General features: G+C 68.8%; 47 protein-coding genes and 1 pseudogene (2 of these 48 running past the window's edge). 24 read left to right on the top strand and 24 right to left on the bottom strand.

Going from position 1 to position 57671, the window contains the following annotated elements:
• The 4 genes from EV192_RS37400 to EV192_RS37385 all read right to left on the bottom strand — a co-directional run.
• On the bottom strand, nucleotides 1–720 hold the 5' portion of the coding sequence (locus EV192_RS37400; protein WP_132123345.1) for a CaiB/BaiF CoA transferase family protein. The gene continues 486 nt to the left of window position 1, outside the view; 720 of the gene's 1206 nt are visible here — the first part of the coding sequence; its start codon is at nucleotides 718–720; its stop codon lies off the left edge, out of view.
• Nucleotides 720–1442, bottom strand: coding sequence for an enoyl-CoA hydratase/isomerase family protein (locus EV192_RS37395; protein ID WP_132123344.1), 723 nt, complete (start codon nucleotides 1440–1442; stop codon nucleotides 720–722). The genes EV192_RS37400 and EV192_RS37395 overlap by 1 nt, the downstream gene beginning before the upstream one ends.
• Complete coding sequence (locus tag EV192_RS37390; RefSeq protein ID WP_132123343.1) at nucleotides 1439–2377, bottom strand: hydroxymethylglutaryl-CoA lyase; 939 nt, start codon at nucleotides 2375–2377, stop codon at nucleotides 1439–1441. Before EV192_RS37390 ends, EV192_RS37395 begins: the two co-directional genes overlap by 4 nt.
• Before the next feature lie 66 nt (nucleotides 2378–2443).
• On the bottom strand, nucleotides 2444–2944 hold the full coding sequence (locus EV192_RS37385; RefSeq protein WP_132123342.1) for a MarR family winged helix-turn-helix transcriptional regulator: 501 nt from the start codon (nucleotides 2942–2944) through the stop codon (nucleotides 2444–2446).
• A 119-nt stretch (nucleotides 2945–3063) separates the two neighbouring features.
• On the opposite strand from EV192_RS37385, the gene EV192_RS37380 reads away from it, so the two are divergent.
• The 8 genes from EV192_RS37380 to EV192_RS37345 are packed head-to-tail and all read left to right on the top strand — an operon-like array spanning nucleotide 3064 to nucleotide 13897.
• Nucleotides 3064–4488 (top strand): NAD-dependent succinate-semialdehyde dehydrogenase, encoded by a 1425-nt coding sequence (locus EV192_RS37380; RefSeq protein WP_132123341.1) that lies wholly within the window; start codon nucleotides 3064–3066, stop codon nucleotides 4486–4488.
• 8 nt (nucleotides 4489–4496) lie between these two features.
• Nucleotides 4497–5762, top strand: coding sequence for an aminotransferase family protein (locus tag EV192_RS37375; protein ID WP_132123340.1), 1266 nt, complete (start codon nucleotides 4497–4499; stop codon nucleotides 5760–5762).
• Entirely contained in the window at nucleotides 5759–6631 is an 873-nt protein-coding gene (locus EV192_RS37370) for an ABC transporter permease (RefSeq protein WP_243727320.1), read from the top strand. Before EV192_RS37375 ends, EV192_RS37370 begins: the two co-directional genes overlap by 4 nt.
• Nucleotides 6624–7415, top strand: a complete 792-nt coding sequence (locus tag EV192_RS37365; protein WP_132123339.1) for an ABC transporter permease — start codon at nucleotides 6624–6626, stop codon at nucleotides 7413–7415. The genes EV192_RS37370 and EV192_RS37365 overlap by 8 nt, the downstream gene beginning before the upstream one ends.
• Nucleotides 7412–8446 (top strand): ABC transporter ATP-binding protein, encoded by a 1035-nt coding sequence (locus tag EV192_RS37360; protein ID WP_132123338.1) that lies wholly within the window; start codon nucleotides 7412–7414, stop codon nucleotides 8444–8446. Before EV192_RS37365 ends, EV192_RS37360 begins: the two co-directional genes overlap by 4 nt.
• Before the next feature lie 2 nt (nucleotides 8447–8448).
• Complete coding sequence (locus EV192_RS37355) at nucleotides 8449–9459, top strand: extracellular solute-binding protein (protein WP_243727329.1); 1011 nt, start codon at nucleotides 8449–8451, stop codon at nucleotides 9457–9459.
• Nucleotides 9435–12278 (top strand): aminotransferase class III-fold pyridoxal phosphate-dependent enzyme, encoded by a 2844-nt coding sequence (locus tag EV192_RS37350; protein WP_132123336.1) that lies wholly within the window; start codon nucleotides 9435–9437, stop codon nucleotides 12276–12278. Before EV192_RS37355 ends, EV192_RS37350 begins: the two co-directional genes overlap by 25 nt.
• Nucleotides 12275–13897 carry an amidohydrolase gene (locus tag EV192_RS37345; RefSeq protein ID WP_132123335.1) on the top strand — a complete coding sequence of 541 codons (1623 nt, stop codon included), beginning with the start codon at nucleotides 12275–12277 and terminating at the stop codon, nucleotides 13895–13897. Before EV192_RS37350 ends, EV192_RS37345 begins: the two co-directional genes overlap by 4 nt.
• A gap of 161 nt (nucleotides 13898–14058) precedes the next feature.
• Here EV192_RS37345 and EV192_RS37340 read toward each other — a convergent pair whose 3' ends face one another.
• Genes EV192_RS37340 through EV192_RS37325 form a run of 4 tightly spaced genes read right to left on the bottom strand, consistent with a single transcriptional unit; the run spans nucleotide 14059 to nucleotide 18728 of the window.
• A complete protein-coding gene (locus EV192_RS37340; protein WP_132123334.1) occupies nucleotides 14059–15363 on the bottom strand; it encodes an aminotransferase class V-fold PLP-dependent enzyme in 1305 nt (434 codons plus the stop codon).
• On the bottom strand, nucleotides 15360–16295 hold the full coding sequence (locus tag EV192_RS37335) for a PLP-dependent cysteine synthase family protein (RefSeq protein ID WP_132123333.1): 936 nt from the start codon (nucleotides 16293–16295) through the stop codon (nucleotides 15360–15362). Before EV192_RS37335 ends, EV192_RS37340 begins: the two co-directional genes overlap by 4 nt.
• Nucleotides 16296–16297: 2 nt before the next feature.
• Nucleotides 16298–17734 (bottom strand): EamA family transporter, encoded by a 1437-nt coding sequence (locus tag EV192_RS37330; RefSeq protein WP_132123332.1) that lies wholly within the window; start codon nucleotides 17732–17734, stop codon nucleotides 16298–16300.
• Between the two features lie 55 nt (nucleotides 17735–17789).
• On the bottom strand, nucleotides 17790–18728 hold the full coding sequence (locus EV192_RS37325) for a serine O-acetyltransferase (RefSeq protein WP_207926491.1): 939 nt from the start codon (nucleotides 18726–18728) through the stop codon (nucleotides 17790–17792).
• A 328-nt stretch (nucleotides 18729–19056) separates the two neighbouring features.
• Here EV192_RS37325 and EV192_RS37320 point away from each other — a divergent pair, with 328 nt between their 5' ends.
• On the top strand, nucleotides 19057–19875 hold the full coding sequence (locus EV192_RS37320) for a class I SAM-dependent methyltransferase (protein WP_132123331.1): 819 nt from the start codon (nucleotides 19057–19059) through the stop codon (nucleotides 19873–19875).
• 26 nt (nucleotides 19876–19901) lie between these two features.
• Here the strand turns inward: EV192_RS37320 and EV192_RS56340 are convergent.
• Nucleotides 19902–20027, bottom strand: a pseudogene (locus EV192_RS56340) (cupin domain-containing protein); the annotation flags it as partial.
• Between the two features lie 94 nt (nucleotides 20028–20121).
• Nucleotides 20122–24183 carry a LamG-like jellyroll fold domain-containing protein gene (locus tag EV192_RS37310; RefSeq protein WP_165960834.1) on the bottom strand — a complete coding sequence of 1354 codons (4062 nt, stop codon included), beginning with the start codon at nucleotides 24181–24183 and terminating at the stop codon, nucleotides 20122–20124.
• A 115-nt stretch (nucleotides 24184–24298) separates the two neighbouring features.
• On the opposite strand from EV192_RS37310, the gene EV192_RS37305 reads away from it, so the two are divergent.
• Both EV192_RS37305 and EV192_RS37300 read left to right on the top strand, forming a co-directional pair.
• On the top strand, nucleotides 24299–25684 hold the full coding sequence (locus EV192_RS37305) for an esterase/lipase family protein (protein WP_207926489.1): 1386 nt from the start codon (nucleotides 24299–24301) through the stop codon (nucleotides 25682–25684).
• Nucleotides 25677–29663: a WD40 repeat domain-containing protein gene (locus EV192_RS37300; protein WP_132123330.1), complete on the top strand. Its 3987-nt coding sequence runs from the start codon at nucleotides 25677–25679 to the stop codon at nucleotides 29661–29663. Before EV192_RS37305 ends, EV192_RS37300 begins: the two co-directional genes overlap by 8 nt.
• Here EV192_RS37300 and EV192_RS37295 read toward each other — a convergent pair.
• Nucleotides 29636–30136 carry a GNAT family N-acetyltransferase gene (locus EV192_RS37295; protein WP_132123329.1) on the bottom strand — a complete coding sequence of 167 codons (501 nt, stop codon included), beginning with the start codon at nucleotides 30134–30136 and terminating at the stop codon, nucleotides 29636–29638. The two genes, EV192_RS37300 and EV192_RS37295, sit on opposite strands and share 28 nt — an antisense overlap.
• 242 nt (nucleotides 30137–30378) lie before the next feature.
• On the bottom strand, nucleotides 30379–31578 hold the full coding sequence (locus EV192_RS37290) for a helix-turn-helix domain-containing protein (RefSeq protein WP_132123328.1): 1200 nt from the start codon (nucleotides 31576–31578) through the stop codon (nucleotides 30379–30381).
• Nucleotides 31579–31668: 90 nt separating this feature from the next.
• On the opposite strand from EV192_RS37290, the gene EV192_RS37285 reads away from it, so the two are divergent.
• Complete coding sequence (locus tag EV192_RS37285; protein WP_132123327.1) at nucleotides 31669–32427, top strand: HAD family hydrolase; 759 nt, start codon at nucleotides 31669–31671, stop codon at nucleotides 32425–32427.
• On the opposite strand, the gene EV192_RS37280 is transcribed toward EV192_RS37285, so the two are convergent.
• On the bottom strand, nucleotides 32364–33146 hold the full coding sequence (locus EV192_RS37280) for a hypothetical protein (protein ID WP_132123326.1): 783 nt from the start codon (nucleotides 33144–33146) through the stop codon (nucleotides 32364–32366). The genes EV192_RS37285 and EV192_RS37280 overlap by 64 nt on opposite strands.
• Nucleotides 33147–33393: 247 nt before the next feature.
• Between EV192_RS37280 and EV192_RS37275 the strand changes: the two genes are divergently transcribed.
• Nucleotides 33394–33780 carry a hypothetical protein gene (locus EV192_RS37275; RefSeq protein WP_132123325.1) on the top strand — a complete coding sequence of 129 codons (387 nt, stop codon included), beginning with the start codon at nucleotides 33394–33396 and terminating at the stop codon, nucleotides 33778–33780.
• 317 nt (nucleotides 33781–34097) lie between these two features.
• Here EV192_RS37275 and EV192_RS37270 read toward each other — a convergent pair whose 3' ends face one another.
• From EV192_RS37270 to EV192_RS37245, 6 genes are read right to left on the bottom strand one after another with little or no spacing between them, the layout of a single operon-like run.
• A complete protein-coding gene (locus EV192_RS37270; RefSeq protein WP_132123324.1) occupies nucleotides 34098–35504 on the bottom strand; it encodes an aminotransferase-like domain-containing protein in 1407 nt (468 codons plus the stop codon).
• A 9-nt stretch (nucleotides 35505–35513) separates the two neighbouring features.
• Entirely contained in the window at nucleotides 35514–35939 is a 426-nt protein-coding gene (locus tag EV192_RS37265; protein ID WP_132123323.1) for a PPOX class F420-dependent oxidoreductase, read from the bottom strand.
• Between the two features lie 34 nt (nucleotides 35940–35973).
• On the bottom strand, nucleotides 35974–37770 hold the full coding sequence (locus tag EV192_RS37260; protein WP_165960833.1) for a M1 family metallopeptidase: 1797 nt from the start codon (nucleotides 37768–37770) through the stop codon (nucleotides 35974–35976).
• Between the two features lie 11 nt (nucleotides 37771–37781).
• Entirely contained in the window at nucleotides 37782–38993 is a 1212-nt protein-coding gene (locus EV192_RS37255; RefSeq protein ID WP_132123321.1) for an aminotransferase-like domain-containing protein, read from the bottom strand.
• A gap of 32 nt (nucleotides 38994–39025) precedes the next feature.
• Nucleotides 39026–39772 carry an SDR family NAD(P)-dependent oxidoreductase gene (locus EV192_RS37250; protein ID WP_132123320.1) on the bottom strand — a complete coding sequence of 249 codons (747 nt, stop codon included), beginning with the start codon at nucleotides 39770–39772 and terminating at the stop codon, nucleotides 39026–39028.
• Nucleotides 39762–41012 carry an aminotransferase family protein gene (locus tag EV192_RS37245; RefSeq protein WP_243727319.1) on the bottom strand — a complete coding sequence of 417 codons (1251 nt, stop codon included), beginning with the start codon at nucleotides 41010–41012 and terminating at the stop codon, nucleotides 39762–39764. The genes EV192_RS37250 and EV192_RS37245 overlap by 11 nt, the downstream gene beginning before the upstream one ends.
• Before the next feature lie 147 nt (nucleotides 41013–41159).
• Between EV192_RS37245 and EV192_RS37240 the strand changes: the two genes are divergently transcribed.
• Together EV192_RS37240 and EV192_RS37235 are read left to right on the top strand one after the other, a co-directional pair.
• Nucleotides 41160–42716 (top strand): PucR family transcriptional regulator, encoded by a 1557-nt coding sequence (locus EV192_RS37240; protein ID WP_132123319.1) that lies wholly within the window; start codon nucleotides 41160–41162, stop codon nucleotides 42714–42716.
• A gap of 81 nt (nucleotides 42717–42797) precedes the next feature.
• Nucleotides 42798–44261 carry an NAD-dependent succinate-semialdehyde dehydrogenase gene (locus EV192_RS37235; RefSeq protein ID WP_132123318.1) on the top strand — a complete coding sequence of 488 codons (1464 nt, stop codon included), beginning with the start codon at nucleotides 42798–42800 and terminating at the stop codon, nucleotides 44259–44261.
• Here the strand turns inward: EV192_RS37235 and EV192_RS56335 are convergent.
• Nucleotides 44236–45030, bottom strand: coding sequence for a SigB/SigF/SigG family RNA polymerase sigma factor (locus tag EV192_RS56335; RefSeq protein WP_243727328.1), 795 nt, complete (start codon nucleotides 45028–45030; stop codon nucleotides 44236–44238). The genes EV192_RS37235 and EV192_RS56335 overlap by 26 nt on opposite strands.
• Nucleotides 45031–45241: 211 nt before the next feature.
• Here EV192_RS56335 and EV192_RS56330 point away from each other — a divergent pair, with 211 nt between their 5' ends.
• Nucleotides 45242–45652 (top strand): ATP-binding protein, encoded by a 411-nt coding sequence (locus EV192_RS56330; protein WP_243727318.1) that lies wholly within the window; start codon nucleotides 45242–45244, stop codon nucleotides 45650–45652.
• A gap of 64 nt (nucleotides 45653–45716) precedes the next feature.
• Nucleotides 45717–46028, top strand: a complete 312-nt coding sequence (locus tag EV192_RS37225; RefSeq protein ID WP_207926487.1) for a putative quinol monooxygenase — start codon at nucleotides 45717–45719, stop codon at nucleotides 46026–46028.
• A gap of 8 nt (nucleotides 46029–46036) precedes the next feature.
• On the opposite strand, the gene EV192_RS37220 is transcribed toward EV192_RS37225, so the two are convergent.
• Both EV192_RS37220 and EV192_RS37215 read right to left on the bottom strand, forming a co-directional pair.
• Nucleotides 46037–46966, bottom strand: coding sequence for a MauE/DoxX family redox-associated membrane protein (locus EV192_RS37220; RefSeq protein ID WP_132123316.1), 930 nt, complete (start codon nucleotides 46964–46966; stop codon nucleotides 46037–46039).
• Between the two features lie 69 nt (nucleotides 46967–47035).
• Nucleotides 47036–47830: an aldo/keto reductase gene (locus tag EV192_RS37215; RefSeq protein ID WP_243727317.1), complete on the bottom strand. Its 795-nt coding sequence runs from the start codon at nucleotides 47828–47830 to the stop codon at nucleotides 47036–47038.
• 130 nt (nucleotides 47831–47960) lie between these two features.
• On the opposite strand from EV192_RS37215, the gene EV192_RS37210 reads away from it, so the two are divergent.
• Nucleotides 47961–48767 (top strand): dienelactone hydrolase family protein, encoded by an 807-nt coding sequence (locus EV192_RS37210; RefSeq protein WP_132123315.1) that lies wholly within the window; start codon nucleotides 47961–47963, stop codon nucleotides 48765–48767.
• On the opposite strand, the gene EV192_RS37205 is transcribed toward EV192_RS37210, so the two are convergent.
• On the bottom strand, nucleotides 48757–49239 hold the full coding sequence (locus EV192_RS37205; protein ID WP_132123314.1) for an Lrp/AsnC family transcriptional regulator: 483 nt from the start codon (nucleotides 49237–49239) through the stop codon (nucleotides 48757–48759). The genes EV192_RS37210 and EV192_RS37205 overlap by 11 nt on opposite strands.
• 94 nt (nucleotides 49240–49333) lie before the next feature.
• On the opposite strand from EV192_RS37205, the gene EV192_RS37200 reads away from it, so the two are divergent.
• The 3 genes from EV192_RS37200 to EV192_RS37190 all read left to right on the top strand — a co-directional run bounded on the left by EV192_RS37200 (nucleotide 49334) and on the right by EV192_RS37190 (nucleotide 54989).
• Nucleotides 49334–50812, top strand: coding sequence for an MFS transporter (locus tag EV192_RS37200; RefSeq protein WP_207926485.1), 1479 nt, complete (start codon nucleotides 49334–49336; stop codon nucleotides 50810–50812).
• Complete coding sequence (locus EV192_RS37195; protein WP_132123312.1) at nucleotides 50809–52176, top strand: MFS transporter; 1368 nt, start codon at nucleotides 50809–50811, stop codon at nucleotides 52174–52176. Before EV192_RS37200 ends, EV192_RS37195 begins: the two co-directional genes overlap by 4 nt.
• A gap of 77 nt (nucleotides 52177–52253) precedes the next feature.
• Nucleotides 52254–54989: an ATP-binding protein gene (locus EV192_RS37190; protein ID WP_165960832.1), complete on the top strand. Its 2736-nt coding sequence runs from the start codon at nucleotides 52254–52256 to the stop codon at nucleotides 54987–54989.
• Here the strand turns inward: EV192_RS37190 and EV192_RS37185 are convergent, their stop codons facing one another.
• On the bottom strand, nucleotides 54990–55424 hold the full coding sequence (locus tag EV192_RS37185; protein WP_132123310.1) for a hypothetical protein: 435 nt from the start codon (nucleotides 55422–55424) through the stop codon (nucleotides 54990–54992).
• 176 nt (nucleotides 55425–55600) lie between these two features.
• On the opposite strand from EV192_RS37185, the gene EV192_RS37180 reads away from it, so the two are divergent.
• The 3 genes from EV192_RS37180 to EV192_RS37170 all read left to right on the top strand — a co-directional run.
• Nucleotides 55601–56437 (top strand): IPT/TIG domain-containing protein, encoded by an 837-nt coding sequence (locus EV192_RS37180; protein ID WP_132123309.1) that lies wholly within the window; start codon nucleotides 55601–55603, stop codon nucleotides 56435–56437.
• 62 nt (nucleotides 56438–56499) lie between these two features.
• Entirely contained in the window at nucleotides 56500–57171 is a 672-nt protein-coding gene (locus tag EV192_RS37175) for an SDR family oxidoreductase (RefSeq protein ID WP_243727316.1), read from the top strand.
• A 168-nt stretch (nucleotides 57172–57339) separates the two neighbouring features.
• Nucleotides 57340–57671, top strand: the 5' portion of a protein-coding gene (locus EV192_RS37170; protein WP_132123307.1) for a low temperature requirement protein A. Its footprint extends 856 nt past the window's final position; the window shows 332 of its 1188 coding nt (coding positions 1–332); its start codon is at nucleotides 57340–57342; the stop codon falls past the right edge of the window.

The raw sequence follows: 57671 nt of genomic DNA, 5'->3' as shown, positions 1-57671 counted from the left end.
ACGCAACGCCGCCGAAGGTACGCGTCCTGGATGCTCGGTGCCGGTCCGGGCGGGATCCTCGTCCAGGGCGAACAACCGGGCCGCGGCCAGGGCGAGCAGGCTGACCTGGACGTCCATCATGGACAGATCGACGTGCGTGCCTCGGCCTGAGGTGCCCCGCCCGACGAGTCCGGTGAGCGCGGCGATCGCGATCCACAGCCCGGAAGTCATGTCCGCCACCGGAATCCCCGCCTTGGCGGGCGGCGCGTCCGGGTGCCCCGTGAGGGACATCAGACCGGACAACGCCTGGAACACGGTGTCGTAACCCTTCCGGTTCGCGTACGGCCCGTTTTGCCCGAAACCCGTGCAGGACACGTACACCAGACCGGGGTTGGCCGCCGACAGCGTCCGGTAGCCCAGGCCGAGCCGGTCCATTCCGCCGGGCAGGAAGTTCTCCACCACCACGTCGACCGTTGCGGCCAGGTCGCGGGCGAGCCGCCGGCCGCCTTCGGACTTCAGGTCCAGTGCCACCGATCGCTTGCCCCGGTTGAAGGCGAAGTAGTAGGCGCTTTCCCCGCTGGGCAACACCGGTTGCATGCCCCGGGACTCGTCGCCGGCGCCGGGTCGCTCCACTTTGATCACGTCCGCGCCGAGCTCGGCGAGGACCTGGGTGGCCATCGGGCCGGCGAGGACACGGGAGAAGTCGAGCACGGTGATCCCAGACAGTGGTCGCACCCGCATCAGCCCCGGAATCCGCGCATGATCGCGTTGACGTCACGGCCCGCCCGCATGGCCTGGTCCACCGGCAGGTCCGCGACCCGGTAGAACAGGTCCTTGGTCGCGGCCATCGCCATCGGGGCGGCCGCCGCCCACCGGGTCGCGATCTCGACCCCCTCGTCGAGCGCCTGCTCCCGGTCGACCAGGCGGTTGGCCAGGCCGATCCCGACCAGTTCGGCACTGTCGAGCAGCCGGCCGTGGCTGATCATCTCGAAGGCCAGCTTGCGGCCGATCTGCCGCTGCAGGCCGGTCATCACGATCGCCGGCACGATCGAGTGCCGCAGCTCGGGATAGCCGAACCGGACGTCGGCGGTCACCACCATCATGTCGCAGCCGATGGCGAGCCCGGCGCCGCCGCCGAGCGCGGCGCCCCACACCACTGACACGATCGGCTTGCGCAGTTGCTGCGGCAGTGCCTGGGTGCGGGCGGTCAACTCGGCCCGGTGCAGCACGGCGGCCTGGTTGTCCGGGGTCAGGTCGGCGAACTCGGTGATGTCGGCGCCGGCACAGAAGCTCGGCCCTTCGCCGGCCAGCACCACCGCGCGGACCGACTCGTCGGCGTCCGCGGCGAGCATCGCGTCCAACAGCGCCGCGGTCAGTTCGGTGTTGAGCGCGTTGTGCTTGCGTGGACGGTTCATCCGCAGCACACGGACCGCGCCACGGTCCTCGCTCAGCAGTACGGTCACAGCGAAACCCCCTCGGGCAGCAGGCCGAACCCGGCTCTGGCCACCATGCTGTGCAACGGCCGGCCCAAGGCCTGCTCACAGCGGGCGGACGCGGCCAGCACCAGGTCCAGGTCCAGTCCGGTGGCCACACCCGTCGTCTCCAGCAGGTTCACCAGGTCCTCGGTGCAGGTGTTGCCGGTCATCCCGGTGCCGTAGCCGATCTTCGCCGGGTGCCCGCCGACGCCGCCGAACGCGCTGTCGAAGAACCGGCAGCCGGCGTCCAGGGCGGCGACGCAGTTCGCCAGCGCGGTTCCCCGGGTGTTGTGGAAATGCGCCACCGCGGGCACGTCCGGATACTCCGCCGCCAGCCGCGCGAACAGGGGGCCGACCGTGGCCGGTGTGCCCAGCCCGGTCGTGTCACCGATGGTCACCAGCGTGACGCCCAGATCCGCGAACCGGCCGAAGTCCTCGGCCACCAGACCCGGATCGACCCGTCCCTCGAACGGACAGCCCAACGCCATGGAGATGACGCCTACCAACGAGAAACGGCCGCCGGCCAGACGCGCCATCTCGGTGACGTTCGCCCACTGCCGGGCGCGGGTGGTGCGCAGATTCCGCTCGGTGTGCGCCTCGGTGGCCGAGACGAGCAGGCTCAGTTCGTCGGCGCCGTGCCCGGCGTCCAGGTCCGCCAGGGCCCGTTGCACCGCACGGGGATTCGGGCAGGTCGCCTTGTACGCGACCCCGTCCGCGCGGGGCACCTTGGCCAGCAGTTCGCTGGCGTCCCGGAACGCGGGCACCCGGTCCGGATGGCTGTAGCTGGTCGCCTCGATCCGGCGGAACCCCGCCGCCACAAAGGAGTCGACTGTGGACACCTTGGTGTCGGTGGGAACGAACTCCGGCTCGTGCTGCAACCCGTCGCGGGCGAAGCACTCGCAGAGCGTGACACGGTCGGCCACCATTCCCACCTTCCGACGGCGACGATGCCGACGAGCGTGTCAGAACGGTGTTGATAATGTCAACAGCTAGCGTTCCTCGGCCCGTTCCAGCGCTCGGGCGAGCGTGCCCAGCTTGTCCAGCGCGGAGTTCAGCGCCTCGCGTTCCTCGCCGGTCAGGCACACCAGGAAGGCCTGGTCACGCTCGTTGGCCGCGGTGATCAGACCACGGTACAGCGCGGCGCCCTTGCGGGTCAGGGTCAGCTGGGTGGTCCGGCCCGCGCCGTACTCCCGCAGCACCAGGCCGCGTTCGGTGAGCTTGGCGACCACCCGGCTCATCTGCGCCTTGTCCAGCGCGGCCAGCCGGGCCAGCCGGTTGAGGGTCAGCGGCGAGTCCGCGCCGAGCAACGCGATGGTCCGCCATTCGCCGAGGCTGACGTCGAACTCGCGGCGGTAGCGCAGGGCCGCGCTCCGGGACATCGCGTTGGCCACCCGGCTGAGCCGGTACGACAGCAGGCCGTGGATGGCTAGCCGGTCCGGTGCCGGGTTCTCGGCTGCGGGGTCCGGCGAGGAGCTTCGCGGGGTGTTCATGCCGTGCACTGTAGGCGCTCGGCCGAGTTTCGTGTTCTGTCGGTCCATCTGTTGACAATCACAACAGAGCGACCGACACTATGCCGCCAAGGGGCCGTTGATGGACGAAGGGCAGGGCGATGCCGGAGAACTCGTTGTTGGTCGACGGGGAGTGGCGGCCCGGAGCGGCCGAGTTCGAGGTCGTCGACCCGGCGACGCTGGAACCCGTCGGTCGGGTCACGGACGGCAACGCCCAGGACGCGATGGCCGCTCTCGACGCGGCCTGCGCCGCGTTCGACTCGTGGCGGGCCGTGACCGCCGAGGAACGCGGCGGCTACCTGCGGCGGGCGGCAGCCGAGATCCGGGCCCGGGTTGACGCCCTGGCCGCGCTGCTGACCAGCGAGAACGGCAAGCCGCTCGGCGAGGCGCGGGGCGAACTGCTGGGTAGCGCGCGGATGCTGGAGTGGAGCGCTGAGGAGGCCCGGCGGGCGGGCGGCCGGGTACTGCCGCCCGGACCGAACGGGCCGGGCATGGTGCTGAAGGCGCCGGTCGGCCCGGCGCTGGCCATCTCCCCGTGGAACTTCCCGGCCAGCATGCTGGTCCGCAAGATCGGCCTGGCACTGGCCGCCGGCTCGCCGCTGATCGTCAAGCCGGCCGAACAGACCCCGTTGATCGCCACCGAACTCGTGCGCATCCTGCACGAGACCGGACTGCCGGCCGGGGTGCTGCAGTCGATCACCACCTCCCGGCCGGCCGAGGTGGCCGGGGCGCTGCTGGCCGACCCACGGCTGCGCAAGGTGAGTTTCACCGGCTCCACCGAGGTCGGCCTCGGGCTGCTCCGCGGCACCGGAGCCCACCTGCGCCGGACGTCCCTGGAACTGGGCGGGCACTCACCGGCCATCGTGTTCGCCGACGCCGACCTGGCCGCCGCGGCGGCCGGCGTGGTGACGGCCAAGTTCTTCAACGCCGGCCAGAGCTGCATCGCGATCAACCGGCTCTACGTGCACCGATCCGTGCACGACGAACTGCTCGGGCTGATCGACGAGAAGGTCGCGGCCCTGCGGGTCGGGCACGGCGCCGCCGAGGGCACGTCCATCGGCCCGTTGATCGACCAGGCCGGGCTGGACAAGGTCGAGCGGCACGTCGCCGACGCCGTCGCGGGCGGCGCCGTGGTTCGCACCGGAGGGCGGCGCTGGACCGACCTGAAGGGTGCTTTCTACGAGCCCACCGTGCTCACCGGCGCTGACGACGGCATGCTGATCAGTCGTGAAGAGACATTCGGCCCGGTGCTCCCGGTGTACTCGTTCGACACCGCCGACGAGGCCGTGACCAGGGCGAACGCTACAGACTACGGGCTGGCGGCGTACCTTTTCGGACAGGAGCTCCGGACTCTGTGGACGGCCATGGACCGGCTGCACTTCGGCGTCATCGGAGTGAACGACCCGGCACCGGTCCGGCCTGAGCTGCCCTTCGGTGGGATGCGCGACAGCGGGCAGGAACGGGAGGGCGGCGCCGAGGGCATCGAGGCGTTCCTGGAGACCAAGGCGATCGCGATCAAGCTGTGAGGACGGACATGAGCACACTCGCCGAGCTGGACATGGCCGGCATCATCCACCCGCACACCACGATCGGCGCGCCCGACCGCCCGGTGATCTTCGCCCGCGGCGCCGGCGCCGTCCTGTGGGACGTCGACGGGAAGTCCTATGTGGATGGCACATGTGGACTGTGGCAGTGCCCGGTCGGGCACGGGCGGCCGGAACTCGCCGCCGCCGCGGCCGCGCAGATCCGGCGGCTGGAGTTCTTCTCGTCCTTCAACGACTACTCCAACGAACCGGCGATCCGGCTGGCCGAGCGGCTGCTGCGGTTGGCCCCGGCCGGCATCGAGAAGGTGTTCTTCACCAACGGCGGCTCCGAGGGCAACGAGACCGCGATCAAGCTGGCCCGGCTGGCCCAGTACCACGCCGGCCGGCCGGAGCGGACCGTGATCCTCGCCCGCACCGCCGGCTACCACGGGATGGGCGGCGGCTCGCTGTCGGCGACCGGCATCGATCGGCTCCGTCAGGGATTCGGGCCGCTGCTGCCGGACGTCGAGTTCCTCGGCAAGCCGCACGCCCTCGAACACGACACCGACACACTGGTCGCCGAACTGGAGGCCCGGATCGCCGAACTGGGCGCGGACCGGATCGCGGCGTTCATCGGCGAGCCGGTGCTCGGCGTGGGCGGCATGGTCCCGCCGCCGCCCGACTACTGGCCACGGGTGCAGGAAGTCCTACGGCGCAACGACATTCTCTTCATTCTGGACGAGATCGTGACCGCGTTCGGCCGGGTCGGGCACTGGTTCGCCGCCGAGTACTACGGGATCGAGCCGGACATGATCGTCACCGCCAAGGGCATCTCCAGCGGGTACATCCCGATGGGCGCGGTGCTGATCGGCCGGCGGGTGCTGGAGTTGGCCGACGGGGCGATGTTCTCACACGGCTTCACGTACAACGGGCATCCGGTGGGCGCCGCGGTCGCACTGGCCAATTTGGACATCCTGGAACGGGAAGACCTGTTGGCGCGAGCCAAGGTGCTCGGTGTCCGGATTCTGGACGGCCTCATGCCACTGTCCGAACTGGATCACGTCCGGGAGGTGCGTGGCGTCGGTCTGATGCTCGGCATCGAGTTGGACCGCGACGCCGCGAGCGTGCAGGCCGGCGCACGGGCGGACGGGCTGATCGTGCGGGCCGCCGGCAACAACATCGTGCTGTCGCCGCCGTTGGTGATCACCGACGACCAGGCCGACACCCTGGTTCGCGTGGTGTCCAAGCACGTGCGGGCAATCGGTGACCCAGGGTGACCGCGATCGCCGTCCCGGCCCCTGAGGCGCGCGCCGCGAAACGCCGGCCGACCGGGTGGATGCTGCTGCCCGCGGTCGCGGTGCTGCTGGTGTTCTTCTTCTACCCGTTGGCCACCATCGTCTGGAGCAGCTTCACCGAGCCGACCGCCGGGCTGGGCAACTACGGGGCGTTGTTCACCGACGGCGTCTCGGTCACCGTGCTGCTGCGTACCCTGCGTACGGGCCTGATCGTGGCCCTGGTGACGCTCGTCATCGCGTATCCGTACGCGTTCGCGATGACTCGGGTGTCCCGCCGTTCGAGAGCAGTGCTCTCTGTTTTGGTGCTGCTGCCGTTCTGGACGTCGGTGATGGCCCGGAACTTCGCGTGGTACCTGCTGGAGCAGCGCGGCGGGCTGATCGACCGGTTCTTCGCGGCCATCGGCATCGACGGTGTGGTGCTGCTGGGCAGCGTCACCGGGGTGACCGTGGCCATGGTCCAGGTGATGCTGCCGTTCATGGTGTTGCCGTTGTACAGCACCATGAGTTCGATCGACACAAGGCTGATGGACGCGGCTACCAGCCTCGGCGCGTCCCGGCCGAAGGCGTTCGCCCGGGTGTACGTTCCGCTGTCGCTGCCGGGCGTGGTGTCCGGGTTCAGCCTGGTGTTCATCGTGACCCTCGGGTTCTTCGTCACCCCGGCACTGCTGGGGACGCCACAGCAGTCGTTGGTGTCGCAGGTCATCCAGACCAGGGTCGGCACCCTGCTGGACTTCCCCGGCGCGGGCGCGCTCGGCACGGTCCTGCTGGTGGTCACCCTGATCGTGCTGTTCGCGGTGAGCCGCGTCGCCCGGCCGACCACGGCGCTGAACCAGGCGGTGGACCGTGCGTAGCCAGCGGATCGGATGGGGTCTTCGGCTGTGGGTGACCGCGGTGGCGTTGTTGCTGCTCGCGCCGACCCTGGTGGTCATCCCGATGAGCTTCGGCGCCGGCCAGACCTTCGAGTTCCCGCCGCGCCAATGGTCCGTGCGGTGGTACGAGGAGTTCTTCTCGTCGTCGCAGTGGATGTCCTCTTTGGTCACCTCGGTGCAGGCGGGGTTGCTGACCGCCGTGATCGCGACCGTGATCGGCGTGGGCGCGGCGATCGGGCTGGACCGGGGCCGGTTCCCCGGCCGGGAACTGCTGCGGTCGGCCATGATGGCGCCGATGATCGTGCCGGGGATCGTGGTCGCGGTCGCCGTCTACGGCACGTTCCTGCGTTGGCACCTCAACGGCACACTGCTCGGATTCGTGTTGGCGCACACCGTGTTGGCGGTGCCGTTTGTGGTCACATCCGTGTCGGCCAGCCTGGCCGGCTACGACCGGACCGTCGAGACCGCCGCCGCCAGCCTGGGCGCGTCCGGGTGGACCACGCTGCGGCGGATCACGTTGCCGCTGCTGGCTCCCGGGATCGCGTCCGGCTTCGTGTTCGCGTTCGTCACGTCCCTTGACGAAGTGGTGATCGCGCTGTTCCTGCAGACACCGGAGATCCGCACGCTGCCCGTCCAGATGTACGACTCGATCACGCTGGAGATCGACCCGACCATCGCCGCCGCGTCCAGCCTGATCGTGGTGGTCACCACGGTGGCCCTGCTGCTGCCGCAACTGATCCGCCGCCGTCGTCGGAGTGAACCATGAACACCAATGCCAGCCACGGGATCCGGATCAACGGAGTGTCCAAAGTGTTCGCCGGACTGCACCGGCCGGCGGTCGACGACGTGTCGTTGGACATCGCGCCGGGGGAGTTCATGACGTTCCTCGGCCCGTCCGGCTCCGGCAAGACCACCACCCTGTCCATGATCGCCGGCTTCGTGCCGCTGACCAGCGGCTCGATCTGTATCGACGGCAAGGACATCAGCCGGCTCAAGCCGCACAAGCGGGACCTCGGCGTGGTGTTCCAGCAGTACGCGCTGTTCCCGCACCTGACCGCGGCCAAGAACGTGGCGTTCCCGTTGCAGCAACGGTCGGTGCCCAAGCCGGAGATCGAGACCAGGGTGCGGGACGCGTTGGAACTGGTCGGGCTGTCCGACTTCGCCGACCGGCTGCCGCGCCAGCTGTCCGGCGGCCAGCAGCAGCGGGTGGCACTGGCGCGTGCCGTGGTGTACCAGCCGCGCGCGCTGCTGATGGACGAGCCGCTGGGCGCGCTGGACCGAAAGCTGCGCGACCAGCTCCGCAGGGAGATCGCCCGGATGCACCGGGAACTGGGGATGACGTTCCTGTTCGTCACCCACGACCAGGAGGAGGCGCTGACCCTGTCCGACCGGATCGCCGTGTTCAACAACGGCCGGGTCGAACAGGTCGGCACCCCGGACGAGCTGTACGAGCGGCCGAGTACGTTGTTCGTGGCCCAGTTCCTCGGCGAGTCCAATGTGTTCGCCGACGACGGCCAAGCGATCGTCGTCCGGCCGGAGCGGCTGGACCTGCACGCCGATCCGGACACCGTGCCCGACGCCTGCCAGCGCCGAAAGGCCGTCGTGACCGAGGTCGTCTACGTCGGCAACCACCACCGGATCGGACTGCGGTTCGCCGACGGCACCGAAGGGTCCGCGATGCGGCTGGCCGGCGCCGTGCTGCCGGCCCTGCCCGGCGAGTCGGTGGTGGTCAGTTGGAGCCCGAGTCATCAGGTGGCCCTTGATCAGGAGAGTGAACCGTGCGTCGAAGTGGATTGAGCATGGCCGCGGTGGCGGTGTTAGTCGCGTCGTGCAGCACTGGCGGGGACAGCGGCAAGTCGCTGACGTTCGTGTCGTACGGCAAGGGGGCCTACCAGGACGGGCAGCAGCAGGGATTCCTGGAGCCGTACCAGAAGCAGTCCGGGGTGAAGGTCGTCCTGGACGGGCCGTCGGACAACGCCAAGCTGCGCGCGATGGTGGAGGCCGGCCGGGTCACCTGGGACGTCGTGGACACCGACGCGTTCATGGCGCGCGAGAACTGCGGCACCTTGCTGGAGAAGATCGACGTCGGCGACCTGAAGAACAACTTCCCGCCGGGCACGCTGTCCGACTGTGGCGTGCCGACGGCGTTGTTCGGCTTGATGTTGATGTACAACGAGAAGACGTACGGCGCCAATCCGCCGACCGGGCTCGCGGACTTCTTCGACCCGGTGAAGTTCCCCGGCAAGCGGGTGTTGTACGCCAAGGATCCGTCCATCGGCCAGTTGGAGGCCGCGCTGCTGGGCGATGGCGTGGCCCCCGACAAGCTCTACCCGATGGACGTGCCCCGGGCGTTGAAGGTGTATGACCGGATCCGCAGCAACCTGACGCTGGCGCAGACATACGGCCAACAGCAGCAGGTCATGGTGGACAACCAGGCAGACATGGCGTTGGTGGTCAGCGCCCGCGCGTACTCCACCCTGAAGGCCGGCGGTACCCAGTGGAAACGGGTGCCCACCAAGGTTCCGGTGACCTGGGACGTGCTCGTCGTGCCCAAGGGGAGCAAGAACAAGGACGCGGCGGTGGACCTGATCAAGTTCGCTTCCGGGTCGGAACAAGGCGCGCGGTTCGCCGAACTGTCCGCGGCCGGCTCCCCCAACACCTCCTCCAAGCCCGTTCGGAACGATCTGCAACGGCAGGTCGACGTGCTCGGCCCGGACCACGCGGCGGACCAGGTGTTCATCAACGCGGACTGGTGGACCGCCAACTACAGCAAGACCGTGCAAGCATGGACGACATGGCAGACAGGATGACGCCGGCCACCGACGAACGGTACCGGCGGATCACCGCGGGCGTACCTCGGCTCAGCGATTCCGAGCTAAGGGATTTGCTGCACAACGGCTTCGGAGTGTCCGCTGTGGATACCCGGCCGCTCGCCGGGGAGACCGACCAGAACATACGAGTCGACAATTCGTACGTGCTCAAGGTGTGTTCGGCCGACGACCTGGTGGCGGTGCGGTTCCAGAACGCACTGCTGCGGCACCTGGCGTCGGCCGCGCCGGACCTGCCGGTGCCCAGAGTGGTCGGTGACGTGATCGCTGTCCCGTCCCGGCCCGACCTGGTCGCGCGCCTGCTCACCTGGCTGCCTGGCACTCCACTGGCCGAAGCGGGCCGTCGGAGCGCGGAACTGTACGCGGACATCGGCGAGACGGCCGGTCGGCTGGCCGCCGCGACCGCGTCCTGGCAGCACCCGCAGCCACCTCCGGCCCACTACTGGGAGTTCCCGCACGCTCGCACAGTGCTGGCCTCGTCGGATGTGGCCGCCGAGTTCCTGCCCCTGCTGGATCGGCTGCCCACCCTGCCACAGCAGGTCGTCCACCACGACCTGAACGCCTTCAACCTGCTGGTCGGTCCCGGGCCGCGGCGGCGGGTGGTCGGGGTGATCGACTTCGGCGACGCCCAGATCGCCGCTCGGGTCACCGACCTGGCCGTCCTGTGCGCCAGCACGATGCGCGGCCAGCCCGACCCGTTGCGGGTGGCCGCAGCGCTGACCGCCGCTTATCACCGCGTGTGCCCGCTGACCTCGGCCGAGGTGGATCTGCTGTATCCGCTGGTGGCGATCCGCGCGGCGACGGTCGCCGCTACCACCGCCCGCTTGGCCGCGGGACGTGAGCACGGCGATCCGCGCCACCGATCGCCTGCTGCGGCAGACCTTGTGCGATCGTTGGCCGCGATTCCGGCCGACGTCGGTACGGCCACGCTTCGGCACGCCTGTGGCTTTCCCGCGCATCGCAACACCGCGGTTGTCACCGACTGGCTCGCAACGGCTGCTGCTTCGTCTGTTGTGGACGGACACTTCGGACAGTTGGACCTCTCGGCGGGCAGTGCGGTGTTCGACGACGCCGACCCGGGCGACTCGGCCGCGCTGCTGGCAGCGGAATCGTCGGCGATCCTCGCCGCCCGGCCGGCCGTCGGTCGGTACGGCGAGCCTCGGTTCGCCTCCGGTGGCGCCCTGCGGACCGGCGTCGACGTGTTCGCGGACCCGGGAACACCGGTGTCGGCGCCGCTCGCGGGCACCGCGGAGGTCGGCGCCGACTTGGTGCTTCGGCACGAGCCGGCGCCGGGAGTGCGGTTCTGGACCATCTACACCGGACTGTCCACTTCGGTCGCTGGGGAAGTGGCGGAAGGGCAACGTATCGGGGTGGTCGGCGCGGACGGGCGGCTGACCGTGCGGGTGTCCGTCGTGCCCGCCGCTGGGTGGCTGCCCGAGTCGGTCGGCCCCGAGGAAGCTCCGGTCTGGCAAGCACTCCTGGCTGACCCTACTCCGCTGCTCGGCTCGGCGTGGCGGTCGGTCACCGAGAGCACGCTGAAAGCTCGGGAACGGCACCTGCCGCATTCCCATCCGACGTATTTCAGCGAGCCGGTCACCATGGTGCGGGCCAAGGGTTGCCGGTTCTACGACGAGTACGGCCGCGGCTACCTGGACGCGTTGAACAATGTCACATTGCTCGGCCATGGCCACAACAGGGTTGTCACCGCCGCTGCCCGGCAACTTAGTCGCCTCAACACGAACAGCCGGTTTGTGTACAACGTGTTGACTGAGTACACAGAGGCATTGACCGCGACGCTGCCCGATGGGTTGGACGTTGTGTACTTTGTCAACTCCGGCAGCGAGGCCAACGACTTGGCGTTGCGCATGGCACGGTACCTGTCCGGCCGGGACGACGTGGTGATCATCGAAGACGCGTACCACGGCTACACCGCGACGGTCGCCGACGTGAGCCCGTCCCGCTACAAGCATTACGGCAAGCCGGAAACCACCCATCCGACACCCGTGCCGGACCGCTACCGCGGCGACTACGGCCACGAAGACCCGCAGGCGGGCGCGAAGTACGCCAGTCACGTCACCGACACCTTCGACCGGCTCGCAGCGGACGGCCGTGCGCCGGCGGCGTTCCTGTACGAGTCGTTGCTGGCCGGTGCGGGGCAAATCGTGCTGCCGCCCGGATACCTCGCACCGATCCACACCGCGGCACGGCAGCACGGCGCGTTCACCATCGCCGACGAGGTGCAGGTGGGTTTCGGCCGCCTCGGCGAGGCGTTCTGGGGGTTCCAGACCCAGGGTGTGGTGCCGGACTTCGTCACCATGGGCAAGGCCATGGGCAACGGGTTCCCGGTGGCGGCGCTGGTCACCACCCGGGAGATCTCCGAGGCCTTCGACCGCGCCGGCCGGTTCTTCTCCACGTACGGCGGCAACCCGGTCGCCTGCGCGGTCGGCCTGGAAGTGCTCCGCGTGGTGGACGAGGAACGCTTGCAGCACAACGCGTTCACGGTAGGGCAGTACCTGCGGGACCGGCTCGGCGAGTTGGCCGACCGACACGACCTGATCGGCGACGTACGCGGCCAGGGGCTCTACAGCGGCGTCGAACTGGTGACGAACCGCGTCACGAAAGAGCCGGCCAGCGCGGAGACGTTGACTGTCTGCGAGCGGTTGAAGGAGGAAGGCGTGCTGGTGTATCCGACCGGTCCGGCGTGGAACGTCCTCAAGCTCAAACCCCCGCTGACCTTCACCAGGGCACACGCGGACGAGCTCACGGAGGCGCTCGACCGAGTCCTGGAGGCAGGGTGGTGACCGCGGACCTCGTGTTGCGCGGCGGCCGGGTGGTGACCGTGGACGAGCACTTCACGATCGCCGAAGCCGTGGCCGTCGCCGGCAAGGAGATCATCGCGGTCGGGACCGACGACTCCGTCTCCGAGCTGATCGGCCCGGCGACCCAGGTGATCGACCTGGACGGCCGCGCGGTGCTGCCCGGCATCAACGACGCGCACCTGCACCTGGCGATGTTCGGGCAGTCCCGGCGCAACGCCGACCTGACCACCACCGACTCGGTCGCCGCCTTGCAGGCGTTGCTGCGTGCCGAGGCGCTGTTGCGTCCGGACGGGGACTGGCTCGTGGGGGAGGGTTGGCGGGAGGCCAACATCGCGGATTTCGGCGCGGACGGCCCGCACCGCAGCGTGCTCGACGAGGTCACTGACGGGCGTCCGACCGTGCTGCACCACGCGTCCCGGCATTCGGTGCTGGTGAACACGGCCGCACTGCGCGTGGCCGGAGTCGACCGGCGTACCCCCGATCCGGTCGGCGGGATCATCGTGCGGGACGCAGCCGGCGAGCCCACCGGGGTGCTGCTGGAGTCCGCCGGTGTCCTGGTCACCCAGCACGCACCGGCACCGACGACGGCCGACCGGCTGGACGTGATCGTCGACGGCATGCGCGTGCTGAACAGCTTGGGCATCACCAGCGTGACCGACCCGATCGTCAGCCCGGAACTACTGCGCGACTACGCCGTGCTGCACCAGCAGGGCAGGCTGACCGTGCGGGTCAACACCTTGCTGCACTGGGACTGGCCGTCGCCGTCCACGTCGGCGGAACGGCTGACGACCATGCTGCGGAACACCGGCGTGGCAACCGGAATCGGCGACGACTGGCTGCGGATCGGCGGGGTGAAACTGTTCGCCGACGGCGTGCCCAGCCACGGCACGGCGTGGCTGCACCGGCCATACCTGAACGGCGGCTTCGGGCAGCTGGTGACGCAAGGCGGCGATGACGACGCGCGTCACCGTGAGCTGATGGACCTCATCGAGACCGTGCACCGGCACCGGCTCCAGGCACAGATCCACGTCACCGGGGATCGCGCCGCGGACGCCGCCATCGACGGCATCATCCGAGCACAGCAGGCGGATCCGTGGCCGCAGGCACGGCACGCGCTGATCCACGGCACACTGCTCGCCGACGACACGCTGCCCCGGCTCGCCGAGCACCAGATCGGAGTGATCACCAGCTCCCTGATGAGAGCCCAAAGCGGCGCCACGATCAGCGCGGCCATCGGTGTGGACCGCTGGAGCCGGGCGTTCCCGGCCGGTGCCCTGCTCGCCGCCGGTGTGCCGGTCGCGGACAGCTCGGACGCGCCCGTGTGCTTCCCCGACTGGCGGCGCGGACTGGCCACGTTCGTCGGGGCCGGTGCACACCCGCTTGCCGAGGTGCCGCCTGACCTGAGGCTCACCCGGGAGCAGGCGATCCGGTTGTGGACAAGCGATGCCGCGTACTTCGAGCACGCCGAACACCGTAAGGGATCGATCACCGCGGGCCGCCTCGCCGACCTGGTCGTGCTGGACCGGGATCCGATGACCGCGCCGGAACTCGCCGACCTGACGCCGGAACTGACCATCGTCGGCGGGCAGGTCGTGGGTTAGGCCGTGTCTCGAAGTCCCCGTCCGCGATAGCCGGGCCGAGGTGGTTCCTGGCGCCACCGCCGAAACGCCCAAATACAACACCGGTATTCGGGCGCTCCTGCGGCGACGCCAGGAACCACCTCGATCCCGACTCTCATCGAACGGGGACTTCGAGACACGACCTAGCGGGCCCGCAGGCGGGAACTCGTCGCCTCGGTGCTGGGCCACCACGCGCCGTTCGCCGAGACGTAGAACAGCTGCGGGCCGATTTCGCTGATCGCCCGGACCGCGTCCAGCAGCCGGTCGACGTGCGCCACGTTGATGCCAAGGCCCAAGCTGGCCCGGAGCGCGGTGGCGGTCGCGGATCGGCCCGCGCCGCGCAACAGGTGGCGGGCCAGCGGCTGGGCGCAGAACGAGCCGTGCCGTACGCCGATCCCGTGTTCCAGCGACAGGGCGGTGGCCAGCAGCGCCGAGTCGAGCCCGTCCACCACGAACGCCACCATGCCGAGCCGGTCGCTGGCCGGTCCGAACAACGACAACTCCACCACTTCCGGGATCTCGACCAGCCCGGAACGAAGCCGGCCGAGCAGCGCGGACTCGTACGGCATCAACGAGTTCCAGGCGACCTCCAACGCGCGGCACGCGGCGGCGAGGGCTACCGCGCCGACCACGTTCGGCGCACCGGCCTCGTGCCGCGACTCGCCCGTGGCCCAGTTGATCTCGGTGACGCCGTCGGCGACGCCGATGGTCGCCCCGCATCCGGCCAGTCGTGGGTGGGCGTCGGCGAGCCAGTCCGGCCGGCCGGCGAGGACTCCGATGTCGAACGGCGCGTACATCTTGTGCCCGCTGAAGGCGATGTAGTCGACGTCGAGCGCGCCGATGTCGATCGGCCGGTGGGCGGCGAGCTGCGCCGCGTCGACCACGATCTGAGCGCCGTACCGGCGGCAGACGGCCACCACGTCCTCGAGCGGCACCAGCTCCCCGGTCACGTTCAGCACGCCGCTGACCGCTACCAGAACCGTGCCGCGCTGTGCGCGTAGCGTCTGGTCGAGCGTCGCCAGCATGGCGTCGACGGACGTCGGTATCGGCAGTCGATGTACGTTGCGCCACGGGAGAAGTACGGCGTGGTGCTCGCTGTCGAACACCACCACCGTGGCGTCTTCCGGTACGGCCTGGGCGAGCAGTTTCAGCGCGTCCGTCGTACTGTGGGTGAAGACGAGGTAGTCGTCGGGGCGGCAGCCGACGAACCGGCGCACCGCCTGACGGGACTCCTCGAACCGCGCGGTGGCCATTTCGGACAACGTGCCCGCGCCCCCGTGCGTGCTGCCGTACCACGGCAGGAAGTCGTTGACGGCCTCGGCCACGGCGGCCATGCACGGGGTGGTCGCCGCGTGGTCGAAGTTGGCGAACGTGGCTGTGGCGCCGTCGGCGAGCGGCACCTGCAGGTCCGAACCGAGCACCCTCGGCAGCACCGATTTCGGGATCATTCTTCGGTCAGACTGTCTAGATAATCCCCGACGCCGTCATACGCGAACGTGAGCACACGTGCCCCCTCGTCGAGATCCCGGGCCACCCGCAGGGCCGCGACCAGGTTGGCCGCCGAGGAGATCCCCACCGCCAAACCTTCGGTCCGCATGACCCGCCGCATCATCGCCACGGCGTCGTCGTACGAGACCTGAGCCTCGTCGTCGACCAGGTCCAGGTCCAGCACGGCGGGCACCAGGCCGACCGCCAGGCCCTGGATCGAGTGGCCGACGAACCTGTTCTCGCGCAACGAACAGCCTTCGGGCTGGACGGCCACGATCCGCATCGCCGGGTTGTGTTCGCGCAGCACCCGCCCCACCCCGGTGATGTGCCCACCCGTGCCCACACCGGCCACCAGGGCGTCGGGCATCCGGTGGTCCAGCGCGGCGATGATCTCCACCGCGGTGGTGCGCGTGTGGATCTCCGGGTTCGCCGGATTGGCCTGCTGGTTCAGCATCACCCAGTCGGGGTTGTCGAACAGCAGCGACAGCGCCATGTCGGCGTGCGAGTTGTTGCCCAGCCGGTGGTCGGACAGCCGCACCTCGGCGCCGTAGCCGCGCAGCAGGCGCTGTTTGGCCGGGCTGTAGTTGTCCGGGATCACCAGCACCAGCCGGTAGCCGAGGACGGCCGCGGCCATCGCCAGGCCGATCCCGGTGTTGCCGCCGGTGGACTCGATCAGGGTCTGGCCGCTGCCCCGGACGAGTTCGCCGTCCCGTTCGGCCGCCAGGATCATGCTGAGCGCGATCCGCACCTTGTGGCTGCCGCCCGGGTTGAGCAGCTCCAGCTTGACCAGGACCTCCCGGCCCAGATCCGGTTCCAGGCGGGACAACCGGACCACTGGCGTGCCGCCGATGACGTCGAGAACAGAGTCGGCGATGCCCTTGTCGAACGCCATGGTCACTCCTGGTTCCCGGCCGTGGCGGCCCGGTCGCGCGGCTGGCCGAAGGTGGCGACGGCCGCGTAGCGGCCGTCGTGCGGATCGAACTCGAACAGCCGGGACCCGCGGACGCCGTCGCCGGAAGCGTCGACGACCAGGTGACGGACCGGGTGCACGGGCACGCCGTCGACCACCGCGTACCGGTGGTCCTCGTCGCTGAAATAGGCGCCCACGTCGGGATGGGAGTGGTAGATGATCCGCACCGGATCGTCCCCGTCGAAGGAGCGGCCGAGGTCGAGCAGGTCGGACGCGCCGAACGCGTATCCGGTCCCGCTCATCCGCTCGAAGTCCCCGGGCCGTTGGCTGGCGAGGTCGTCGATGACGTTCTGGCAGCACGTCACAGCGCTGGTCCGGACGAATCCACACGCCTCCGCCGGGTACTCCCGGGCCGCGTGCTCGTAGATCGTGGCCAGGGCTTTGTCAGTCGGCTGGCCGTCCGCGTCGAGCGTTTGTGGTTCGCTCGCTCTGGCCGAACGCTGGTTCCACTGGGTGACCGCGAACGCCCCGAGGATGACGACCATCAGCACCACGCTGACCCAGTCGAACGGGGTGCCTTCCACCACCAGCGCCAGGACCTGCGCGATGATCGGGAACAACACGAAGGCGAACGACACGGTCACCGTGTCCATCCGCTGCATCAGCCAGAAGTACACGGCGAACCCGACAACAGACGCGACCACACCCAGATACAGCGTCGCGCCCACGCTGCGCACAGTGAAGACGTCCCACCCCGGACGTTCGAAGAGCAGGCCGGCCCCGGTGAGCAGAATGCCGCCCAGCGCCATCGGGATCGTGTTGATGGTCAACGTGTGCATGCCCGCGCCGTGCTTCTTGATCATGATGTACGCGAGCGCGTGGATCACCGCGAAGGCAAGCAGCGCAACGACTCCCCACACACTCTTCACCGCGACCCCCTGGGAGTGCGTGATGAGCACACCGAGGGTGACGAAGGCGATCAGCGTCGCGGCGAACTGCGTGCCGGTGATCCGGGCCCGCAGGATCGGCACACTGAAGATGATCATCAGGATGGACACCGACGAGACGCAGATCGACGCCAGCCCGGACGACACGAACTGCTCACCGTAGTTCAGCAGGAAGAACGGGACGGTGAAGTAACAGACCAGGATGAAGCCGAAGAACCAGCCGAGCTTGCGCGGGTAGCGCATGGGTTTGCCCATCATCCGGCAGGCGGCGACGAACACCGGGGCCGCGACCACGAAGCGCAGTCCGGCCGCGGTGAGCGGTGGCATGTCGGCGACGGCGAACTTGATGGAGATCCAGGTGGACCCCCAGATCAGCACGACGGCGACGAAAGCGAGCGCCACCAAGGCTTTCCGCCCGCGGGGACGCTCCGACGCCTGGACCGGACGCGGTTGCTCGATCTCGGGTGCGGACATCGACAGTGATCTCCAGACTCACATTGGCTACGGGCACCGGGGATAGGCTGGTTGTTCATCGCGATGCCGGGTGGCGGATCGGGCCTTTTCGGTGCCGCTTGGCCAGGGGGATGCCCACGGTCACCTCGGACCCCGCGTGCCTGAGCCGGATGTGCGCCACCGAGCGCAGGCCGTGGGCCCGTGGCGAGATCTGGACCGTGATGCACTTGGCGTTGCCCTGCAGGACCGACCAGTCGCCGGACGCGAGCGGCAGGTGGGTGGGGCCGAGCAGGTCGACTTCCACGCCGTGGCGGTCCAGGCCGGTGCCGTGCAGCCGGAAGCGGTACTCGCCGAGCGCCTCCACGCCGTACACGGTGATCGGCCGGGGACCGGTGACCATCTGGTACTGGTGCAGGACGACGACTTGGGCGCCGGCGGGGACGTCCGCGCGGACCAGGGCGTGGCTGCCGATGGTGACGTCGTCGCCGACCGAGATCGGGCCGAGGACCCGGGCGAACCCGCCGACCTGCACCCGGTCGCCGAGCCGGGGGTGCCGCCTGCCGGCGACGTTGTCGGCGATGCCGAGCGCGCCGAGGACGACGCCCTGCAGGACGTAGCAGTCGGCGCCGATGGTGACGTCCTCGCCGATGACCGTGCCGATGCCGTGGTCGACGACGAATCGCGGTCCGATCGTGGCGGCCGGGTGGATTTCCACCCCGGTGCGCACTTTGGCCTCTTCGGACAGCTTCCGCGCCATTGTCCGGCGGCGCCGGGGATCGCCTTGTCCGCAGGTGAGTAAACCGTGGGTGAAACGATGTGCCAGAATGGCTTGGAAACACGCGTAGCTGTCCAAAACGTATTCCCAGGAGCCCATGCCGGCCGGGTCGCGCTGGACGAGCGCGAACAGGTCGTCGACGGCGCGATCGGCCGCTTTCCTGGTCAGCGCGGCGACGTCGACGCCGATTCCGAGCAGATCGGGTAACCTCGGCTCGATCCAATTCTCGACGGCGCGCACGACTTCGACATATGCGGTAGCCAGATCATCGGTACCGGCACAGTCGGGCTCATCCCGCACGACTGACAAAGATCCCCCTGTCACAACACGCGACTCCTTCCGTCCCGACGTTACCTGGTGGCCAGGATGGTCGCCAGCGACTTCGTGAACCTGCGAACAATCGTTGCTCCATCGGGTTGGACTTACGCGGCCGATCGGATGCCCGAGCGGGCAGGACGAAATGCCAATTGGCACGATTCGAGCGCCGCGCGACCGGTCAGAGCGCGCGGAAGATCTCCGCTAGTATCGCTCTCGACGAGAGTCTCGTCGCACGGGCGCTGGAGGAACGATGTCGCAGGATCTGGATTCTTTCCGTACCTTCGAGCTGTCCAGGTGGCGGCGCGTGGTGGACAGGTACCACCTCGGCTGGGGCGACCTGACCCGGCAGGCCGGCGAGTCCCTGCTGGACCTCGTCGGGGTCGCGGCCGGGACCAGGCTGCTGGACGTCGCGACCGGTCCAGGGTATGTCGCGTCGGGTGCGTCGGGCCGGGGCGGTGGCGTCATCGGAATTGATTTCTCCGGGCCGATGGTCGAGAAAGCGAAGAATCTTTTTCCCGCTCTTGACTTTCGCGAGGGAGACGCGGAAGACCTGGCATTCGAGGACGGCACTTTCGACCGCGTCACCATGAACTTCGGAATACTCCATCTCGGCGACCCGGAACGCGCGGTGCGCGAGGCATATCGGGTGTTGGCGCCGAACGGGCGATTCGGCTTCACCGCGTGGGCGTCACCGGAGAAGACGGTCGGATTCTCCCTGTTGTCCGATGCGGTGATGGAGTTCGGTGAGCCGGTGGACACGCCGGAAGGGCCGGACTTCTATCACTACAGCAGCCCCGAGAAGTGTGGATCCGTACTGACGGCCGCGGGTTTCGCGGTGACCCACACGGGGGAACTGAACCTGGCGTGGCGGCTGGCCGACATCGACGAACTGTTCCCGGCCTACCTGCACGGAACGGTCCGAACCGGCGCTTTGCTGGCCGGCCAGGACGAATCGGCCCGCGCGAAGATCGAAGAACGGGTGCGGGAAACCGCGTCACAGTTCAAAGGTGTGAACGGCGAAATCGTCATCCCGATGTCCGCGGTGGTCGCGTGGGGCGAGAAACACTGATTCACGTGCGGTAAAGGCACTCGCCGGAGGTACTGGATCGCGGCCCACAACGTGGGCGTGGCGTAGGGGGCGCCGCCGAGCCCGGGGTTGGCGAGCGCGATGGCCCGGCGTTCCCCGCCACGGCCGACAGGGACCAGGCCACCGGCCCGTTCTGTGAAGAACCAGTCGAGCCGGGAACCGGAGGTCTTCAAGACCCACCAACCCCGGGTTGGTGGGTCTTGAAGACTGGCACGCTGTGTGCGGTTCTCAGGGGATGGGGGTGGTCTGGTCGGTGGCGATCTCGGCGGCGGTCAGTGCCCGGTTGTAGACGCGGACGTCGTCGATGGCTCCGGCGAAGAACTCGCCCCAGACGCCGTTGCCGCCGATCCGCAACGCGCCGGTCGACGCGGCCATGTTGCCCGTGCTCGGGGTGGAGGCGACCTCGGTTCCGTTGACGTAGAAGCGGATCGTGGTGGCGTTGTAGGTCACGGCCAAGTGGGTCCACGTGGTCGCCGGGATCGTGCCGGGTATGGTCGCGGACCGGTCGGTCGAGCCGATCCCGACGTAGCCGGCTGGGTGGCCGGCGGCGTTGTCGCTGTACAGCGCGTAGACCAGGCCGCCGGTGCGTTCCTTCATCAGGACGCTGCGCCAGTTGGGCGTGCCGGCGGCTGGGCGGACCCATGCCTCCACGGTCATGGCCGACGTCAGGTCGAGGTCGTTGGCGTCCGCGATGGTGACCATGTCGCTGGTCCCGTTGAACGACAGCGCCCCGCCTGTGTTCCCGGCGGTCCACGTGGCACCCGCGACGGTGCCGTTGTGGCCACGACCGGTTCGGTCGGTCAACGTCGTGCCGGAGCCCTCGTTGAAGTTGTATGCCGCCACGAGCGAAGACGTGTTGTTGACGGTTACGGTCACGCCCGCTGACGTGGTCGTGTTACCGGCCGCGTCACGTGCGACGGCCGTCAAAGTGTGTGTCCCGTTGGCGACACCCGTGCTGTTCCACGACACCGAGTACGGCGACGTCGTGTCCTCGGAGCCGATGGTCGCACCGTCCACTTTGAACGTCACGCCGCCGATTCCGCCCGTGTCCGAGGCGTTCGCGGACACCGTCACCGGACCGGACACAGTGGACCCGTTGGCGGGCGCGGTCAGTGTGACCGTTGGGGGAGTGGTGTCTCCGGTCACGGACGCTGAAGCCTGCCCGGACGGCGGCGACGTGTTCCCTGAACCGTCCCGTGCCACGACCCGGTAGAAGTACGTGCCCGCAGGCAGACCTGCGTCCGTGTAGGTGGTGCCGGGTGCGGTTCCGACCTTTGTGGACGCGCTGGGGGTGAAGCTGTCCGTGGTGGATCGGTGCACGTCGTAGCCGACTACGCTGACATTGTCGGTCGCCGCAGTCCACGACAGACTGGCCGTGCCGACGCCGCCCGTCGCGGTGAGGTTGGTGGGCGCGGTCGGCGGCACGCCGTCGCCGGCCACCGGGACGTCTTTGTCGGTGGTCACTTCGGCGGCGGACAACGCCCGGCTGTAGATCCGGACGTCGTCCATCTCGCCGGCGAAGTACTCGCCCCAGATGAGGTTTCCGCCCAGCCGCAGCGGCGACGTCGACGACGTGATCGGACCGGTGACCGGCGCCGTGGCGACCTCGGTCCCGTTGACGTACAACCGCATTGTCGTGCCACTGTACGTGACGGCGAGATGCGACCACGTGTTCACTGGCAACGCACTCGGACCTGTAACGCTTTGGTCGTTGCCGCTGACGAAGTAACCCGACGCGGGAGCCGCGTACAACGCGTACGCCAGACCGCCTGGACGTTCCTTGAGTATCGCCGTGCGCCAAATGTTGTTCGCGGTCGGCTTGACCCACGCCTCCAACGTCATCGCGTTGCCCAGCCGCAGGTCGGCCGCGTCCGGGATGGTCACGAGGTTGTCCACGCCGTTGAACGACAACCCGCCGGACGTGTGCCCGGGACTCCACGACGCGCCGGACAATGTGCCCATGTGGCCCTTGCCGGTGCGGTCGAGCACTGTCGACCCGGCGCCGTCGTCGAAGCTGTAGGCGGCCACGAGCGACGGGTCGCCGCCCGCGACTCGCGTGAAGTTGGCGCGGTACGTCCGGTCGGCCGTGTCCACGAAGATGTCGTGCACGCGACTGCCGCCGTCGGACCAGTTCTGGAACTCGTACATGTTCGGCCCAACGGACTGGGTCTGCGGGGTCGACAACGTCAGCCGGGAGCCGACGATGGCCTGCGCGGTGAACGGCGCCGGACCGGCTTTGCCGCTGAGCGTCGCGGTGAGACCAGGCGGGCTCGTCTCCACGGTCAACGTGCTCACCTTGGGGTTGATCCGGCGGCTGGTCGTGGCCGTCGCGCCGGTACTGTCCGTGGCGGTGAGGCGAAGTTCCAGGTACGCCGGGTAGTCGTGGTCCGGCGCGTCGAAACTCCCGCTCGCGACACCGTTGAACGTCGTCAGCTCGTGTTCGTGACAGGCGTTGATGGTCGGGCAGTGGTGCATGATCAGGCTCCACTTCAGCGCGGACGCGGGAAGTGGGCCGTCCTCGGCGTCGGTCGCGGAGCCGCTGAACGTGACCGTGTCACCGACCGCCCACGTCAGCGTCGGCGTCGGCGTGGCGATAGTCGCTGTCGGCGGGGTCGTGCCGGCGAAGATCTGCCTGCCGGCGACGTCGGACTGGCCGCCGGGATCGGTGACCCGAACAGCTGCCGGGTACACCTTGGCCGTCGTGTACGTCTTGCTGACGGTCGGGCCGGTGCCGTCGTTGAAGTTGCCGTCGCCGTCGAGATCCCAGGTGTACGTCAGCGCGGCACCTTCGGGGTCGCTGGACGCGGTGGCGCTGAACGACACCGTGAGCGGCAGGGGACCCTGCGTCGGGGTGGCCGTGATGGACGCGGTCGGCGGCTGGTTGCCGGACGCGTACCGGATCCGGTGGACCTCACCCATCGCGATGTCCACATAGAACACGTCGCCGTTCGGTCCGGTCTTCAGGTCGACCGGGAAGACGTTGGTACGGAAGCCGATTCTCGTCGCCGGGTCGGGAACGCCGTTGCCGCCGGGGAACATCGTCCAGATGCAGCGCCGGCTGTAGTCGGCGAAGAACAGCGCGCCCTTGTACTGTGCGGGATACGCGTCACCGTTGTAGAACGCCGTGCCCGAGATCGACGACCCGACATCGGCGTTGCACCCGTCGCCAGCGACCACAGGGTCGCCGTGGTTGTACGTGAAGTGCGGCGGGACGACCGGCACGGCACCGCTGTAGATCCGGTCGCACATCGTCAGCCCGAAGTTGAAGCCGCCGTTGACCTGGTTGCCCTCCATACAGGGCCAGCCGAAGTTGTCGATCGACCCGTCGGTCGGGTCGGCCACCCGGTCGATCTCCTCCCACGTGCCCCAGCCGACGTCACCCGCCCAGATCTCGCTGGTGCCGGGCCGGAACGCGAACCGGAACGGGTTGCGCAGGCCGGTCGCGATGATCCGGCGGTTGTTCGGGTCCGGGCTGCCGATCATCGGGTTGCCCGGCGCGCCCTGGCCGGTCGCCGGGTCGATCCGGATGATGCTGCCGTCCAGTCCGGTCGGGTCGCCCAGGGTCTGGATGTCCTGGGACCGCAGCGAACCACCCTCGGCGGTCGGCACAGTCTGGTTGCCGCCGACCCCGGCCGGCGGGTCGCCACACGGGTTCTTCGGGTTGCCGGCCTGGCCGTAGTCCGCGAACACATAGCTCGCCCCGTCACCGGCACTGGCGTACAGGTATCCGTCCGGCCCGAACTGCAGGTCGCCCACGGAATGGCTCGGGTACTGCTGGCACCAGTCCTCGATCAGCACCTGCTCGGGACCGCCGCCGGGTTTCGTAGAGTCCAGTTTGGACAGACGGCCGGAGATCACACAGCCGTCGCCGGTCTCGCCCGGTGGGTTGGGGCAGGAGTCGTTGGTCGCGCCCGGTGTGCCCCAACGCGGTGCGGTACCGCCGATCGCCGCGTCATGTGAGTAAAGCACGTACACCGAGGGGTCGGCGGGAAACGTCGGCGCCAACGTCATGCTCATCATGCCGCGGTCGTGCTCGTTGAACACGTTGGTGCGCAGGTCGGCGAACACGGTCGGGGTGGTGTCGCCGAGCCCGTCGAACACCTTGATCAGCCCGCTCTTCTCGGCCACGAACACCCGGCCGTCCGGACTGAAGTCCACCGCCATCGGCTGTTCCAGGTTGGCGAACACCACCTGGTCGGTGAAGCCGGACGGCAACGCCGCCGCGCTCGGCGCGACCGCGACCAACGGCACGAGACAGCAGACTGCGACAACAGCGACCGATCTCCGCATGATCCCCTCCAGAGCGTCCTATGCGCTCCTCGTACGGTTCGCCGGATTTGTTACCGGGAGGTACGAAAACACCGTCAGTGCGGGGTGTTGGCGACCGAAACTAGAGTGTGCGGCTATGAGGGCGGCGGTCTCGCAGGACGCGGTGGTGATTGTTCCTGGAATCATGGGAAGTCGGCTGGTCGAGACCGCCACTGGGCGGGAGTTATGGGGCTTGCGGGATCCGCGGTGGTACGTCAGCGCCTGGAGTTCGGGGGCGGCGATGACGGCGTTACGGTTGACCGAGGACGAGCGTAACGGCCGGGTCGGCCGGGTCACGGCGACGGGTCTGCTGCGGTTCCCGGCGTTCGCCCCGGTGCTGGCGGGCTTCGAGCCGTACACGAAGCTGGTTGACGGTGTTCGGGGGGTGGTGGCCGACTCGGCGGCGATCCTGGAGTTCGGCTACGACTGGCGGCTTCCCGTGGCGGACAACGCCATTCGACTCGCGGAGGCGGCGAACCGGCATCTGGAGCGGTGGCGCGCGAACCCTCGCCACGCTGAGGCCCGCGCGGTTCAGCCCGATGGACGTTCCGCGCAGTTGGTGCTCGTGGCGCACTCCATGGGCGGGCTGCTGGTCCGGGCGCTGTCGTTGATTCCCGGTGCCACGGCGAATGTCCGGGCCAGCGTCACATTGGGGACGCCGTTCGAGGGCGCGGCGAAGGCGGCCGTCATGCTCAACGACGGTCGCGACGCGCCGATCACGTTGCCCCGCCGCCGGTTGCGTGATCTCGCCAGGACGCTACCCGGCGTGCACGACCTGCTGCCCACGTACCGCTGTGTGGACGACGGCGACGACGTAAGGAGACTGGAGCCGTCCGATGTCGAAAGACTGGGCGGCGACTACGACCTCGCAGTGGCATCGCGGGACCGTCACACCGACGCGCCGCTGCCGGGTCATCGGGCGTTGATGGGCGTCGAACAGCCCACTGTGCAGAGCCTGACCCTCAAGGATGGCGTCGTCGAGCCGAGGTATCACACGTTTCGCGTCAACTCCGACGGCACACTGGTCCGCGACGAGTCCGGTGGTCTGGTGCGGGTGGCCGGCAGCGGCGACGGCACCGTGCCGCGTAACTCCGCCGAGCTGGAGACCGCGTCGCCGCTGGCACAACAGCATGGGGCGTTGGCCCGGACCGCGGAAGCCGTCGACTTCGTCCGGGCTGTCATCACCGGACGCGATCCGCACGCGGCCAGACTAGGCGACGGCGACTTCGGCATGGACGTCCCGGACGTGGTCCAACCGGACTGCGCGTGGACGTTGACAGTCACCGGGGTCGACAGCCCGAGGGACGCGGTGTGCAGCGTGGTCGACACGGCGACCGGAGCTGTGGATCAACCGCCGTTGCATCGGCGGTCCGGCGCGATCCAGGCGGCGGTCACGGTGCCCGCGCCGGGCTTGTACCGGGTGAGTGTGGCGGGCGGAGGTGGTTCGCCGGTGACCCAACTGGTGCTGGCCGCCGATGGCTGAGGTGGAGGTCTTCCCGGTCGCGGTCGGCGTGTACGCCCACCATCCCCACCTGGACGTGGATCCGGAGGTCGAGGTGGTCACCGACCTGTTGGCCGACTTCGGCGGGGTCGTGGTCGGCTGGGACACCCCGGCGGCCGAACGCGGTGACGACGCGATCGGCCAACGCCTGCGCCAGTGGTCGAGCTCGGCGCCGGGAGACGCGGTGCTGTACTGGGTCGGTCACGGCGAATCCGACCATCGGGCGGCGTACCTGGCGCACGCGCAGAGCCCGAAACCGATCGGGGCCGAAGGCATCGACCCGCGACGGCTGGCCTATCACGTCGCCCGCCACGAGGACGCCGGCGCGGACCAGTCGTGGACGATCGTGATCGTCGACACGTGCAAGTCGGCCCGGTTCGTCGAGTTGCTCAACGCGGCACTCGACGACCTGCAGAGCGCCCGCCGGCTGCTGCTGATCGGCACGTCCGGCGAGGGATCGACGTCGTTGGGCAGGTTCAGTTTCGCGCTACGGACCGCGTTGGACGACATCTACCGCGCTAACGAGACGGTCGAGCTGTGGGACCTCGGCAAGCAGCTCAAGCGGCTGCTGCCGGGCGCGGCCGTGGTCGCCAAGAACGTGGAGACCGCGACGCTGCGCCGGCGGACGCCGTTGCCCGCCGGCTTCACCGCGACGGTCGACGTGGTCGCCGAGATCGAGGCCGTCCTCGCGGCCCTGTCCGACGACGAGATCCGGCACTTCGTCCCGAAGGCCCAAGGCGCCGAACTCGGTGAGATCTCCTGGTACTTCGAAGGACGCGAGACCGAGCGCCGCCGGATCGTCACGTGGCTGCGCGACCGCCGCGACGGACTGCTTGTGGTGACTGGGAAAGCCGGTTCCGGCAAGTCCGCGTTGCTGGGGAATGTGTTGGTGTACAGCCAGTATCGGGTTCGCGACGCGCTCGTCCGGCACGGCCTGATTCAGTCGCTCGACGACGACCAACAGCCGCCGGACGGCGTGTTCGACGCCGCACTGCACCTGACCGGCCTGGCCACCCCCGACATCGTCCATCGGCTGGCGGTCGCGTTCGACCTCGGCACCCCGCCCGACGTCGGTCACGCGGACTGGCTGTGTGAGCGGATGACCGCGGCGACCATCTTGATGGACGCCCTGGACGAGGCGGTCGACCCGCTCACCATCGCCCGCTCCATCATCCGCCCCCTGGCGGCGATCCCGTCCGTTCGCGTCGTGGTCGGCACCCGCCGCTCGACCGCGGAAGGGCCTGACCGGCCTGACCCGGTCGACCAGGACCTGCTGGACGCTCTCGGCACGGCCGACGTGCTCAGCGTCGAGCGGGACGAGGAGGCGCTGATCAGGTACGTCCGCAACCGGTTGACCGCCGCGGAACATCGGCTCGGCGTCGACCGGACTGTCATCGAGGCCGTGAGCTGGGAGGTTGGCGTCAACGGGAAGGAGTTCCTGTTCGCCCGGCTGGCCGTGCACGAACTGTTGGCCGAGGGCACACTGCTGACGCTCGACACCGCCCGACCCCTGTTGCTCGGCGGCGATCACCGTTCGTTGTTCGCCAAGGCGGTGGACCGGCTGGCCGCCGCGAATCCCGCCTACCGGCCCTTGCTGTCCGCACTCGCGTTCAGCCAGGGCCGCGGCCTGCCCATCCGGGACGGCGTCTGGACCAGTGTCGCCCTGTCGCTCACCCCGGACATCCCCGTCACCGACGCCACCATCGCGGCGCTGGTGAAAGCCGGGGCGCCGTACCTGATGCTCGACACCGAACACGGTCAGACCGTCTATCGGTTGGCCCACCGCACCTTCCAGGAACATCTCACCAGCGACAGCAACCGAGCCGCCGAAGCCCACAACCAGATCACTCGCGGCCTGGTCGCCGCGGCCGAACAGACTGACGGCCTGAACCCGTACCTCCAGACCTATCTCTCGGCACACGCCGGTGCAGGCGGCCGCGACGCGTGGCGTTGTCTCGGCGAACACCCCATGGTCATCGACCGGCTCGACCCCAAGGCCGTCGCCGCCGACGCGATGCGCACCGCCTTCGCGCGCTTCCCGTTGCCGCCCGAGATCGGCGCCGTCATCGGCGCCGGCCACCAGCTCGCCACGGCCGCGCCCGCTGACCGGGCAGGACTGCGACAGCTCGCCATGGCCCGGCACGCCGCGATCGCGCGTCCCGCCGACCGTCCACACGAGAATCGGCACCTGCCGTGGTCGGTGCACTGGGCGGACTTCGTCCAGCGGCCACCGCACCGCACCCTGACCGGCCACACCAACCCCGTCACCGGCATCGTGGTGCTTCCCGACCGGAAAAGAACGCTGCTCGCCGCGATGGCCGGCGACGGAACGATCCGAACGTGGGATCCGATCACCGGCGACCAAGTCGGACCCGTGATCGTCGCGGCACAGGCAACGAGCCCCACGTCGCTCGCGGGTTTCGCGATCGCAGGGCGACCCGTGTTCGCGATCGGCGGATCCAACGGCACCGTACGGATCCGCAACGCCGTCACTGGTTCGGACGCGGCGCCGACCATCACCGCGGGTACTGGCGCCATCTGTGCTCTTGCCGCCTTCGTCGACCGCACCAGACGGACCGTACTCGCGACTGGTTGTGCCGACGGCACAGTACGGATCTGGCATCCGCTGACTGGTCGCGAGGCCGGGCCGGCACTGTTCGCGTCCTGTCAGATATCCGCGCTCGCGACATACATCGGCCGCGTTGGCCGGCCGCTGCTGGCAGCCGGTGGCGTCGACGGCACGGTACGGATCTGGGACCCGGCGACCGGTAGCCGGGTCGGTCCAGCGCTCGGCGGACGCGCCGGTTGGGCCGAGGTGGTCATCGCCCTGGCGGACGCCGACGGACGGCCACTGCTCGCCACGAGCGGGCTTGACCACGTCGTTCGCGTCTGGGATCCGGCCGCCGGGAAACGGGTCGGCCGCGATCTGAACGACGCCTACGGTATGACACCCCCGGTCGAGGCGCGGGCTGTCGTGGCACTCCGCAGATCCGACGGGCGTCCTCTGCTCGCCATCCGCAGTGTGGCTGGGCAGTTGTGGATCTGGGATCCGGTCACCAGCAGACCGGTTGGTTCGGCCATGGGCGATCAGAGCGACGCCCAGGGTGTCATCGCGGAGTTCACCGGCGCCAGCGGACAGGCGTTGCTGGCGACCGGCGACAGTGACGGCGCTGTACGGATCTGGGATCCCCTGCCCAGTACCAGTACGCGTTCGGACTGGATCGAACGCATCGGCACGGTACGGGCGACCGCCGCCTTCACCGGTATCGACGGACAGCCACTACTCGCCGTCGCCAACCTCCGGGGAATACGCGTCATCGACCCCACCTACGGCGCCATGACGAGCCCGTTCATCAGCACCCGGACCGCCACGCAGGCCATCGCCCCGTTCGCCGGCACTGATCAACGTCGGATGCTCGCCATCGTCGGCAGCGACAACAGCGTGCGAATCGTCTCGCCGACACGCAGGAGCCGCACTGAGCGAATCCTCAACAAAAGCCTCATGGCGGGGATAAAAGCGATCGCGCCATTCTCCGGCTCCGGTCGCCGGTCGTTACTCGCCACGATCGAGGACGATATCCTGCGAATCGTCGACCCCTGGAAGGAATCGCCCGTCGTCAATATCACCGGCCAGCCGCTCATGGCCACCACGGACCCGAACAGTGACGCTGTCCACATCGTCGACCTGGACACGGGACTTTCCCGAGAATGCGGCTTCGTCGCCGCGCGACTGGCCGCCGTGGTTATGAACACGGCTGGACACCCGCTGCTCGCCACTGCCGACGGCGACGACATCCTGCGGATCAGCGACCCGGACACCGGCTGGCTGTTGTGCTCGTTTCCGCTGGGGGCGGTCATCAATTCGCTGACCGGGATCGCCGGCGTAGGGCTCGCCGTCGGTACCAACGACGGCATCGCCATCCTCAGATTCGGTCAGCTCGGAATCTCGGCGTTCGAGTAGTACGCCTTGTCGAAGGGAAAGTCTCCGGCGATCCATTGCTGCAGTCCCTGGTACAGCTTCACGTAGTAGCCTTGGTCGTACGCCGGGGGAGTGACCCACCAACTCACGTCGACATCGTACTTGATCAGGTCGTCGTCCAACTCGCCGCGCCGGCCCATCGGATACAGATAGCAGCAGCCGAGATAACGATTGTTTACATCGTACACAGCATATGCGAACGAATAGCCTTCGCGGAATTCGAGCTCGTGCCAGACCAGGTATGCGTAGTTGTCCTCCTCGGTGGTCGGTTCGGACGGCCAGTCGCCGCCTCGGGTCCGTCGGATGATCTCCAGGCTGGCGTTGATGCCTTTCACGTCCTCCTGGAGGTCCTTCCGGGTGATCGCCCTGGCGCGGATGTCCTCGTACGCGAGTTCCGTCGGCGCGACATACCCCTCGGGCAGGTCGAAGAATTTGACGATACGCCGGTAGTCCACAGTGCCCTCCTCGCCGCGCTGGACAAGCCACCGTGAACCTACCAGAGGCTTTCGAGCGGCGCGAGCATCTTCCAGTTCTTGACATGGGGGATGCACCGTTTGACGGCCGATCGTATTGACGAGATTGTCCTGTTGTTTGCGTTATTACCAGTCTCATTTGGCTCGCACAACACCATGTGCTTTTACGTGTCGTTTCTGCGCACAATCCTTACGTGCCTGTACAGGGAACTCTGCCTTCTGCCTCACACCGGCATGCCGACCCTGGCCGCCAGTCGCGCCGCCTCAGCCGCCACCGCCCGGCGGCCACCGTGCATGACGGCCCTGACGGCATTGCGAGCGCTCGGCCGGTACCTCATGTCTTCGGGCGCGGCCCGTTCAGCGGCATGGAGCACCACCAGTGCACTGGCGAAGTCGCGGCGTTGCTGGTAGCCCTTGGCCTGGTCAAGGAGGAACGCCACCCGCCGCTCAATCGAGAGCGAACGGTCATGATCTACCTGTTCGGCCAGTCGCAACCCTTCGGTGGCATGGCCGGTTTCCACCGCCAAGGCCACCCGGTACATGTCCAGATTGGTCGGCCCGAAGACCGTCCAGAACGTATTGCGCTCACCGGTCCGGGCCGCCAACGGCTCGGCCTGGCGCAACCGGTCGTGCGCCGTCCACGCCCTGCCCTGCCGGGCCGCCGCCACGGCTGCGATGAGCAGGAGCGCACCGGACAACGCCACCGCGTCCAAGTCGCCCCGCTCCACCTCCGGTCGCAGGGCCTCAATCGCGTGCGCGGTAACGGCTTCGGCTCCGTGCGCCTGACCATCGGCCAAGAGTACTTGCGTCAGGTTCCAGCGGGCCGCCGCCAGCCGCAGCGGGTCGTCAGCGTGCTCGGCCGCTCGCACGGCTCGGTCGGCCGCCAGGAGCGACAGGTCAATGCGGCCGATGCGTTTGGCCACCGTGCGCACCAGGCCATGCAAGTCGGCCGCGTAGCGGTAGGCGGTGCGTCGGTCATCGGGCGACGCGCCACGAACGGCCAGTTCGGTGTCGGTGATGAGCACCGGCAGTTGCACGCTGAGCTTCGAGTAACGCTGCGGTGAGGTTTGCCAGATCTGCCAAGCACTTGCGATGTGGCTACGCAGCTCGGACAAGGACGGTGGCTCGTAGGGCGCGGGCAGCGGACCAGTCAACGCGCTGTAGACAGCGTCGCCCGTCGCGGCTTTCGCTTGTGGCGCAGGCGATTTGATCTCGCGGCCGAGTAGTTGACCGACCGGCACCCCGAGCGCCGTCGCCAATTGCGCCAGAACCGAGATGGTGGGCATCTTGCGGCCGGTTTCGATCTGGTACAGGTAGTCGGGCGAGACAGCGGCCAGTCCTGCTACGACTACCTTGGACTGACGGGCGGCGGTCCGGTAGAACCGCACCCGCTCCCCGATCTGCCGGGCTAGCTGCTCGTCCACGTTGCTCAGGCCGCCTTGCCTTGGGGCCGTGACCTCGCCTGATGCTACGCGCAGCCACCAGCCCTGCGACCGAGTGTCAAACTGGCGGGCATGGCTTCATTGCTGGTCCCGCACGTGCTCGCGCTGTTCGACCTTGACCACACCTTGATCGAGACACGCGGTGTCGGTCGCGAGATGTACGAGCGGGTCTTTCCGGCCGTGACTGGCACCTCGTTTCGCAAGCTCGCCACGGTGTCCGGTCGAACTGAGCTGGACATCATCCGCGAGACGCTGGACTTGCACGGGCTGGAACCGACCGACGCGACCATCCGCCAATTGGCCTCCGCGCTGGTCGCAGGCTATGCGGCCGCCCGCGACGAACTGCGTGCGCGGGGCCGGGCCTTGCCCGGAGCCAAGGAGACACTGGTGACGCTGGCGGCCGATCCCGCGATTCACCAAGGCGTGCTGACCGGCAACCTGCGGGAGGTGGCCCGGATCAAGCTCCAGGTCTTCGGACTTGCCGAGTACCTGGACCTTGAGACCAGTGCCTACGGCGACGACCACCGTGAGCGGTACGAACTGGTGGCGATCGCTCAACGGCGGGCGGCCGAGCGAACCGGCTTGACGTTCGACAACGAGCATACGGTTCTGATCGGTGATACCCCGAAGGACGTAGAGGCCGCACTGGCGGCGGGCGTACGTGTAATAGGAGTGGCCACTGGCAAATTCAGCGTGGCGGAGTTGCGGGAGGCGGGCGCGACGGCGGTGGTGCCCAATCTCAACAATGTGGCGCAGCTTGTGTCGCCTTACCTGCCACCAAGCAACGACTCAAAGAATTCATCAAGCAACCGCTCGCCGCGTTCGCCCTGAAGCTCATATCCGCCAAACCGATACACCTCGTTGCCAGCCAGTCTGAGTCTACGATCTTCCGAGACCATCTCGGCGTACAGCCGAGGTGATGCCACGCTTTCGCTATCCGCGTAATGCTGCTTGCCATCGACCTCGATGACCACGCGCTTGCAGTATGCTCGAAACAGCAGCCGCTCGGGCTCGCTGGCCAGCGACTCAAACAAGCGCTTATACAGTCCGCGGCCGATGTCCTCTGGCAATGCGTTGGTCATACCAGGCGCGGTAGCCCACCATTCGACGAGATCGCGCCACTCTAGCCCTTGGGGTGAGAGCGTGCGGTCATAGACGAGGCAGTACTCGGCGTTCTCGACGATCTCAATCACGTTGTTAATCGCGTCCCGCATGACAATGCGAGGCTTGGGGCCGTTCGACGCAAAGATGATGTTCTTTAGCTCGCCATCAACGCCGGTCGCGCCAGAGCCGACCAGCAGTGCCTCTAGCTCCTCATCGCCGTACTCGTCCGCCGCCCGAGCTGCGATGGACCGCAACTGATCCATGGAGTGGCCCAAGAGTCGTGACTTTACATAGGCGTACTTGCTCCGAAACGGGTCGGCATCCTCCTTCGCAGCATCGAGCCCCAAGGAAGTGCAGACTTTGTCAACGTCGTACGCCTTAACTCGGTCGGCGATGAGGACAGCAATTTCATGCCGCAAGCGGTCTGCGGACAATCGTTGGCTCACGTATGTACTCCCTTCGTAGCCAATGATCGCAGCTTGACCCGTGAGACTCCAACAGGCACGGTCACCCGAGCCGTCAGACAACCCGAGCTGACAGCTCGGGTTACTGCCAAGTAGCCGCCTTAGCGTCGCATCTGGCACCTGGGGCCGGTGCGACTTTCTCCCGAGTCAAACTGAGCACGTCCCAGACACGGGACACAACGCCGGTCCTGGGTGCCGTCCACGGTGAGACGGCGACATCAGGAGGGACATGCGCATGCAGCACGCAGACCAGTCATCTTGGGGAAACGAGCCCTGTCCGGCTTGGTGCGACGGCGATCACCCGAGCTGGCCTGACCACATGGGGGCTGGCTGGATGTGTTTCGTCCGTCTGTCCACCGAAGACCCGGTACTTGATGGCCAGACGGACGGTGGCCCCGCCTACCAGCCCAAGGAGCTGGAGATCTACGTCCAGCAAGGCATGCGGGAGGTCGGCCCGCGCGTGGCAATCGGCCAGCGGCCAACGGGGGAACCAAAGATCAACTTGTTGCCGGACGAGGCCCGTCATCTTGGTGAGGGGCTCATTCGGCTGGCGGCCATGGCGGACGACGACCGTCAGCTGGTCAAGTGCGAACCGTGTGACAAGCACGAAGCGTAGGTGAGGGCGCGGGGTTTGCGCTTGAGGAGCACACCCCTGACGAAGGAGGCGAACAGTGGCCGCCAGGCATCTCGCCCTGACCTGGGTGCCCCTGACCAGGGATCTATACCGAACGACGGTCCGTGGCGTCGACTGGTTGCTGGAAGCGACACCGAAAGCCTCCCGGCCTTGGGTGCTCTACACGCAACGGGAACACCGTGGCCGCCCCGTCCGTGACAAGGTTCAGGAGATTGGTGCCCAGACGCTGGATGACGCTCGGCATGCCGCCGAACTGTGGTTCAGCCTGGGAAAGTTCTGTGGCGGTACTGGTTGAGGGCCTAGACGACGACGTCCAGGGCCGGGCGGTCGAGACCGCTGGCTGACGAGTGGTTCGCCCAGGCGCGGGCCAGCCGGTCGACCGCTTCCCGGATCCGGTCCGGACTGTCTACGTAGGACATCCGCAGGTGGTCGGCGAAACTGCTGTCGGGGGAGGTGCGGGCTCCCGGCAATACCCGGACGCCACACCGCAGGGCGACTCGGGCGAAACGTGCGGCGTCCGTCCCGTGGGGCAGGCGCACCCACAGGAATGGGCCGCCCGCCGGTCGGGTCCACGACCAGGACGGCAGCTGAGCGCGGAGCAGGTCGGCAGTGAGGTCGAGCCGCTCGACCAGACGTGCGCGCTGGGTCGCGGCGACTTGTGGGACGGTCGGCAGCAGGCGGAGGGCGAGCAGCTGGCTCACGTGGGACGAGCCGAGGTCGGCGGTGGCCTTGAGCCGGGCCAGCCGGTTCAGCAGCTGCTCGGGCGCCCGGATCCAGCCGACCCGCAGCCCGGCCCAGAACAGCTTGCTCAGCGAGCCGACCGTGATGATGGTGGCGTCGTCCGGGGCGCCGAGGGGCGCGTACGGTCGCTCGTCGAACGTCAACTCGGCCAGGGTGGTGTCGTCCACCACGGGTGTCCCGGTCGACGCCGCCAAGCGCGTGATCTCACGCCTGCGCGCCGCGCTCATCGTTGTCCCGGTGGGGTTCTGGCACGTGCTCATCAGGTAGACGAGCCGCACCGAGTCGAGTGCCTCGCGCAGCGCCCGCACCCGGATCCCTTCGGCGTCGCAGGGGAGCCCGAGCAGGGTCGCACCGGCGGTCCTGGCGGCGTCGAGGGCGCCGGCGTAGGTCGGGTTCTCGGTCGCGATGACGCCCCGGCCCTGGCCGAACAGGGCGAACAGCAGCTGGATGGCCTGCTGGGCGCCGGTGGTGACGAGCACCTCGGCGGTCGTGGTCGGCAGCCCGGCCCGGGTGTACCGGGCGGCGATGGCCTCCCGCAGCGCCGGCAGGCCGAGCGGCTCGTACTCGAAGTCCACGGCCAGCCGGCGCATCTCGTCCGCGCCGAGGTGGAGCGCGTTGTCGGGTAGTACGTCCAGGCCGGGCAGCAGGGACCCGGCGAGGTCGACGGTGTCCGGGGGCATCGCCTCGGGCAGTTTGGCCGTCGGCCCGACCTGGACCGCCGGGCCGACCAGACGACCCGAGGTGGCCACCCGGGTCCCGCTGCCGCGAGTGCTCTCCAGCAGCCCCTCCGCGCGCAGCAGCCGGTACGCCGCGATCGTGGTAGTCCGGCTGACGTCCAGGTCGCGGGCCAGATCCCGGTCCGACGGCAGCCGCTCGCCCGCGCCGAACTCGCCCTGGCGGATCGCCTCACGCAGCCCGTCGGCGACCCGCACGTACAGCGGACCTGGTGTCGAGGGGACGTCCATGGCGGCTGGTCACGACCGGGCCCATGGACCGACGCCGCCGATCCGTTCGACCGAGTACCGCACGATGTAGCCAGGACCCTGCGGCGCCGGGAACTCCGCGTCGGGCGCCATGTAGATCTTGGCCAGCCGGTTGAGCAGGTGCCACGCGTCGTCGCTCGGCTGCACGGTGGCATGCGCCCGCAGCGTCACGTACTCGTTCAGGAAGACGCCGGGCACGCGCGGCGCGTCGAACGACAACACCACCCGGGGGTCCCGTTCGATGTTGCGTACCTTCTGTGACCGGCTCATGTGGCCGCTGACCAGGTCGTCGCCGTCCAACCCGATCCAGATGACGGTCACCTGTGGCGTCCCGTCGGCGTTGACCGTGCTCAGATGGACCATGGGACCGGACGTGATCAAGTCCCGCAACTCCGGCCGCGACAGCGAAGCGCTCATGACTCGATCATCCCTGGTCCGGTCCCACGGCTGGTCATCGGGTGGCTGTGCACCCACCCTGGTAGAAGTCCGGGCTGTCCAGGCCAGGACCGGTGATCTGCGGCCGGTTCGGGTCGCCGCCGGCCGGATACGCGGTGTCCCACCACTGCGTGAAGAAGTCGGCCAGCCGCGCCGTGCAGGCCGGGCTCGGGTTCGGCAGGTAACGCTGGAAAGCGTCCTCCAGTTGTGGTTCGGTCAGGGTTCCGCCGTTGTACGTTTGCTGGATGTACTGCAGGGCGGCGACGAACCTGTCCGCGCCGAGGATCTGCCGTAGCGCGATGTAGGAGCCACCGGGCCGTTCGTAGCTGGCGTCGTCCTCCAGGAGGTTGTACGCCGGGGGCTTCGAAGGCGCCTGCGTCCAGAACGTCCCCATGCTGCTGTACGTGTCCTTGAACTGGTCGACCAGGCTCTGCTGGAACGCCGCCCGCCCGGCCGCGGTGCCCGGCCCGCCGGCCGCGTCCTGTGCCTTCCGCGCGGCCATCAGGTACTCGCCGAGGGATGCCAGGCCTTCCTTGAAGAAAGCCATGGTGTAGCTGGCCTCGGAGACGTTGTCACCCCACCACTGGTGCATGGTCTCGTGATAGAGCGTCTGTTCGTCCACCTTGCCGTTGGTGAAGACGATCATCGTCTGCATTTCCTCGACACTGTCCGGGGTGCTGGGAATGCCGGCGACCACACCGTCGGACGGGTACGGATACGGGCCGCTGTACTGGCTCAGGAACGCGGTGATGTCCGCGTGCTTGTCCATCACCGCCTTGTTCTTCTTCTGTTGCGTGGTGGTGATGTGCGTGTCCTGCGCCTGGTAGTACTTGATTCCGGCGGTGGTGCGCTCGTCGAACGAGTAGTCGCCGATGATGCTGACCACCAGGTAGCTGGCGATCGGCATGTCCGCGTGCCAGTGCCAGGTCACCGAGCCGTTCGGGAAGTCCGCGTCCGCCGGGTTCGTGGTCTTGCCGGCCAGTTGTCCGTTGGCCAGCGCGGTCTTACCGGTCGCGGCCGTGGAGTAGAAGTCGTACGTCGGTTTGACACTGGGATGGTTGTTCAACGGCATCCAGTTCTCGGTGCCCACCGGCTCGGTGGTCATCGAGTTGCCGCCGGTTGTCTTGAACCACCCCTCCGCGGAGCCGTCCGCGCCGTAGTGCAGGCCAGGTGTGCCGGTGTAGTTGACCGTCACAGTGAACGTGTCCCCGTTGGCGACCGGCGCGCTCGGCGTGATCACCAGTTTGTTCGCCGGGCAGGCCGTGCCGTTCAGCGAATCGCGCTGGGACGCGTTGGCCGAGGTGAGTTCCGGCGAACACGCCGGCGGCAACGGGTTGTGGTTGGGCCCGCCGACCGGATTGGCCTGGGACACCTGGTGTGCGCGCGGATCCGGGTCGTTCTGGCCGTTCGGGTCGCCCGGATAGGTGGGCTGGACGAAGGCGAAAGTGGCCGGTTGCCCGTTCACCGTGACGGAGCCGACGGTGAGGTTGGAGCCGTTCGGCTTGCCGCCCGAGTTGGCTTGGAAGTCCAGGCTGAAGTCGGTGAGGCACTGGGTCGCCCGGCTGGTCAACGTGACGTGGTTGCCGGGCAGGAACTTGTTGTTGTTCGCGTCGTAACGCAGGCTGACATCGGTGTGGACGCTCGTGTAGCCGCCGTTACCGGTCTCCGGGTACACGGTGTCGCCGGAGTGCGACAGGGTGTGCGCCCCGGACGAACAGTCCGCGTTCCGCTGGCTGGACGCGGCCGAAACCGCTGTGATGGTGCCGATTCCGAGTGTCGCGGCGACCGCGACCACGGTTACTTTTCTTTTCACGAACCAACTCCTCAATGGACACTATGAACAGCACGTGCCAACCGTTGCACGCCTTCAAGACTGCGTGCCGGATCAGTGGAGGCGAAGCACAACCGCAGCGAGTTGCCGAACGCGCCTGACGCGGACAAGGCCCGTCCGGGAATGAACGCCACCCCTTCGGCCAGCGCCACGTCGAACAGCGCGCTGGTGTCCACCTCGTCCGGCAGGGTCAGCCACAGGAAGAAGCCGCCGTCCGGATCGGTGAACCGCGCGAACGGCAGGTGTTGGCGCAGGGCGTCCTGCATGGCCTCCTTGCGCCGCCGGTATTCCGGGCGCAGGCCAACCAGGTGGTCGGCCAGGTGGCCGCCGGCGAGGAACTCCGCGACGAGCAGCTGGGCGGGCAGGTTCGTGCACGTGTCCATGGCCTGCTTGGCGTTGATCATCCGCCGGATCACCCGGGGATCGGCGTCCACCCAGCCGACCCGCAGCCCGGGGGCGAGGATCTTGGAGAACGTGCGCACCGACACCACCAGCGGGTTGCCGGCCCCCAGTTCGCGCAGGCTGGGCAGGTCGTCCCCGCTGAACCGCAGCCAGCCGTACGGGTCGTCGTCGATGACGACCGATCCCCACCGGCCGGCCAGTTCCAGCAGCAGTCGCCGGCGTGGCAGGGAAAGCGTTGTACCGGAAGGGTTTTGGAAGTTCGGGATGGTGTAGATCACCCGCGGCGGCCCGAAGCGTTCGACCAGTTCGGGCAACTCCTCCACGCGCATGCCGTCCTCGTCCACCGGGACTTCCAGCACCCGCGCGCCGTACGACAGCACGGTGGCGGTGCCGTTGGTGTACGTGGGTGCCTCCACCGCGACCAGGTCACCGGGATTGATGAACAACTTGCTGGCCAGGTCAAGGCCCTGCATACCGCCGCTGGTCACCAGCAACCGGTCCGATGTGGTCGATTCCGGCGTCGCGGCCAGGACGTCCAGCAACGCCGTGCGCAGGGCTGGATCGCCTTCCGTCGCCGCGTAGTCGAACGACGCCGCGCCGTACTCGCGCAGCGCTTTCCCGCTCAGCTCGTCGAGCAGCTCGGTCGGGATCGCCTCCGCCGCCGGGCTGCCCATCGCGAACCGCACGATGTCGTGCTTCTGCTGCTGCAGCAACGCGGTGCTGGAGTCGATCACCGAGCCGACCAGGCTCGAGCATCGCTCCGCCCACGGCAGGGCGACGGTGTCAACCGCTGGAGTGCCCACGGCACACTCTCCTGTCAGATCCGGAAACTGGCTTACTGAGCGGTGTAACCACCGTCGAGTGGCAACGAGGCGCCGGTGATGTACGCGGCGTCGTCGGAGGCGAGGTAGCTGACCGCGGCGGCGATGTCCTCGGGACTGGCCAGGCGGCCGAGTGGGATCCGGGCCAGCACGTCCCGCTCGGCCGCGGCCGGGTCGGGCAGCCGGTCCAGCCAGGCCTGGTACAGCGGGGTCCGGGTCATGCCGGGGGCCACCGCGTTCACCCGGATGTGGTACGGCGCCAGTTCGACGGCCGCGGCCCGGGTGAGGGCGAGCACGGCACCCTTGGACGCGCTGTAGACACCCATCGTGGGCACCCCGACGGACGCGAGCCGTGAGGTGATGTTGACGATCGAACCGCCGGTCCCCATCATCCTGCGGCCCGCCGCCTGCATCAGCCGCAGGGTGGCGAAAGTGTTGACCTCAAAGGTTTCCCGCACCTCGGTCGTCGGCGTGCTGACCAGGTCGCCGGTGTGGTCGACGGCGGCGTTGTTCACCAGCACGTCGATCCGGCCGTACGCCGCGACGCAGGACGCCACCAGTTCGTCCGCCGCGTCCTCACGCAGCAGGTCGGCGGCATGGAAGCGGGACCCGGGCAGCCGCCTGGCGAGTTGCGTGCCGTGTGTGGCGGAACGCCCGGTCAGCAGGACCTGTGCGCCCTCTTCGGCGAGACGGCTGGCGATGGCCGTGCCTATTCCGGAGGTCGCGCCGGTGACGAGCGCGACTTTGCCGTCAAGCCGCATGGTCCCGGCCCAGTTCGGTCAGCTCCTCGGCGAGGACGGCGGCGAACTTGCGCAACTCCGTCTCGGTGATCACGAACGGCGGCGAGATCTGGATGGAATGCCCGACCAGGCCGCGCAGCAGCATGCCGCGCTCCCGCAGCCGAGCCACCAACGTGTCCGTTTGCTCAGGCTGCGCCAGTTGCACCGCGCCGAGCAGGCCGACGTGCCGGACCTCCCGTACGGCCGGCAGGCCACGCAAGGAGTCCAGTTCGGCCGCCAGCACCGGGGTGAGCCGCCGCACCTGCGCCGCCAGGTCCTCGTGCTCAAGGATGTCCAGATTGGACAGTGCGGCGGCGCAGGCGGCGGCGTGCCCGGAGTACGTGTAGCCGTGCCGGAACATGCCGGCGCCGGCCGACCACAGCTCGTCCCGTACCCGAGGCCCGACCAGCACGGCACCCAACGGCAGGTAGCCCGAGGTGAGGCCCTTGGCCGTGGTGACCAGGTCCGGCCGGATCTCGAACAGGTCGCTGGCGAACCAGGAGCCGAGCCGGCCGTAGCCGGTGACGACCTCGTCGGCGATGAGCAGCGTGTCGTACTCGTCGCACAGTGCGCGGACCTGTTTCCAGTAGCCCTCCACAGGCGGGTAAACGCCGCCCGCGGCGATCACCGGTTCGCCGATCACGGCGGCGATCTTTGTGCCGTGCTGGGCGAACACTGCGGCCAGCGCGGTGTGGTCGTCGTGCGGCACGTGCAGGACGTCCGGCATGATCTGGCCCCAACCGGCCGCGTTGCCCGGGATCCCGGCCAGCGCGGTGCCGAAGCCGTGCATGCCGTGGTACGCGTTGGTGCGCGCGACTATCACCGTACGTTCGGTGTGTCCGCGTAGTTGCCAGTACCGGCGCGCCATCTTCGCCGCGGTGTCCACTGAGTCGGAACCACCGCTGGTGAAGAACACCGCCGCGTCCTCGATCGGCGCGATCGCGGCGAGCCGGTCGGCGAGGGCCAGCGCCGGTTCGTTCGCGTAGCGGTCGAAAATCGAGTACGCGGCGAGGGAACGCAGCTGTGCGGCGGCGGCGTCGGCGATCTCGGCGCGGCCATGGCCCACGTTGGCGAACCACAGGCCGGCGGTGACATCGAGATAGCGACGACCGACGTCGTCCCACAGCCAACAGCCCTCACCCCGGGCCAGCACCAGTTCGTGACCGGGTATCCGGGACATGTCGGCGAAGGGGTGCCACAGCCGTTGAGCCTTGTCCGCCACAGTATGAACTCCGTTTCCACGTCGGTTTCCGGATTGTTCCCAGAATCCCGGCCCGGGTGACACTGGCAACGTGGTGCAAGTCCGGCCCGGCGCGTACCCCAGGTTGTGCGACGATCGTCTTGGTCCAAGATGGTCTAGCCTGAGTCGGTGCGGAACGGTCAGCGTGGCATCGACATGGCCTGGTGCCGGACGCTGCCCGAACTGGCCAGCGCGACCCTGCACACCGGAGCCGACCAGCTGCACCGTCCGATTCGGTGGGTCGCGGTGATCGAGTGGCCGGTGGAGCACTTCGTCAGCACCGGCGATCTGGTGTTGACCACCGGGGTCGGCTGCGACGAGGCCCAGCTGGTGCGGTTCGTCGGCCAGCTCGCCGAGGCCGGCGCGGCGGCGGTCTGCTTCAGCACCGGACCGGGCGCACCGCACCAGAACGTGCCCACGGCCGTGGTCGCGGCGGCGGCCGAAGTCGCCATGCCGCTGCTGGAGCTGCCCTGGTCGATCCGGTTCTCGGACGTGTCCCGCGCGATCATCCAGTCGCTGTTCACCCGGGATCAGGGCGTCAACCAGGCGTTGCTCAGCGCGACCGGGGTGGCCGGTGTCGCCGATGCGCTGGAGGTCGTGCTCGGCGGGCCTGTGCTGGTCCTGGATCTCACGCTGGGCCTGCTCGGCGCCGGCCCGGCGGGGACGGACTGGGGGGCCAGTCCGGACCGCTTGACGCGGCTGCGGGACTGCCTGACCGGTGTCGACGCGCTGACCGCCCAGCTGGACGCGGACCACCGGCTGGTCGCGGCGCCGGCGACGGTGCGCGCGGACATCCTGGCCTGGGTGGTGGCCATCCTCCCGACCGCGGACGACCCGGCGGCCGCCGAACTCGCGGTGGCGCACGCGGGCACCGCGGTGGCGATCGAGCTGCTCCGGGACATCGCCGCCGACGAGGCCGAGTGGCGGGCTCGCAGCGACTTCCTGTGGACGGTGGCGGCCGGTGGCATCACGTCCGAACACGAGCTGGCCGCCCGTGCCGCCCTGCTCGGCCTGCCGCTGAGCCTGGGCCTGAACGTGGGGGTCGGCCTGCTGGAGATTCAGGACGCGGCCACCGCTCCGTCGGTCCGGGACGTGGCCTTGCGCCTGCGTCGCCGGCTCGTCGCCGCGGGCGGTCTGGTCGCTTGGCGAGGTAACGAACTGCTGGTCGGCGCACGGGCCGCTGGCGTCGACTTCGCGATGGTGGTCGAGGAGGCGGCGAGCGTCGCGGCCCCGGCGACGCTGTCGTGGGGGCTCGCCACGGGCAGCTACACCCTGAGCACCCTCGCGGACGCGGTGGTCCAGGCCAGGACCGCGCGCGCGGTCACCCGCGCGCTGCACGGTCCCGGTGCCGCCGGCCGTACCGACGAGCTCGGCGCGTTCATGCTGCTGCATTCCCTTGCCACCGACCAAGTGGCCGCGCGGCTCGCCGGCGAAGTGTTGTCGCCGCTGGAAACGGCCGACAAGGACCACAACTCGGATCTGCTCGGTACCCTCGAAGTGTTCCTCGCCGAGAACGGGAACATCTCCTCGGCGGCCCGGCGGCTGTTCCTCAACCGGCATTCGCTGATCTACCGGCTGCGCAAGATCACCGACCTGACCGACCGGGATCTCGGCTCGCACGAGGACCGGCTGTTGCTGGACATCAGCCTGCGGCTGAGACGGCTGCGCGCCGAGGTCGACCGGTGACCAGTGTGTTGGCCGAACGGGCCGGGATTCCCCACATGTCGTCGCTGGTGACGGTCCGGGCGGTGACTCGACACTGGGCCGATGACCGATGACTTGATCGCCGCCATCCCGACCGGACTGCTGATCGACGGCGAGTGGCGTCCTGCCGTGAGCGGTCGCCATCTCGGCGTCGAGGATCCGGCCACCGGCAAAACGCTCGCCCAAGTCGCCGACGCGGGCGCCGAGGACGTCGACGCGGCCCTGGCGGCGGCGGTCGACGCGCAGGCCGACTGGGCGGCGACGACCCCCCGGTTCCGGGCGGAACTGTTGCGCAGCGCCTACGACGCGGTCGTCGCCAACCGGGAGAAGTTCGCCACCGTGATCTCCCGCGAGATGGGCAAGCCGCTGGCCGAGGCCCGGACCGAGGTCGACTACGGCGCCGACTTCCTGCGCTGGTTCGGTGAGGAGACGACCCGCGTCGGCGGCCGCTACCAGGCCGCACCCGACGGCAACGGGCGGATCCTGACCACGGCCGCTCCAGTGGGTCCGTGTCTGCTGATCACGCCGTGGAACTTCCCACTGGCCATGCTGACCCGGAAAGTCGCGCCGGCCATCGCCGCCGGCTGCACCATGGTCGTCAAACCGGCGTCGTTGACGCCGCTCACCGCGCTCCTGCTCGCCGAAGTCCTGAATGGTCTCGGTCTGCCGCGGGGCGTGCTGAACGTGATCACCAGTTCGTCGGCCAGCACAGTGTCGCAACGGCTGATGCACGATCGGCGGCTGCGCAAGGTGTCCTTCACCGGATCCACCCCGGTCGGCCGGACCCTGCTGCGCCTCGCGTCGGACAACATCGTGCGCTCGTCCATGGAACTCGGTGGCAACGCGCCGTTCCTGGTCTTCGCCGACGCCGACCTGGACCGCGCGGTCGACGGCGCGGTAGTGGCGAAGATGCGTAACAACGGTCAGTCCTGTGTGGCCGCCAACCGCTTCTACGTACACCGCAGCATCGCCGTGGAGTTCACCGACCGCCTGGTCACCCGGCTCGAGGCCCTTCGGTTCGGCCCCGGCACCGAACCGGTGGACGCCGGCCCACTGGCCGACGAGGCCCAGCGGGACACAGTGCACACCCTGGTACGGGCCGCCGTGGCCGGTGGCGCCGCGCTACGCACCGGCGGCGAACCCGACACCGGCCCCGGCTACTTCTACCCACCCACCGTGCTGACCTCGGTCCCGCCCGACTCCCCGGTGCTGCACAACGAGATCTTCGGCCCGGTGGCGCCCGTGGTCCCGTTCGACACCGAGGACGAAGCGGTCTCGCTCGCCAACGAGTCCGAGTTCGGCCTGGCCGCTTACCTGTTCACCGAGAACCTGGACCGGGCGCTGCGGCTGGTCGACCGGCTGCAGGTCGGCATGGTCGGCGTCAACCAGGGCGTGGTGTCCAACGCGGCGGCCCCGTTCGGCGGGGTGAAGGCGTCCGGTCTGGGCCGCGAGGGCGGTAGCGAAGGCATCCGGGAGTACCTGGACGTCCGTTACGCGGCCATCAGTTCGCCGCTTGGTCGTCCATGATGGTGTGCCGCAGCTTCTGCAGGCTGGCGGCCAGCAACCGGGAGACGTGCATCTGGGAGATGCCGACGCGTTGGGCGATCTGGCTCTGGGTCATGTCGCCGAAGAACCGCATGGCCACAATGGACGCCTCGCGCTTGGGCAGCGCGGCCAGGGCCGGGTAGAGGGCCTCCCGGTTCTCCACCAGGTCCAGCCGCTTGTCGGTGTGCCCCATGGTGGCACCGGTGTGCTGGGTTTCCTCGTCGGCGCTCGTGTCCAATGAGGACGTATGGTAGGCGAAGCTGACCTGGAGTCCTTCGTGGACATCCTCGATCGGGACGTTGAGCCGCTTGGCGATCTCCCGGGGACGGGGAGCACGGCCCAGTTCCTGGGACAGCTGCCCGGCGCAGGCGGTGATCGCCGCGTTCAACTCCTTGAGCCGCCGCGGTACCCGGATCGCCCACGTGGCGTCCCGGAAGTAACGGCGCACCTCGCCGGTGATGGTCGGCACCGCGAAGGACAGGAAGTCGCTGCCCCGGCCGGGATCGAACCGGTCGACCGCGTGGATCAGCCCGACCTTGGCGACCTGTGCGAGGTCGTCCACCGGCTGGCCGCGGTTGCGGAACTTCCGGGCGATGTGCTCGGCGACCGGAAGATGCTCGACCACCAACCTGTTGCGGATGGTGACCCGGCGTGCCTCCGGCACACTGTCGTCGGCTAGTTGGTGGAACAGGGGTCTGAACTCGCCGTACTCGTCGAGCCGTTCCTTTTCCTGCACTGGCAATGGGATCACACCCTCGGTGCGGATGCTCGGGTTCGGCCGGCAGAGCTGCCCGCTGGGGGTGGCCGCCGAACTCGCCGCGGCTGTGTTCTCAACCGCAGTGTCGTTGTCTCCGCCCGGGTACCCGGTGACCGGCCGGGTCAAACCCCGGCCACCAATTCGCGCCGCGCGGTGTCGATCGGTCCGTCGCCGGGTAGCCCGGTGGGCAGGGAGTGGTGGAACGATGAAGGAATCGCGACGCGCGGTCGACAATGGCCGGCGACCTGACGCCACGGTGACGTACGTCACGCTGTCGGCCAGGAGTTCGCAGATGTTCGTGCTCCGGTCACTGGTGGTGGCCGTCGCGCTTGAGGCGGACTTCGATCTGGACACAGTGGACGATCTGCGGCTGGCCGTTGACGAGATGTGCGCGCTGCTGCTGGCCAGATCCGGGCCGGGAGACCTGCTGCACTGCCAGTTCGAGACCGCGCCGGACTCGATCTCCGTGCTGGCAACGGTTCGCACCGACAGCGCCCGTCCGGTGGACACCGCCACGTTCGGCTGGCAGATGGTGTCCCTGCTCAGCGACCGCGCCGACACCTGGGCCACACCCGGTGAACTCCACATCCGGATCAGGCGGGCCAAGCCGAGATGAGGCGGGAGTAGGCTCGAACGCGGATCGGTCCGGTGAAGGGGGAACGCGCGTGTCCAGTGGGAACATGTTCAGTGTGTACGGACGGATGACCGCATTGTCCGGCCGGCGTGCCGAGCTGATCGCCTTGCTCGTTGACGGATTCCGCGCCGGCGGCGACGACAGCGGCCTACTCACGTACAGCATCAACACAGCCTGGGACGATCCGGACACGATTTGGCTGACACAGCTGTGGATCGACAAGGAAGCCCACGACACGACCACCCGTTCCGAGCCGGTCGCGGCGGTGACCCGCCGGGTTGGTCCACTCCTGGCTCAGCAACCCGAAGGCTGCTACGGCCACGCCGTCCACGTTCACGGCAGAACCGCCGAGTCCTGACCATCACCTCACGCGCGGGGAACCGATCGCAGATCCTTGATCACCTGCGCGCGGAGAACCTTGATGTCACTGAACCTGTACGCCGCGACGAACCGGCCACCGCCAACGACCAACGCGACCGGGCTGTGTCGTATGCCCAGCTGTGTGGACAACCATTCGGCGCCCTCGTCGAAGTAGTACCGGAACTGTGCCAGGCCGTGCTCGACGACGAATTCCTCGGCGCTGTCCCGGTCAATCGTCGCGATCACCATTCCCACCGCCGGCCAGTCCTCGTGGGCCTGTCTTTTGGCGAACTGGTCGACAATGCCGGCGCACGTGTCGCACATGGTGCTGAGGACCAACAGCACGCAATTGTCGCTGTTTGGCAAACTGTCGGGCCAGACTGGCGGAATCTGCCCGAGGGTGACGTCCGGGTACGGTTCGATCGGCGCTCGTCGGTCCGTCGATCCGCGGCGGAATATCCGGTGCCGGTGTGTCCATAGACCTAGCAGGGCCGTTCCGCCCGCGGCGAGCGGTATCGCAGCGGCCAGGTCCGTTTCCGGCCAGCTCAAGAGCAGGTTCAGCGAGCCGACCGTGGCCAGCGCGGCGCCCAAGGCGATGTTGGTCCAGCCGAGCGGGCGCCGGCTGGAAGCGCCGAAACACCCGCACGGAACGCTACTGCCACGGATCAGCCCAGCCGCGCCCATCGCGGCGAAACACAGACCGAAAACCCCTATGACTGTGGCGAATACGGTTCTCGCGGCCGTCAACAGGCCACATCCCGCGACGATCTCGACCACCGCGACGCAACGAAGCAGCGTGACCGTGATCAGGCCGCGGGCTCGGGGAAAGATCTCCACCAGCGCCTTCTGGGTAGCCAGCGGCGCGATGAGCTTGCCGAACCCCGCGTGGAGAAGAATCGCGGCGGCGATCGGATCAAGAGCGAACAACACTCCCATCGAGCGGAACTTACCGGAGAACGAGTCCGCGCCGAGATCAAGAACCGCGGGTTACGCCCTTCGGCGCAGCTACCTGTCGGCCAGCAGAGCCATGTCCTCGTCGGTGAGCTCGAAGTCGAACACGTCGAGGTTCTCCCGGATCCGTTCCGGTCGCACGGACTTGGGGATCACCCGGTTGCCCAACTGGATGTTCCAGCGCAGCAGTATCTGCGCCGGCGTCCGGCCGTACCGCTCGGCCATCCGGCGGGCCGTCCGGTCCTTGACCAACCGCCCGACGGCCAGCGGGCTGTACGCCTCGGTCACGATCCCGTGTTCGGCGTGGAAGGCACGCAGGTCGGTCTCCGGCCGGTCGGGATGCACCTCGACCTGGTTGACCGCGGGCACGGTGCCCGTCTGGTCGAAGAGGGTGCGCAGGTGGGAGATGCCGAAGTTGGACACCCCGATCGAGCGGGCCCGCCCGTCGGCGCGCAGGCCCTCGAACGCCTTCCAGGCGTCGACGTACTGGGCCGCGGTCCCGCCCGGCCAGTGGATCAGATACAGGTCCACGTAGTCCGACTTGAGCTTGCGGAGGCTCTCGTCGAACCCACGCATCGCGGCGTCGTAGCCAAGGTCGTTGCCGCGCAACTTGGTCGTCACGAACAGGTCCGCCCGCGGCACGCCACTGGCGGCGATCGCGGCGCCGACCCCGTCCTCGTTGCGGTACATCGCCGCGGTGTCCACGCTCCGGTAGCCCGCTTCAAGCGCGCTGAGCACGGCCGCGGTCACGGCCGAGTTCGGCACCTGCCACACCCCGAGGCCGAACTGGGGGATCGCCCGGCCGTCGTTGAGCACCAGGTTCGGGACCTCGACCACGTTCGCCTCCATCCGTGCACCGACCCGCTCAACCTACCTTGGCCGGGCCGACAGGGCGATTTCCGGACCGGTGGCGAGATCGCCCTCAGATGTGGCGATCCCGCCTATGACTGGGTGGGCCGGGCCAGTCCATGCTGTCGGCATGAGCGACGACGCGATCACGGACTTCTCCCATCGAACGGTGGACGTGGACGGCGTGGTGAAGACGGTCCACGTATCGGGCCGCGGGCCGGCCGTGGTGGTGATGCCAGAGATGCCCGGTATCAGCCCGGACGTCCTGCGGCTGGCGCGGTGGGTGCGTGACGCCGGCTTCACCGTCTATGTACCGTCCCTGTTCGGGGTCGACGGTGCCTATCCCACGGCCGTGGACGGCGAGAAGGTGGCTCGTCGCGCGTGCGTCAGCGCCGAGTTCCGTGCGTTCGCCGGGGGCGGCACCAGCCCTGTCACCGCGTGGCTGCGTGGGCTCGCGCGCCGCGCCCACAGCGAATGCGGCGGTCCCGGAGTCGGCGCGATCGGCCTGTGCTTCACCGGCAACTTCGCCCTCACCATGACCCTGGAACCGGCCGTCATCGCGCCTGTGGTCAACCACCCGTCCCTGCCGTTGGACGACCCCGCCGGACTCGAGATCAGCGAGGAGGACGCCCACGCGGTCCGCGACCGCATCACCCGTGACGGACTGACGGTGCTCGCCTACCGGTTCGACAACGACCGGTGGTGCACCGGCCAGCGTTTCGCCGCTTACCGAGCGCTGCTCGGCGACGCCTTCGACGGCCGCGTCCTCCCTGGTACCTCGGCCAACCCCAGTCCGCCGCCGTTCTTCCGTGAAGTCGTCGGCACCCCGCACAGCGTGGTCACCGCCCACCTGGTCGACGAGGACGGACATCCCACCCGTCAGGCCAGGGACGAGATCCTCGCGTTCCTCAAGGGACGCCTCGACGTCACGGGCTGACAGGTTCCGCCGCGACGGGCGTCAGCGAACGGTCGGGTACCGGGCTGGAGAAGACGATGTTCGTGGTGACGCGGCCGTAGGTGCTGAGTGCGGTGGACAGCTCTTCCAGGTCGGCGACGGATCGGGCGGCGATCCGGATGAGGTAGCAGTCGTCGCCGGTGATGTGGTGTGCCTCCAGGATCTGCGGTTGGGCGGCCAGGAAGTCCTCGTAGTCGGTGAGGGTGGTGCTGGTGTAGCAGCGGAGCCGGATGTACGCGGTGAGCGGGTAGCCGAGCGCGGTCTGGTCGACGACGGCGCGGTAGCCGCGGATGACGCCGTGGTCGGTGAGGCGCCGGAGCCGGTCCGCGGCGGAGGTGGCGGACATGTGGATGGCGCGGGCGAGTTCGGCGGTGGTCATCCGGCCGTCCTGTTGGAGCAGCCGGAGGATCTCGCAGTCGGTCGAGTCCAGCGCCAGATGTTGATTCGCAGCCATGGGGCGAATAGTACCTTTGATTCGTTAAGCAGGTTTGCGACTTTACCCCTTGTTAGATGTTCTGTCGGCCGATAACGCCGTGGAACATATGTACATGTCTATCGCGTCTCGAGTGGCTGGCCGGCCGATGGTCGGGTTGGTCGCGATCTGCCTGGCCGCGCTCATGTTCGGCCTGGAGATCTCCAGTGTGCCGGTGATCCTGCCGACCGTGGGGCAGGAACTGCGGGGGTCCTTCGCGGACACCGAATGGATCATGAGCGGGTACACCATCGGGGTGGTGACCTTGCTGATGCCCGCTGGCACGCTCGGCGACCGGTTCGGCCACCGGCGGGTGCTGGTCCTCGCGGTGACCGCGTTCGGGCTGGCGTCCCTGCTGTGCGGGCTGGCGCCGACGCCGGGCTGGTTGATCGCCGGCCGGGTCGCGCAGGGCATGAGCGGCGGGGCGATGCTCGCCTGCCAGATCGCGCTGCTGTCGCACCAGTTCCCGGCCGGACCGGAACGGACCCGCGCGTTCGGTTGGTGGGGTGTGGTTTTCGGGGTCGGACTGGGCTTCGGGCCGGCCATCGGTGGCGAGATCCTGGCGACTTTGGGGTGGCAGTGGGTGTTCCTGGTGCACGTGTGCGTGGCGTGCGTGGTCGTTCCGCTGGTGCTGCTCGGCCCGGCCGACGTCCGTGACCCGCGCGCCGGTCGGATGGACCTGGCGGGTCTTGGGACGCTGATCCTCGCGGTGGTGGGGTTGACGTTCTTCATCACCGAGGGGCCCACCATCGGGTTGACCGCTCCGCTCCCGCTCGCCGCCCTCGCCGTGTCGCTGGTCTCGGCGGTGTGCTTCGTGCTCGTGGAACTGCGCGGCGAGGCGCCGATGATCGACTTCCGGGTGTTCCGGGTGCGGGCGTTCTCGGGCGCGCTGTTCAGCTCCGCGGGGATGAACTTCAGTTTCTGGCCGCTGATCATCTACCTGCCGGTGTATCTCCAGGCGGGACTTGGCTACTCGGCGGGTGTCGCGAGCGTGGTGCTGCTCGCGTACACCTTGCCGACACTGGTGTTGCCGCCCGTGGCCGAACGACTGATGCTGCGCCACCGGCCGGCCGTGATCATCCCTGCCGGCCTGGCGCTCGTCGGCGTGGGCCTGCTGGCCGTCATGGCCGGCAGCATGGCGGCCCAGCCGAGCTGGCTGACTGTGGTGCCGGGCATGCTGGTCGCCGGCATCGGCCTGGGGCTGACGAACACGCCGACGACGAACACCACCACGGCCTCGGCCCCGAGCGACCGTTCCGGCATGGCGTCCGGCATCGACATGACCGCCCGGATGACGTCCCTGGCGATCAACATCTCCCTGATGGGCCTGTTGTTCGCCGCGGGAGTCTCGGACCAGCTACGCCGGCACCTGCCCGCCTCCACGGACGTCGACGCGTTGGCCACGCGGGTCGCCAACGGCAACGGCCCGATCGATGCCGTCGCCAGCCAAGCGCTGGGCCACGCGACCACGCTGGTCACGTTGTACGGCGGTGTCGCGGCGTTGGTCCTCGCGGTCGCGAGCCGGCTGACCTTCGGCTTTCGCCGGGCCCGATGACCACCGTCCACAAGAACGCCTTGGGGCTGGCCGGAATGTGCCTGGGCACGGCGTTGATCGTGATGGAGGCGAACGTCGTCAACGTCGCCGTCCCCGCCATTCGCTCGGACTTCCGGGCCGGCGCGGCGACGGCACTGTGGGCGGTCGACGCCTACACACTCGTGTTCGCCGCGCTGCTGCTGTCCGCGGGCCTGCTGGGCGACCGGATCGGCGCTCGTCGCGCCTACCTGATAGGCCTGGTGATCTTCGCCGTCGCGTCACTGGTGGCCGGGCTCGCACCGTCGGCGGGCGTGCTGATCTCGGCACGTGCGGCGCAGGGCGTCGGTGCGGCGCTCCTTGCCCCGGCGCCGCTGACGCTGATCACCCGCACCTACACCGATCCCGCGGCATGGGCCAAGGCGGTCGCGGTGTGGGTCAGCGTCGGCGGCATCGGGTTCATGGTCGGACCGCTGCTGTCCGGGGCGCTCGTCGACACGGCCGGCTGGCGAAGCGTCTTCTTGCTGAACCTTCCGGTCGTCGCCCTCACCTGCTGGCTGCTGCTCGGCTACGTTCCCGAGACCACCCGGCGCCGCACGGGTTTCGATCCGCGCGGGCAGGTCCTCGCGGCGGCCGGGCTGGCGGCGGTGGTGTCCGGACTGGTGGAGTCCACTCTGGACGGCTGGGTGTCGTGGCCGGTCCTCGGCCCGCTGGTGGGCGGCGCGGCGGTGCTGGTGATCTTCGTGGTCAGCCAGCACCGTGGCGCCCGAGCGGGCCGCCAGGTCCTGCTCCCGCCGTCGATCCTCGCGGCCAGGCCGGTGCTGGCGGGGTTGCTCGCCGGGGCCGCCTACAACTTCACCCTCTACGGGACGCTGATCGTCTACACGTTCGACTTCCAGGAGCTGCGCCATCTGTCCCCGCTGGCGACCGGCGCCGCGTTCCTTCCCCTGACTGTCGTGGCCACCATCACGTCGGCGTTGGTCGGCGGTCGCGTCACGCACCGGTACGGGCCACGAGCCGGCATCGGCGTCGGCATGCTCTGCTGCGCCGCCGGTTTGGCGATCCTGGCATTCGGAACGACCTCGGTGCCGTACGCGGCGATCGCGGTCGGCCTGGCTGTCTTCGCGTTCGGCCAGAACCTCGTCGCCCCGGCGCAGGCTCTGGTGGTCATGTCGTTCGCGCCCGACGAGCACAGGAACATGGGCTCAAGCGCGTTGAACACCGCACGGCAGACCGGCGGGGCCGTCGGGGTCGCGCTCCTCGGCGCCATCGCCGCAGGACACCGGACCTCCGGTACGCCGATCGCGATGTGCCTGGCAATCGCCGTATGCCTGCTGGCCGCCACCGCCGCCGTCAAACTCATCCCCGGGCCGCGGTCAATGGCCTGAGAGCTCACCTGCACGCCGTCCTTCCGCACTGAACCGCGGCGACTCATGAGATGCTCAGGGGCGGGGAGGGGAGACGTATGGAGCCGCGGCTGACCGGGCGGGACAGCGAGAAAGCGACCCTGGCGGGGATTGTCGACCAAGCCGAGCGTGGCGTCAGCCAGCTGGTGTTGCTGTCCGGGCAGCCCGGGATCGGCAAGACCAGGCTGGCCGGGCACGCGCTGCGGACGGCGGCCGAGCGCGGGTTCACCCTGCTGGTGGGGCAGGCTGACCCGTTGCAGGCCGGGTTGGCGTACGCGCCGATGGTGGCCGCCTTACGCGGGAAGCTCGACGAGGAGCTGGTGGCCGGCCTGGACGACCTGGGACGGCTGCTGCCGGACCCGCGGCTGCCGCAGCCCCGGTCCGGTGGGGACCCGGCGGCGAACCGGTCGACGATGTTCGAGGCGGTCGTGCGGCTGCTGTGCCGGATGGCCGAGCGGGCCCCGGTGCTGATGTTCGTCGACGACCTGCACTGGGCCGATCCCGGCACCATCGAACTGATCCACCACCTGGGCGACGGCATGGCCGGCGACCGGCTCGTGGTCCTCGGCGCGAGCCGGACACCACCGCCGGAGTCCCGCCTGGCCGACCTCGCCGCGCTCGTCCGGCGGCACGACAACGGGACAGAGCTGGCGCTCGGCCCGCTCAGCGAAGCCGACGTCAGGTCGCTGGCGCAGGACGTGCTGGGCGCGCAGCCGCCACCGGCGATGTTGCGCGAACTCGCGGCCCGGACCAAGGGTGTCCCGCTGTTCGTGATGGCACTCGCGCGGCACACCGGCCACGGACCGCTGCCGACGATCGTCCGAGATGTGGTGATGGGACGGCTGGAGGCGCTCAGCGAGGCCGAGCGGGATCTCGTCGACCTGATCGCGGTCGCCGGCTCGTACGCGACCGTCGACGTCCTCAGGACCGCGACCCGCGGTGACATCGAGGCAGAATTGCAAGCACTGCAACGCGACGGGCACGTCGAAGCGCATCTGTCCGACAACGAGGTCGCCTATCGGGTCGCCCACCCGTTGTACGCGGAGGTCGCGTACGCGGACCTGACCGAGATCGAACGCCGAAGGCTGCACGCCACTCTCGCCAGGACCATCGACGCGTCCGCCCCGGACAACATCATGGCCATCGCGCCGCACTACCGCGACGCGGGTGACTACGTCGACCCGCAGCGCGCCATCGACGTCCTCGCCACAGCCGGCGAGCGCGCCTTGAACCTTTACGCCGCAACGGAAGCCGTGGACTATCTCGCCCGCGCGCTCAGTCGCGCCAGGACCGACCGGCCCGCGCTGGTGCCCGACCTGCTGAACTCGCTGGGTTTGGCCTACCAGGGCGCCGGGATGCTGGACGCGGCCACCAAGATCTGGCAGGAACGGCTGGCGAACGAACCAGATCTCGACAGGCAGATCAGCCTGCGGCTGCACCTGGCCATCGTGGAGTCCGAGCGAGGCAACCTGGACCACGCCGACGCGCACGTCACGGCGTTGCTCGGGCACGCGGGCGAGCACGACATCCAGTCGTTGGGCCTGCGGATGGTGATCGCCGCCCGGCGCGGCGACCTCCCTCGGGCGTTCACCCTGTTCAAGGACATCAGCGAGACGTACGGGGACAGTCCGCGACCGCCGGCGCGGGCGATGGCGCTCTACGCCCGTGGCGCGCTGGCCGCGGTGGGCCTGAAGTTCGACGAGGCACACCGGCTGATGACCGAGGCCGCGGCGATCGCCGACGATTTCGTCGAGGACAACGTGTTCCTGAAACACCAGCCGCGGCGGATCCTGGCCGGGCTCTGCGTGCTGATGGGCGACATCCCCGGCGCGATCGACTGCGTGACGAAGGGAATGGCGGTCACCAGCAACTTCGCTTTGCCGTCAGGCACGTACGCGATGGGCATGGTTCGTACGACTTCCCGTTATTTCGCGGGTGATCTCCTCGGTTCACTGCGCGATCTCGACGCGTACATCGCGAGCAGTTCCACGATCGGACTGGACCGCAACACCGCCAGAATGCTGGCACATCGGGCGTTTCTGCTCGCCGAACTCGGCCGGATCGACGAGGCCGCGGCGTCGCTCGACCAGGCCCGTCGCTGGTTGCACCTGCTGCGGGACGGCCGTGAATACGACTGGGAGATCGCGACGACCATGATCGCGGTCCACTCGGGACACCCGGAGGAGGCGCCGCCGCTGGACGCACTGGCGTTCACGTTCCGTGACCCGATCATCAACTGCATGCGGGTGCTCGTGGCCGCGCAGGCCGCCAACGCCGCCAACGACCACGCCGCCGCCACCCACATCATGGAACACCTGCGCAAGATCGGCCGGACAGCACCGCTCCTGGACGCGCTCGCCGACCGTCAGGAAGGCCTTCTCACCTCGTCGAGCGACCTGCTCCGGAACGCCGCGCGCCGCCTGGACGGCATGGGCGCGCCACTGCTGTCGGCCCAGGCCGCACTGGAGGCCGCCGAACTGGACCCGGACCAGGACGCGATCACGGACTGCCTGACCCGTTTCCAGAACGCCGGCGCGACCCCATGGCTGGAGCGGACCCGCAGCCTGGCCCGCAAGCACAAGATCGGTGTCGCCATCGACCGGACAACGGGTCACCTGACCCGACGCGAGCAGGAGATAGTGCACCTGGTGGGCACCGGACTGTCCAATGCGGACATCGCGACCCGGCTGTTCCTGAGCGAGCGGACCGTGGAGTCACACCTGCGCAACAGCTACCGGAAACTGGGCATCACGTCCCGGCTCCGGCTGGCCCAGTGGGCCGCCGCCAACGACTGATCAGCCGGCGTAGACAGTCGCGTTGGTGGTGATGAACTGGGCCGTGCCCGGCTTGACCGCGACCGGGTCCGGAACGGGCCCGCCCGGCGTGGGCTGCATGGCCGGCGCCTGAACGGTGAAGGTGGCCGTGAACATCTGCCCCTTGATCAGGATCTTCTTGCCGTTCGACGACTGGATGGTCAGGTTCGCCGGCAGCAACGTGAGCGTGAGCGTGCCGGTGCCAGGGGTCACGAAAGGCGGCGCGGTGTACGGCAGCGGACCGCGCAACGCGTTCGGCAACTCGTCACCCTGCAGGCAGACGAACTGGTTGTTGACCTGCACGTCCGTGCTGGTCCCGGTCAGCGGCACCGGCGCCTGGATGGCCGGCACGATCACCGGCGGCGGGATCTTGATCTGGATCATGTCGCCGGTCTTGATGACGAAATCACTCGGCACCCGACCAGGCTCGCACACCCCCGAGGGATTCCCCTGCCCTTTGGGGCAGCCCAAGGTGTCGGACGGCAACCGGACCGAGAGTGTTCCGTGACCAAACGCCGGTAACGGCCCCCGGTCGAACCCGATAGTTCGGGCAAACCGTCTACACAGGACGGAACCACCCCTTGGAGACCGCCATGGGACCTGACAAAACGCGAGTCCTCATCATCTTGATCGCCGTGGTGATCATCGGTGTGCTCCTTGCCCGCTACACCAAGGCGGTGGTCGGGGCCGACAAGCGGGTCTCGACGTCCAAGGCCGTCACCCTGGCGTGGACCTTGTTCGTCGTGTGGGTCTTCGCGACGCTGACCGTCCTCGAAATCAGCACCGGCGCCGCTGTTGACAGCAAACCGGTGGCCGACCAGTACCTGCTGCTCCTGGGCGGTCCGTTCGCCGCACTGGTCGCGGCCAAGGGCATTGTCACGTCCCGGCTCGCCAACGGCACTCTCCAGAAGAGCGAGGGCGCGAGCCCCCGCGCGGTCGACCTGGTGGTCAACGACCGCGGCAGCACCGACCTGGTGGACCTCCAGTTCGTCCTGTTCAACCTGGTCGCGCTGCTCTGGGCCGGCGCCCACTTCTTCCAGCACCAAACCGAGGGCCTGCCGGTGCTGCCCGCCGGGATGGTGGCGTTGACCTCGGTGTCGGCCCTGACCTACATCGGCAACAAGGCAGTCCAAAGCAGCACGCCGTACATCCTCAGCCTGACCCCGCCCAGCGCCAAGGTCGGCGACATCGTCCAGATCACCGGCACCCGCCTGCTTCCGCCACACCGGCCCGGGGACGCCGTCACGCCGCCGACCCTCCTGGTCGCCGGCCTCAACGTGCCCACAGTCGGAAACAGCACGGAGACGCAGATGTCGTTCGTGGTGCCCGCCGGGCTCGCCGCCAACCAGGACGTCGACGTCACCGTCTCCGCCGGAACGGAACTGGGCGGCACAGGAAGCGCCACGGTCAAACTCAGAATCCTTCCGTGAGAAGGGTTTCTGTGTAGTCGAGCTACGCGACAGTAGGCTGAGCCGTGTCCCGAATCGCTGTCGTGACCGGAGCCAACCGTGGCCTCGGCACGGAAGTCGCCCGCCAACTCGCCGCCCTCGGCCACACCGTCTACCTGACGGCCCGCACGCGGTCGGACGCCGAGACCGTCGTCGAGCAACTCGGCGTTCCAGGTCTGGTGGCGCACCAGCTCGACGTGACCGACCCGGCCAGCGTCGACCGCCTTGCCACCACCGTCGAGAGCGAGCACGGCCGGCTCGACGTACTCGTCAACAACGCCGCCATCCTCTACGACACCTGGCAGAACGCCACCACCGCCGACCTCGGCACGGTCCACGAAGCGCTGGAGACCAATCTGTTCGGCGCCTGGCGCACCGCACTGGGCCTGCTGCCACTGTTGCGCCGGAGCCGGCACGGCCGGATCGTCAACGTGTCCTCCGAAGGCGGGTCGCTGACCAACATGGGCGGCGGCACCCCCGCGTACAGCACGTCCAAGGCCGCGCTCAACGCGTTGACCCGGATGCTCGCCGCCGAACTCCGTGGCGACCGGATCCTGGTCAACGCCGTCTGTCCCGGCTGGGTCGCCACCGACATGGGCGGGCCTGGCGGCCGCCCGGTGACCGAGGGCGCCGCGGGCATCGTCTGGGCCGCTGCCCTGCCCGACACCGGGCCGACCGGCGGCTTCTTCCGCGACCGCCGTCCCGTGCCCTGGTGATCATGTGACGAGGTGGAGGCTGGTGACGATCTGCCTCAGGTCCTGCTCCGGGGTGGCTTCGGGCAGGGCCTGGCCGCCTGTGGTGGTGGTCACCCGGACGAACAGCAGCCTACCGACGAGGGGAGTCGTCGCAGGTGGGAATGGCGAAGGTGGTTTAGCCTCGCCCGCATGACCGAGTCCGGTGCCGTCGATCGGCACGCCAGCTGGCTGGAGTTGTTCTTCGACCTCGTGGTCGTGGTGGCCGTGGCCCAGCTCGCGCACCTGCTCCACGGCGATGCCCACCACGGGCCCGGCGGCATGGACATCATCACGTTCTTCACGCTTTACCTGGCGATCTGGCTGGTGTGGACGGCATTCACGCTGTACTCGAACGTCGTCGCCGACCGGGTGCGGGTCCGGGCCATGTTCCTCGGCATGGCCGGCATCGCGACCATGGCGGCCGCGGTGCCGCACAGCATGGACGGCCGGGCCAACCTGTTCGCCGCCGCGTACCTGATCAC

It is taken from the genome of Actinocrispum wychmicini (assembly GCF_004345645.1).
Lineage (GTDB): Bacteria > Actinomycetota > Actinomycetes > Mycobacteriales > Pseudonocardiaceae > Kibdelosporangium > Kibdelosporangium wychmicini.
This window is presented reverse-complemented; position numbering and strand designations above follow the sequence as displayed.

Bases quoted from the DNA above. Each gene is read 5' to 3' on its own strand.
- EV192_RS37215 (WP_243727317.1), bottom strand. From the start codon at position 47,830: ATGGAGGCGAACGTGGTCGAGGTCCCGAACCTGGTGCTCAACGACGGC.
- EV192_RS37225 (WP_207926487.1), top strand. From the start codon at position 45,717: ATGTTCAGTGTGTACGGACGGATGACCGCATTGTCCGGCCGGCGTGCC.
- EV192_RS37270 (WP_132123324.1), bottom strand. From the start codon at position 35,504: ATGGACGTCCCCTCGACACCAGGTCCGCTGTACGTGCGGGTCGCCGAC.
- EV192_RS56330 (WP_243727318.1), top strand. From the start codon at position 45,242: ATGAAGGAATCGCGACGCGCGGTCGACAATGGCCGGCGACCTGACGCC.
- EV192_RS37265 (WP_132123323.1), bottom strand. From the start codon at position 35,939: ATGAGCGCTTCGCTGTCGCGGCCGGAGTTGCGGGACTTGATCACGTCC.
- EV192_RS37190 (WP_165960832.1), top strand. From the start codon at position 52,254: ATGGAGCCGCGGCTGACCGGGCGGGACAGCGAGAAAGCGACCCTGGCG.
- EV192_RS37275 (WP_132123325.1), top strand. From the start codon at position 33,394: ATGCGCATGCAGCACGCAGACCAGTCATCTTGGGGAAACGAGCCCTGT.
- EV192_RS37340 (WP_132123334.1), bottom strand. From the start codon at position 15,363: ATGATCCCGAAATCGGTGCTGCCGAGGGTGCTCGGTTCGGACCTGCAG.
- EV192_RS37305 (WP_207926489.1), top strand. From the start codon at position 24,299: ATGAGGGCGGCGGTCTCGCAGGACGCGGTGGTGATTGTTCCTGGAATC.
- EV192_RS37285 (WP_132123327.1), top strand. From the start codon at position 31,669: ATGGCTTCATTGCTGGTCCCGCACGTGCTCGCGCTGTTCGACCTTGAC.
- EV192_RS37350 (WP_132123336.1), top strand. From the start codon at position 9,435: ATGGACGACATGGCAGACAGGATGACGCCGGCCACCGACGAACGGTAC.
- EV192_RS37210 (WP_132123315.1), top strand. From the start codon at position 47,961: ATGAGCGACGACGCGATCACGGACTTCTCCCATCGAACGGTGGACGTG.
- EV192_RS37300 (WP_132123330.1), top strand. From the start codon at position 25,677: ATGGCTGAGGTGGAGGTCTTCCCGGTCGCGGTCGGCGTGTACGCCCAC.
- EV192_RS37375 (WP_132123340.1), top strand. From the start codon at position 4,497: ATGAGCACACTCGCCGAGCTGGACATGGCCGGCATCATCCACCCGCAC.
- EV192_RS37355 (WP_243727329.1), top strand. From the start codon at position 8,449: ATGGCCGCGGTGGCGGTGTTAGTCGCGTCGTGCAGCACTGGCGGGGAC.
- EV192_RS37380 (WP_132123341.1), top strand. From the start codon at position 3,064: ATGCCGGAGAACTCGTTGTTGGTCGACGGGGAGTGGCGGCCCGGAGCG.
- EV192_RS37330 (WP_132123332.1), bottom strand. From the start codon at position 17,734: ATGTCCGCACCCGAGATCGAGCAACCGCGTCCGGTCCAGGCGTCGGAG.
- EV192_RS37180 (WP_132123309.1), top strand. From the start codon at position 55,601: ATGGGACCTGACAAAACGCGAGTCCTCATCATCTTGATCGCCGTGGTG.
- EV192_RS37200 (WP_207926485.1), top strand. From the start codon at position 49,334: ATGTCTATCGCGTCTCGAGTGGCTGGCCGGCCGATGGTCGGGTTGGTC.
- EV192_RS37205 (WP_132123314.1), bottom strand. From the start codon at position 49,239: ATGGCTGCGAATCAACATCTGGCGCTGGACTCGACCGACTGCGAGATC.
- EV192_RS37385 (WP_132123342.1), bottom strand. From the start codon at position 2,944: ATGAACACCCCGCGAAGCTCCTCGCCGGACCCCGCAGCCGAGAACCCG.
- EV192_RS37235 (WP_132123318.1), top strand. From the start codon at position 42,798: ATGACCGATGACTTGATCGCCGCCATCCCGACCGGACTGCTGATCGAC.
- EV192_RS37250 (WP_132123320.1), bottom strand. From the start codon at position 39,772: ATGCGGCTTGACGGCAAAGTCGCGCTCGTCACCGGCGCGACCTCCGGA.
- EV192_RS37310 (WP_165960834.1), bottom strand. From the start codon at position 24,183: ATGCGGAGATCGGTCGCTGTTGTCGCAGTCTGCTGTCTCGTGCCGTTG.
- EV192_RS37320 (WP_132123331.1), top strand. From the start codon at position 19,057: ATGTCGCAGGATCTGGATTCTTTCCGTACCTTCGAGCTGTCCAGGTGG.
- EV192_RS37360 (WP_132123338.1), top strand. From the start codon at position 7,412: ATGAACACCAATGCCAGCCACGGGATCCGGATCAACGGAGTGTCCAAA.
- EV192_RS37195 (WP_132123312.1), top strand. From the start codon at position 50,809: ATGACCACCGTCCACAAGAACGCCTTGGGGCTGGCCGGAATGTGCCTG.
- EV192_RS37335 (WP_132123333.1), bottom strand. From the start codon at position 16,295: ATGGCGTTCGACAAGGGCATCGCCGACTCTGTTCTCGACGTCATCGGC.
- EV192_RS37220 (WP_132123316.1), bottom strand. From the start codon at position 46,966: ATGGGAGTGTTGTTCGCTCTTGATCCGATCGCCGCCGCGATTCTTCTC.